Source organism: Polaribacter porphyrae (genome assembly GCF_002954685.1).
GTDB classification, from domain to species: domain Bacteria; phylum Bacteroidota; class Bacteroidia; order Flavobacteriales; family Flavobacteriaceae; genus Polaribacter; species Polaribacter porphyrae.
The window spans coordinates 1,292,993-1,350,663 of record NZ_MSCN01000001.1 but is presented as its reverse complement, the minus strand read 5'-3'; the positions used below and the strand labels follow the sequence as shown (position 1 = coordinate 1,350,663).

General features: G+C 29.3%; 44 protein-coding genes, 1 tRNA gene and 1 CRISPR repeat array (2 of these 46 running past the window's edge). Of the genes, 27 read left to right on the top strand and 18 right to left on the bottom strand.

Going from position 1 to position 57,671, the window contains the following annotated elements:
• The 11 genes from cas9 to BTO18_RS05955 form a co-directional block, all read left to right on the top strand.
• Window positions 1-2,246, top strand: partial view of a type II CRISPR RNA-guided endonuclease Cas9 gene (cas9, locus tag BTO18_RS06005; RefSeq protein ID WP_105015362.1) — the end only. The gene continues 2,371 nt to the left of window position 1, outside the view; only the last 2,246 of its 4,617 coding nucleotides appear in the window; its start codon lies off the left edge, out of view; it ends in the stop codon at window positions 2,244-2,246.
• A complete protein-coding gene (gene cas1, locus BTO18_RS06000) occupies window positions 2,247-3,134 on the top strand; it encodes a type II CRISPR-associated endonuclease Cas1 (protein WP_105015361.1) in 888 nt (295 codons plus the stop codon).
• Between the two features lies 1 nt (window position 3,135).
• Window positions 3,136-3,474 (top strand): CRISPR-associated endonuclease Cas2, encoded by a 339-nt coding sequence (cas2, locus tag BTO18_RS05995; protein WP_105015360.1) that lies wholly within the window; start codon window positions 3,136-3,138, stop codon window positions 3,472-3,474.
• A gap of 219 nt (window positions 3,475-3,693) precedes the next feature.
• Window positions 3,694-6,173: direct repeats of the CRISPR family, unit length 46 nt; unit sequence CTTGTGATTCCTCACTAAAAATACAATTTTGAAATCAATTCACAAC.
• 519 nt (window positions 6,174-6,692) lie between these two features.
• A complete protein-coding gene (locus tag BTO18_RS05990) occupies window positions 6,693-9,740 on the top strand; it encodes a hypothetical protein (RefSeq protein WP_105015359.1) in 3,048 nt (1,015 codons plus the stop codon).
• Between the two features lie 7 nt (window positions 9,741-9,747).
• A complete protein-coding gene (locus BTO18_RS05985; protein ID WP_105015358.1) occupies window positions 9,748-10,215 on the top strand; it encodes a lipocalin family protein in 468 nt (155 codons plus the stop codon).
• Window positions 10,216-10,226: 11 nt separating this feature from the next.
• Window positions 10,227-14,174, top strand: coding sequence for a DUF6443 domain-containing protein (locus BTO18_RS05980; RefSeq protein ID WP_105015357.1), 3,948 nt, complete (start codon window positions 10,227-10,229; stop codon window positions 14,172-14,174).
• Between the two features lie 5 nt (window positions 14,175-14,179).
• The gene (locus tag BTO18_RS05975; RefSeq protein ID WP_105015356.1) at window positions 14,180-14,443 is read left to right on the top strand and encodes a hypothetical protein; all 264 of its coding nucleotides are present in this window, start codon (window positions 14,180-14,182) and stop codon (window positions 14,441-14,443) included.
• Window positions 14,444-14,484: 41 nt separating this feature from the next.
• On the top strand, window positions 14,485-15,132 hold the full coding sequence (locus BTO18_RS05970; RefSeq protein ID WP_105015355.1) for a hypothetical protein: 648 nt from the start codon (window positions 14,485-14,487) through the stop codon (window positions 15,130-15,132).
• 141 nt (window positions 15,133-15,273) lie between these two features.
• Window positions 15,274-15,591 (top strand): hypothetical protein, encoded by a 318-nt coding sequence (locus BTO18_RS05965; RefSeq protein ID WP_105015354.1) that lies wholly within the window; start codon window positions 15,274-15,276, stop codon window positions 15,589-15,591.
• A gap of 3 nt (window positions 15,592-15,594) precedes the next feature.
• Entirely contained in the window at window positions 15,595-15,972 is a 378-nt protein-coding gene (locus BTO18_RS05960) for a hypothetical protein (protein ID WP_105015353.1), read from the top strand.
• A 72-nt stretch (window positions 15,973-16,044) separates the two neighbouring features.
• Window positions 16,045-16,455 carry a hypothetical protein gene (locus BTO18_RS05955; protein ID WP_105015352.1) on the top strand — a complete coding sequence of 137 codons (411 nt, stop codon included), beginning with the start codon at window positions 16,045-16,047 and terminating at the stop codon, window positions 16,453-16,455.
• Between the two features lie 698 nt (window positions 16,456-17,153).
• On the opposite strand, the gene BTO18_RS05950 is transcribed toward BTO18_RS05955, so the two are convergent.
• A tRNA-Met gene (locus BTO18_RS05950) sits at window positions 17,154-17,227 on the bottom strand.
• 110 nt (window positions 17,228-17,337) lie between these two features.
• Between BTO18_RS05950 and BTO18_RS05945 the strand changes: the two genes are divergently transcribed.
• Complete coding sequence (locus tag BTO18_RS05945) at window positions 17,338-17,721, top strand: START-like domain-containing protein (RefSeq protein ID WP_105015351.1); 384 nt, start codon at window positions 17,338-17,340, stop codon at window positions 17,719-17,721.
• 91 nt (window positions 17,722-17,812) lie between these two features.
• Window positions 17,813-18,643, top strand: coding sequence for an aminotransferase class IV (locus BTO18_RS05940; RefSeq protein ID WP_105015350.1), 831 nt, complete (start codon window positions 17,813-17,815; stop codon window positions 18,641-18,643).
• Here BTO18_RS05940 and BTO18_RS05935 read toward each other — a convergent pair.
• From BTO18_RS05935 to BTO18_RS05915, 5 genes are all read right to left on the bottom strand, one after another.
• Window positions 18,640-19,197, bottom strand: a complete 558-nt coding sequence (locus BTO18_RS05935; protein WP_105015349.1) for a YqgE/AlgH family protein — start codon at window positions 19,195-19,197, stop codon at window positions 18,640-18,642. The genes BTO18_RS05940 and BTO18_RS05935 overlap by 4 nt on opposite strands.
• A gap of 80 nt (window positions 19,198-19,277) precedes the next feature.
• A complete protein-coding gene (locus BTO18_RS05930) occupies window positions 19,278-19,550 on the bottom strand; it encodes an HU family DNA-binding protein (RefSeq protein ID WP_105015348.1) in 273 nt (90 codons plus the stop codon).
• Window positions 19,551-19,737: 187 nt separating this feature from the next.
• Entirely contained in the window at window positions 19,738-20,682 is a 945-nt protein-coding gene (fmt, locus tag BTO18_RS05925) for a methionyl-tRNA formyltransferase (RefSeq protein ID WP_105015347.1), read from the bottom strand.
• Entirely contained in the window at window positions 20,679-22,568 is a 1,890-nt protein-coding gene (locus tag BTO18_RS05920; RefSeq protein ID WP_105015346.1) for a RecQ family ATP-dependent DNA helicase, read from the bottom strand. Before BTO18_RS05920 ends, fmt begins: the two co-directional genes overlap by 4 nt.
• Window positions 22,568-23,116, bottom strand: coding sequence for an AAA family ATPase (locus BTO18_RS05915; RefSeq protein WP_105015345.1), 549 nt, complete (start codon window positions 23,114-23,116; stop codon window positions 22,568-22,570). The genes BTO18_RS05920 and BTO18_RS05915 overlap by 1 nt, the downstream gene beginning before the upstream one ends.
• Before the next feature lie 142 nt (window positions 23,117-23,258).
• On the opposite strand from BTO18_RS05915, the gene BTO18_RS05910 reads away from it, so the two are divergent.
• Genes BTO18_RS05910 through BTO18_RS05890 form a run of 5 tightly spaced genes read left to right on the top strand, consistent with a single transcriptional unit; the run spans window position 23,259 to window position 28,338 of the window.
• Window positions 23,259-23,540: a DUF493 family protein gene (locus tag BTO18_RS05910; protein ID WP_105015344.1), complete on the top strand. Its 282-nt coding sequence runs from the start codon at window positions 23,259-23,261 to the stop codon at window positions 23,538-23,540.
• Between the two features lie 4 nt (window positions 23,541-23,544).
• Window positions 23,545-25,179, top strand: a complete 1,635-nt coding sequence (locus tag BTO18_RS05905; protein WP_105015343.1) for a peptidylprolyl isomerase — start codon at window positions 23,545-23,547, stop codon at window positions 25,177-25,179.
• Window positions 25,180-26,028, top strand: a complete 849-nt coding sequence (locus tag BTO18_RS05900) for a hypothetical protein (protein WP_105015342.1) — start codon at window positions 25,180-25,182, stop codon at window positions 26,026-26,028.
• Window positions 25,994-27,385: a peptidylprolyl isomerase gene (locus tag BTO18_RS05895; RefSeq protein ID WP_105015341.1), complete on the top strand. Its 1,392-nt coding sequence runs from the start codon at window positions 25,994-25,996 to the stop codon at window positions 27,383-27,385. The genes BTO18_RS05900 and BTO18_RS05895 overlap by 35 nt, the downstream gene beginning before the upstream one ends.
• Window positions 27,385-28,338 (top strand): AAA family ATPase, encoded by a 954-nt coding sequence (locus tag BTO18_RS05890; RefSeq protein WP_105015340.1) that lies wholly within the window; start codon window positions 27,385-27,387, stop codon window positions 28,336-28,338. Before BTO18_RS05895 ends, BTO18_RS05890 begins: the two co-directional genes overlap by 1 nt.
• Here the strand turns inward: BTO18_RS05890 and BTO18_RS05885 are convergent.
• The 3 genes from BTO18_RS05885 to BTO18_RS05875 are packed head-to-tail and all read right to left on the bottom strand — an operon-like array spanning window position 28,330 to window position 30,420.
• A complete protein-coding gene (locus tag BTO18_RS05885; protein ID WP_105015339.1) occupies window positions 28,330-28,881 on the bottom strand; it encodes an RsmD family RNA methyltransferase in 552 nt (183 codons plus the stop codon). The genes BTO18_RS05890 and BTO18_RS05885 overlap by 9 nt on opposite strands.
• Window positions 28,881-29,717: a DUF3822 family protein gene (locus tag BTO18_RS05880; RefSeq protein WP_211295578.1), complete on the bottom strand. Its 837-nt coding sequence runs from the start codon at window positions 29,715-29,717 to the stop codon at window positions 28,881-28,883. The genes BTO18_RS05885 and BTO18_RS05880 overlap by 1 nt, the downstream gene beginning before the upstream one ends.
• Window positions 29,683-30,420: a hypothetical protein gene (locus tag BTO18_RS05875; RefSeq protein WP_105015338.1), complete on the bottom strand. Its 738-nt coding sequence runs from the start codon at window positions 30,418-30,420 to the stop codon at window positions 29,683-29,685. Before BTO18_RS05875 ends, BTO18_RS05880 begins: the two co-directional genes overlap by 35 nt.
• Window positions 30,421-30,525: 105 nt before the next feature.
• Here BTO18_RS05875 and BTO18_RS05870 point away from each other — a divergent pair, with 105 nt between their 5' ends.
• On the top strand, window positions 30,526-31,950 hold the full coding sequence (locus tag BTO18_RS05870; protein ID WP_105015337.1) for an ATP-dependent DNA helicase: 1,425 nt from the start codon (window positions 30,526-30,528) through the stop codon (window positions 31,948-31,950).
• Here the strand turns inward: BTO18_RS05870 and BTO18_RS05865 are convergent.
• The gene (locus BTO18_RS05865) at window positions 31,947-32,897 is read right to left on the bottom strand and encodes a lipid A deacylase LpxR family protein (protein ID WP_105015336.1); all 951 of its coding nucleotides are present in this window, start codon (window positions 32,895-32,897) and stop codon (window positions 31,947-31,949) included. The two genes, BTO18_RS05870 and BTO18_RS05865, sit on opposite strands and share 4 nt — an antisense overlap.
• A 95-nt stretch (window positions 32,898-32,992) precedes the next feature.
• Between BTO18_RS05865 and ppk2 (BTO18_RS05860) the strand changes: the two genes are divergently transcribed.
• Genes ppk2 (BTO18_RS05860) through BTO18_RS05845 form a run of 4 tightly spaced genes read left to right on the top strand, consistent with a single transcriptional unit; the run spans window position 32,993 to window position 39,997 of the window.
• The gene (gene ppk2 / locus BTO18_RS05860) at window positions 32,993-33,853 is read left to right on the top strand and encodes a polyphosphate kinase 2 (protein WP_105015335.1); all 861 of its coding nucleotides are present in this window, start codon (window positions 32,993-32,995) and stop codon (window positions 33,851-33,853) included.
• 3 nt (window positions 33,854-33,856) lie between these two features.
• Window positions 33,857-34,642 (top strand): polyphosphate kinase 2, encoded by a 786-nt coding sequence (gene ppk2 / locus BTO18_RS05855; RefSeq protein WP_105015334.1) that lies wholly within the window; start codon window positions 33,857-33,859, stop codon window positions 34,640-34,642.
• Between the two features lie 25 nt (window positions 34,643-34,667).
• Window positions 34,668-39,071, top strand: coding sequence for a cadherin-like domain-containing protein (locus BTO18_RS05850; protein ID WP_105015333.1), 4,404 nt, complete (start codon window positions 34,668-34,670; stop codon window positions 39,069-39,071).
• A complete protein-coding gene (locus BTO18_RS05845) occupies window positions 39,068-39,997 on the top strand; it encodes a PorP/SprF family type IX secretion system membrane protein (protein WP_105015332.1) in 930 nt (309 codons plus the stop codon). Before BTO18_RS05850 ends, BTO18_RS05845 begins: the two co-directional genes overlap by 4 nt.
• 22 nt (window positions 39,998-40,019) lie before the next feature.
• Here BTO18_RS05845 and BTO18_RS05840 read toward each other — a convergent pair whose 3' ends face one another.
• A complete protein-coding gene (locus tag BTO18_RS05840; protein ID WP_105015331.1) occupies window positions 40,020-40,652 on the bottom strand; it encodes a low molecular weight phosphatase family protein in 633 nt (210 codons plus the stop codon).
• Between the two features lie 63 nt (window positions 40,653-40,715).
• On the opposite strand from BTO18_RS05840, the gene BTO18_RS05835 reads away from it, so the two are divergent.
• Both BTO18_RS05835 and BTO18_RS05830 read left to right on the top strand, forming a co-directional pair.
• Window positions 40,716-41,261, top strand: a complete 546-nt coding sequence (locus BTO18_RS05835; protein WP_105015330.1) for a DUF8465 domain-containing protein — start codon at window positions 40,716-40,718, stop codon at window positions 41,259-41,261.
• Between the two features lie 15 nt (window positions 41,262-41,276).
• Complete coding sequence (locus tag BTO18_RS05830) at window positions 41,277-42,410, top strand: cysteine desulfurase family protein (RefSeq protein ID WP_105015329.1); 1,134 nt, start codon at window positions 41,277-41,279, stop codon at window positions 42,408-42,410.
• Window positions 42,411-42,447: 37 nt separating this feature from the next.
• On the opposite strand, the gene BTO18_RS05825 is transcribed toward BTO18_RS05830, so the two are convergent.
• The 7 genes from BTO18_RS05825 to BTO18_RS05795 are packed head-to-tail and all read right to left on the bottom strand — an operon-like array spanning window position 42,448 to window position 55,395.
• Window positions 42,448-42,627: a hypothetical protein gene (locus tag BTO18_RS05825; protein WP_105015328.1), complete on the bottom strand. Its 180-nt coding sequence runs from the start codon at window positions 42,625-42,627 to the stop codon at window positions 42,448-42,450.
• Between the two features lie 28 nt (window positions 42,628-42,655).
• Window positions 42,656-44,800 carry a T9SS type A sorting domain-containing protein gene (locus BTO18_RS05820; protein WP_105015327.1) on the bottom strand — a complete coding sequence of 715 codons (2,145 nt, stop codon included), beginning with the start codon at window positions 44,798-44,800 and terminating at the stop codon, window positions 42,656-42,658.
• Between the two features lie 18 nt (window positions 44,801-44,818).
• Entirely contained in the window at window positions 44,819-47,731 is a 2,913-nt protein-coding gene (locus BTO18_RS05815) for an alpha-amylase family glycosyl hydrolase (RefSeq protein WP_105015326.1), read from the bottom strand.
• Window positions 47,732-47,781: 50 nt separating this feature from the next.
• Complete coding sequence (locus BTO18_RS05810; protein ID WP_105015325.1) at window positions 47,782-49,593, bottom strand: SusE domain-containing protein; 1,812 nt, start codon at window positions 49,591-49,593, stop codon at window positions 47,782-47,784.
• A gap of 11 nt (window positions 49,594-49,604) precedes the next feature.
• Entirely contained in the window at window positions 49,605-50,684 is a 1,080-nt protein-coding gene (locus BTO18_RS05805; RefSeq protein ID WP_105015324.1) for a SusE domain-containing protein, read from the bottom strand.
• 17 nt (window positions 50,685-50,701) lie between these two features.
• Window positions 50,702-52,276: a RagB/SusD family nutrient uptake outer membrane protein gene (locus BTO18_RS05800; protein WP_105015323.1), complete on the bottom strand. Its 1,575-nt coding sequence runs from the start codon at window positions 52,274-52,276 to the stop codon at window positions 50,702-50,704.
• An 11-nt stretch (window positions 52,277-52,287) separates the two neighbouring features.
• The gene (locus BTO18_RS05795) at window positions 52,288-55,395 is read right to left on the bottom strand and encodes a SusC/RagA family TonB-linked outer membrane protein (RefSeq protein ID WP_105015322.1); all 3,108 of its coding nucleotides are present in this window, start codon (window positions 55,393-55,395) and stop codon (window positions 52,288-52,290) included.
• A 199-nt stretch (window positions 55,396-55,594) separates the two neighbouring features.
• On the opposite strand from BTO18_RS05795, the gene BTO18_RS05790 reads away from it, so the two are divergent.
• Window positions 55,595-56,617, top strand: coding sequence for a LacI family DNA-binding transcriptional regulator (locus tag BTO18_RS05790; RefSeq protein WP_105015321.1), 1,023 nt, complete (start codon window positions 55,595-55,597; stop codon window positions 56,615-56,617).
• A gap of 176 nt (window positions 56,618-56,793) precedes the next feature.
• Window positions 56,794-57,671, top strand: partial view of an MFS transporter gene (locus BTO18_RS05785; protein ID WP_105015320.1) — the 5' portion only. Its footprint extends 472 nt past the window's final position; the window shows 878 of its 1,350 coding nt (coding positions 1-878); the start codon lies at window positions 56,794-56,796; the stop codon falls past the right edge of the window.

The window sequence follows — 57,671 nt, the reverse complement described above, 5'->3', positions numbered from 1 at the left end:
CTAATCAAAGAATAAGAGAATTGTTATATGAGTTTAAAAACTTTGATGATGTAAAGGAAGTTATACCAACATCTAAAACTCAATTTGATAAATTAAAAATTTTCGAACAGACAATTTTAGCCCAATATTCTGAAAAAGAATTAAAAGATGAAGTTTTAGATGGAAAATTTACTGTTGAAAAATTTATCAATAAAAGTCAACCTACAACTAATGAAATTTTAAAATATAGGCTTTGGTTAGAGCAAAAATATAAATCGCCTTATACTCATAAAACAATCATGTTATCAGAACTATTTACTGATAAATATGAGATAGAACACGTTATACCCCAATCTAAATATTTAGATAATTCTTTTAATAACAAAGTTATATGTGAAACAGAAGTTAATAGCTTAAAAGATAATACACTTGCTTATAATTTTATCCAAGAATATCAAAATGCCGATGTTCCATTAAGTAATGGAAAAAAAGTTACCATAGTAAATCAATCTGATTATGAAGACTTTATAAAAGAAAATTATGATGGATTAAAACAAGAAAATTTATTAAGAGAAGAAGTCCCAAAAAAAATGGTTGAACGTCAAAAAAATGATATGCGTTACATAAGTAAAGTTGCACTAAAAACGTTTAGCAATATTGTAAGAGAAGATGGTGAGCAAGAATCAACTGTAAAAAATGTTTTATCAGTTCCAGGAAAAGTAACCTCAATATTAAAAGCAAAATGGGGTTTAAATGCTATTTGGAGTTCTCTTGTTGAACATCGCTTTAAGAGATTAAATAGATTAATTTGTGGCGAAGAAAATGAAAACAATGGCTTATTTGGTAAATATATCAAAGATGGTGGATATTTTAAACCAGAAGTTCCTTTAGAATTAAGAGATGATTTTCAAATTAAAAGAATAGACCATAGACATCATGCTTTAGATGCTTTAGTAGTTGCTTGTGTAACTAGAAATCACATTAATTACATAAGTAATAACAATGCAAAATCAAATATAAAAAGATATGATTTAGGAAAAATATTAAGAAACACAAAAGAGATTGAAAAAACACATCCTATTACAAAAAAGAGAACAACACATGTAGTACTTGCAAATTATAAAAAACCATGGGATAGTTTTACAGTTGATATAAAAAACAGTTTAGAAAAAATAGTAATTAGTTATAAACAGAACTTGAGGGCAATAAATAAAGCGACTAATTACAATTTAAGATACAAAGATGAAAATGGTAATTTTTTCCATGATAAGAATGGGAAAAAGATTAAAAAAAGAGTAGAACAAACTAAAGGAAAGAAAAATTGGGCAATAAGAAAACCTTTACATGAAGACACATATTTTGGAATAATGGAAAGTGGAAAATATAAAGGAGATTTAGTAAAAAGAGAATATTTAAACAGTTCTTTTACAACAAAAAAAATAAAAGATGTTGTTGATGATACTGTCAAGATAATTCTTACAAACCATTTAAATCAAGAGAAATTCAAGTACCAAAAAGACGAAAAAGGAAAAAACTTAAAACCAAATGAAGTAGCTTTTTCACCACAAGGCGTAGAAGATTTAAACAAAAATATAGTTGAATTAAATAATGGAATTTCCCATCATCCAATTAAAAAAGTAAGAGTGAGATTTGCTAAAGGAAAGCAGTTTTCAATAAGAAAGTGGACAGATGATAATGATAATTTAATCAAAGAGACAAAATTTGTAAAATCTGCGGCAGGTACAAATTTATATTTCTGTATTTGTGAAAAAAATGGAATAAGAAAATACTATGTACCTACTTTTGAAGAAATTTTAGTAACACAAAAGTTAGAACAAGATTTAAAATTTGAAGAAAAGAAAAATGTACCACAAAGGCATCCAGATTTTCCAGATTTTAATTTAAAATACTATTTACAGCCTAATGATTTAGTTTATTTACCGAAAGAAAATGAAGAAGTTAATTTTGAAAATTTATCAAAGAACCAATTAGAAAGAATTTATGTTTTTAAAGATGGAAGTGGTACAACTGCAAATTTTGCACCTATGTTATCAGCCGATGTTATTTATAATATGAATGATAATAAAAAAAGAAAATCCTTTGCATCTGAATATGGATTAAATATAGATAACTTGATAAAAAATGAATATGGTTTAAATAGTCCACAACTTAAAAATCAAAACTCAATAGAAGGTGTTCAGATTAAATCTATATGTTGGAAACTAAAAGTTGATAAATTAGGAAATATTATAAAAGTCATTAAATAGATGATAAAAAGAACTATCTACATCAGCAATCCATCATATTTAAAGTTAAAAGATTTACAATTAGTTGTACAAGAACCCAAAACCAAAGAAATCAAAGGAACTGTGCCAATTGAAGATATTGCGTTGTTGATGCTCGATCACTATCAAATAACGATCTCCAATCAAGTATTAGTAAAATTACAGGGCAATAATATTGCTGTTATTACTTGCGATGAGCATCATCTCCCTTTTGGTTTGATGTTGCCTTTCTATGGTCATTCAGAATATTCAGAAAGAATAAAATGTCAATTATCAGCATCAGAACCACTAAAGAAACAATTATGGAAGCAAACTATTGAGCAGAAAATAAAGAATCAAGAAAGTTTACTAAAACTAAACAATAAAGTTTCAGAACCTTTAGCTGAATACAAACTGAATGTAAAAAGTGGTGATACCTCAAATAGAGAAGGAATGGCTGCACAATATTATTGGAAACATTTGTTTGAAAATTTTAATAGAACACGTTTTGGGGAAGAACCTAATAATTTATTAAATTTTGGTTATGCTATTTTGCGAAGTATCGTTGCTAGAGCTCTAGTTAATAGTGGTTTGTTGCCAGTTTTAGGTATTTTTCATAAGAATAAATATAATCCCTATTGTTTGGCAGATGATATTATGGAACCATATAGGCCGTTTGTAGATAAAATGGTATACAATTATATTCAAGAGAATTATTCTTTTGAATTGAATAAAGATACCAAAGCATATTTGTTAACTATTGCTACGCAAGATGTACTAATAGATGGGTTAGAAAGACCTTTATTTGTGGCAGTTTCAACCACAACTGCGAGTTTATACAAATGTTTTACAGGAGAATTACGACAGATTAAATATCCTGAATTAGATTGAAATGTCTCAAAACAGATTTAGTGCTTACAGAATTATGTGGATATTAGTATTTTTTGATTTACCAACCGAAACTAAAAAAGAACGAAAAGCCGCTAATTTATTCCGTAAAAAACTGATTAAAGATGGTTTTACAATGTTTCAGTTTTCCATTTATTTACGCCATTGCCCAAGCAGGGAAAATGCAAAAGTACACACCAAAAGAGTAAAATTGAGTTTACCAAAACATGGAAAAGTCTGTATTTTAGAAATAACAGATAAGCAATTTGGAAATATGGAGTTATTTCATGGAATTAAAGAAATCGATTTGCCACAACCAACCCAACAATTACAGCTTTTTTAATCTCCATTGTCATTGCGAAAGAGGAACGATTGAAGCAATCTTATGTTTTTAGACACATCTTAAAGCCATTATTTCGAGCGAAGTCGAGAAATCTCGTTTAAGAAAATTAGAATTAAAAAAAATAGAAAATTTAATAAGTAAACAATAAAATTATTAAACTTTCGTAATCCAAAAAAACAATCCCAAACCACTGATTTTATTCAATATTTTGGGATTGACCTTGTGATTCCTCACTAAAAATACAATTTTGAAATCAATTCACAACGGAAATTCTTTACTCTCTTTTTTAATTCTACTTGTGATTCCTCACTAAAAATACAATTTTGAAATCAATTCACAACAGACATAATATCTAATTATAGTACAAAGGTCTTGTGATTCCTCACTAAAAATACAATTTTGAAATCAATTCACAACTATCATAGAACTTTTGGAGAGTATCAAACGCTTGTGATTCCTCACTAAAAATACAATTTTGAAATCAATTCACAACTTTCTATGTCTATACAACTACTCTCAAACACTTGTGATTCCTCACTAAAAATACAATTTTGAAATCAATTCACAACACGTTTGACATTTTTAAAAATTAATTGAGTCTTGTGATTCCTCACTAAAAATACAATTTTGAAATCAATTCACAACTCCAATTACCTTGATACCTCTTGGCAACCCCTTGTGATTCCTCACTAAAAATACAATTTTGAAATCAATTCACAACATAGGCATACTTACTGTTTGCAAGTCTGTTCTTGTGATTCCTCACTAAAAATACAATTTTGAAATCAATTCACAACTAGTACTTGTACGCTAATAAATCTATTCTGCTTGTGATTCCTCACTAAAAATACAATTTTGAAATCAATTCACAACGCTGATAGCTTCTTACTGTATAACCAATCCCTTGTGATTCCTCACTAAAAATACAATTTTGAAATCAATTCACAACATTACAGTGTCGAACCATGCCATTTGGTCTCTTGTGATTCCTCACTAAAAATACAATTTTGAAATCAATTCACAACACCCAAGACAACCCCTCTAATCATGAAGAAAACTTGTGATTCCTCACTAAAAATACAATTTTGAAATCAATTCACAACAAAGCCGAAGACGTATCAACACCTATTGAACTTGTGATTCCTCACTAAAAATACAATTTTGAAATCAATTCACAACAATGAACGTTAAAGCTACTAGCTGGTCGTACTTGTGATTCCTCACTAAAAATACAATTTTGAAATCAATTCACAACACTACTTCTATCATTACTAAACTATAATTACTTGTGATTCCTCACTAAAAATACAATTTTGAAATCAATTCACAACTGATTGCAGATATTGACAATACAGCTGTTTCTTGTGATTCCTCACTAAAAATACAATTTTGAAATCAATTCACAACTGGATTAACTAACTATATGTGGTTACTTATCTTGTGATTCCTCACTAAAAATACAATTTTGAAATCAATTCACAACGTTGTAATCCTTGCTTATGTGCTTTCCAAACTTGTGATTCCTCACTAAAAATACAATTTTGAAATCAATTCACAACGCTTAAGTATCTAACAAAAATTGAACCAACCTTGTGATTCCTCACTAAAAATACAATTTTGAAATCAATTCACAACCAGCTGTTGTGTCATTCTCCTTAATAGCATCTTGTGATTCCTCACTAAAAATACAATTTTGAAATCAATTCACAACAACATTATTTTAGCTTCTAAACCTGATTGTCTTGTGATTCCTCACTAAAAATACAATTTTGAAATCAATTCACAACAATAGCCCACTTCAACTAAAAAAATCATTACTTGTGATTCCTCACTAAAAATACAATTTTGAAATCAATTCACAACTAGTTAACAGTACATATAGGTTTAATTATTCTTGTGATTCCTCACTAAAAATACAATTTTGAAATCAATTCACAACACAAAATCGTTCTTCTATAATTTCATCTACCTTGTGATTCCTCACTAAAAATACAATTTTGAAATCAATTCACAACGAGGTACTGGAGGGGATATAGAAAAAGCGTCTTGTGATTCCTCACTAAAAATACAATTTTGAAATCAATTCACAACATGTCAGCATGGAAAGTTACGAATGGTGTACTTGTGATTCCTCACTAAAAATACAATTTTGAAATCAATTCACAACATAGTATTAAATCTATATTAAAATCTCCATCTTGTGATTCCTCACTAAAAATACAATTTTGAAATCAATTCACAACATATTGATGGTAGTGAAATACTAGGTCATCCTTGTGATTCCTCACTAAAAATACAATTTTGAAATCAATTCACAACAATTCAATTGGTTTATCTTCAAACTTATAGCTTGTGATTCCTCACTAAAAATACAATTTTGAAATCAATTCACAACACTCGCTTGGCTATGAGCAAGGGAAAGAGACTTGTGATTCCTCACTAAAAATACAATTTTGAAATCAATTCACAACAAACCAAAAGAATAGAAGCTAATACAAAGGCTTGTGATTCCTCACTAAAAATACAATTTTGAAATCAATTCACAACACACTTTTCGCTAAATCATCAGGATCTAAACTTGTGATTCCTCACTAAAAATACAATTTTGAAATCAATTCACAACATAATGCAGAGTGGTATGAAGTAAGAGCTTCTTGTGATTCCTCACTAAAAATACAATTTTGAAATCAATTTATAACTAGAAAATGCTAGTAATTTTGAGAGATAATATCCAAGAACAAACTTATAGAGTCAAATCTGACGAAGAGATTAAAACAAACAAATAATCAACTTAAATATTGCATTTCTTTTTTGTTTGGATAAATGAAGAAAGAATTCTAAAATAATAACTTAAGCTTAACAAAACTACAAATAAGAATAGTAAGTAAATTAAAAAAAGCCATGTTAGACACGGCTTTTTTCATAGCGAGGAGCAGATTTGAACTGCCGACCTCAGGGTTATTTATCAAATAAACCTTTTACTTGGATTATAACAAATTTGAATTGAATTACTTTTTAACTTAAAATTAACGTCTACATCATTTTTACTTTAGAAGTAATTAATAGTTTTACACTAATTGAATTGCTAAAATCACAAACATATTAAATTTTCTTAAGAGATAGGATAAATTTTTTCACGGATGATATTTGTCATTTTTACAAAAGAATTCTTTATTTAAGTTTGTTCAAACAAATTGCTAATCTTAAAAAATATATCTATGAGAAAAATAATTTTTTCTTGCTTCACAATTATTTTGTGTAGCCAATTTTCTAATGCACAAGGAGATGGTTATTATGGAGATAATTTTAACTCAAATATGTACACTGCTACAACAGTTATTGGAGGTACTCCACAATCTCCTGATATCACAGCGTTTCAAAAAGTAAATTTTATTCCAGTAAGTAACTATACAGGTAGAGCGAATATATCTATTCCCATATATACCATTTCTTCAGGTCAGATTAGTGTCCCCATTTCCCTTTCTTATAATACATCTGGTGTCAAGGTAGCAGATGTTGCTTCTAGTGTTGGATTAAATTGGAGTTTGAATGCAGGGGGAGTAATTACTAGAATTGTGAAGGGAATGGATGATTTTAAAAAGCCTAATGGAGGTTCATATCCTGGAGCACCACACGACCCTGCAGGTTGGTTAGGGTATAATTATCCAAATCTTCAAAGTACTGCCGCTCATACAGGTTCTCCAAATCCATATGGAGATCCAGAGCCTGATCTTTATTCTGCTGAAGCGCCTGGTCTATCTACTAGATATATTCATAAAAAGGATTTGGATCCCATAGAGTTAGAACACCAAGGAAACATAATTGATGAGACATTAGGCTATGTGTCTAGAAGCTATATAAAAGGAAATGGTTCAACGGACAATGTATCAAGATTTGGTTTTATAGAAACTAAAATTACGAGTATTAATGGATTGGTATATACTTTTGGCTCTCCTGAAATACCATTTGGTTTTTACAGTCAAATTAACTCTTACAGGTTAGATAAAATTGAAGATCCTAGTACAAATCAAATGATTGACTTTGAATATGAACAATATTCAAATTACAATACTGTCAGTTATATGAATAATAAGCATCCTTATGGTGGAGGAGCTGACTCTGATGTTTCTTCTACATCTTATGACTCTTCATTTTATGTAACGCATCGATTGAAAAAAATCATCCATGAACTTGGAGAGGTGGAGTTTATATATGGAATAAATAGATTAGATAAAACAGGAGAAAAAGCTTTAACTGAAATAAAAATTAAAGATCAAAATGGGTATACTGTAAAACATATAAAATTGGCTCATAGCTATTTTCAATCTCCAGTAGATATCAATACAGAACAAAGTAAAAGGTTACGTTTGGATAGAGTTTACGAAGTTGCTCCAGACCAAACTGAATTACCAGGTCATACTTTTACTTATGAGAATAATTCTTCTTTTTCAATGCCTCCTAGAACTTCTTATGCACATGATTTTTTAGGATATAATAATGGCTCTTATAGTTCTGGTAATAGTAATCCAGTTCCAAAGTATTATTTTAAAAATAACAAGATTACTCCTTTTTATGATAGTTCTGCAATTGAATTGACAGGTAATTATTCATTAGAAGCAGATGTTAATTACGCAAAAACATATTCATTAATTAAAATTAAATTTCCAACAGGTGGAGAAAATGAATACGAGTATGAATTGAATGAATTTAATTTTAATGGAATTAAGCAAGGAGGTGGACTACGAATTAAATCACAAAAATTATTGGATGATAAAGGAAATACTCAAATTTTAGATTATACCTATGAAAATGGGGGTATCATTCAAATGCCCACTTTTGCTATTTTCAAGTTAAAAACAGGTGCAACAGGAAGTGGAGCTAATACATTAAGTCAATTAACATCAAGATTAGGAATTGATACTTTTTCTTCTGCATTATCTCAAGTTGAATTTACACAAGGAGCCTTTGTTGGGTATGGTAAGGTAACTGTAAAAAATAGGATAGACAACGGATATGTTGAGTATGTCTACAGCTCACCAATTACAACGTATAATGTTACGTCAACAAAAACGTATGATCATCATTTTCCTTATAGTAATTCATGGCAGCAACTAGCTCCGTCAATGTTGTTTTATGATAGAGATTTCTTGAGGGGTAAAATACTTTCTGAAACAACATATGCCAAATCTGGAAAGAAAAGATCCTCGAAGAAATATACCTATACGACTAAAGAATTTAGTAAATTAAGTTTAGAATATTTAAATAAGTCTTCTAATGAACCTTTAGCCAATTGTTATAATTTAAACGGAACATATAAACTTAATCAAGCTGGGACTACTTGTGGAGGATTTACAGAAAATATAGATTTAAAAGTACAGAGAGATTTATTAACTAAAGTAGTTATTAAAGACTATCAATCTGACGAATTAAATACTTCTTCTTTTTATTATGATAACGCACTTCATATTCTACAAACTATTAAGAAATATGAATTTGATCAAGAAAACCCTTTATTGGTAAAAGAGACTAAAGAAGTTGTAAAATGTGTTTCAAACGATCAAAGTGGAATAGATAGTCAAGAATGTTATTGGGTTGTCCAAAATATGGATAGAGATCATAAAGTAATTAAAGAAATAGAATATCCCATAGTTGACGGGCAAGTAAATCAACTTCCTTTTTCAAATAATCTAGTTCAAAAAAATAGACTATCAACAGCTTTAAGAATAACTGTCAAAAATCACGATAATGAAGTCTTGGCAAAAGAAGATCACCTATACAAAGATTTTGGAAATTCTTTATATGCTTTAGAAAAAGTAAATTTTATAGCACGTGATGGAAGTATTACAGAATCAGATAAAGTAACAATTCGTGATAGTAAAGGAAGAATTGAAGAGTATGTTAGAAAGGATGGAGTTTATGTTACAAGAATTTATGGATATGATTCAGCATACCTTATTGCAGAAATTATAAACGCATCCAATTCAGCAGTGAATTTTGCACTACAAAACAATATTCAATCACAATTTAATCAAGGCACTTTTAGTAATGACACTAGTATAAAGCAAGTAATGAGTGAGTTAAGAACTGCATTACCTAATACTCAAATTACCTCGTATACCCATAAAAAATTAGTGGGAGTGATGAATATTACAGATCCAAGGAATAGAACAATAAACTATCATTATGATCAATTTAATAGATTGGAGAAAGTAACAGATCATGATGGAAATATAATAAGTAAAAACGAATACAACTATAAATACTAAAAACGCTATGAAAACAAAAATAATAATTTTTACCGTATTTGTTTTTTGTTCATGTCTTTTATCGGAAAATAGTTTTGGTCAAGAAGTAGAGCAACAAATCACTACAGAGGATTTAATAGGAAAATGGAAATTAGACTTCAATAAAACAATTAAAAAAGTAAGAATTGAAGACCCTGAAATAAGTAATAAAATTTTATCAAAATCGTTAAGAAGAAATCGTTTATCTAAATTTTATAAGAATAAAAGGTTAGTTTTTACAGATAACGGCACATTAATAGAAAAGAATAAAATTATTCCCAATAAAGAGTTTAAGTGGTTTTTAGAAGGCAATAAATTAAATCTCACAGATGAGAGAGGGAAAACCTTAAAATTTAAGATCAGAAAAATATCTTCTGAACAATTGGTTATAAAAGCTATTTATAAAAATAAAAAAAGGAGGCCATTATTTTTAATTCAATATTTTAATAAAATTTAATTGCTAATAAGATGAAAAAACTAGGAAAAGGAGGTTATAAGAAAAGTTTGTTTTTTGGAGTATTGTTTTTTACACTACATCTATTCTCTCAAACAACAACAGAAAGTTATACGGATGGAGATATTACTTTATCTGGACCAACAAATATTTTATTGAATACTAGTTATTCCTATAATATAGGCGACGCTGTCTACAATGGTTGGGTAGCTTCTGCAGATATTGAATGGACAATTACTGGAGGAGATATTGTAGATAATGGTACAAATATTAATACGACTAATGACTATTTTGAGGATTACTATGGGCAAGAAATGGCAAATATTAATATTATATGGAGAGCTACGGGTCTCAAAAGAGTACATGCCATTTTTATAGATTATTTTGGACAAACTATGTATCAATTAGCAATCGATATCACTGAACCTCCAAACAATGGTACTACTATACTCAATATTAATGAGAATTACATATATACAGTGACTCCAACTGTAGCAACAACAAACGTCACAAGTTTAAACAATTCAGAGAAAATAGAAAACATAACTTATTTTGATGGTTTAGGAAGACCCATTCAACAAATAGGAATCCGACAAAGTGCATCGCAAAAAGATATTGTTACACATATGACTTATGATGATTTAGGAAGACAATCAAAACAATACCTTCCCTATGCTTCTTTAAGTAATGATGGTTCATACAGAACAGACGCATTAATCAAGACAAACGCCTATTATAATACTAACGAATTTCAAAATACAATCAATCCATATTCAGAAACTTTATTTGAAGAATCTCCTTTAAACTTGCCAATTGAGATAGCTGCACCAGGAAATGACTGGAAAGAGGGAATTAATAACGAACATACCATTAAAAATGAATACAAACTAGTAGAAAATTCAGATAATGTTCATGTTTTAGAAGCTAATCATACAGTAAGCGGCAATCTTAATTTGGTAATGAAAGGGATGTACACTGTTTCTTACCAAACCAATCAGGTAGGTGATCAATATGCAAAGACACCTACATTACATAAATTTATTACAAAAAATGAAAATTGGAAAGCTTCAGATGGAAAAAATAACACAGAAGAAGTTTTTAAAGATTATAGAGGAATAACAGTTCTTAAAAGAAGTTATAACAATGGAATAGCTCACGATACTTATAATGTATATGATAAATACGGAAATTTATTGATTGTCATTCCACCTAAAGTAACTCTCAATAATGGAGTTTCTGCAACAGAATTATCAGAATTATGTTATCAATATAGGTATGATGTTAAAAATAGATTAGTTGAAAAAAAAATACCAGGAAAAGGCTGGGAGTATATTGTTTATGATAAAGTAAATAGACCAATCTTAACACAAGATGCTGTTCAAAGAGCTAAATCCAACAAAGAATGGCTATTTACTAAATATGATGCTTATGGAAGAACTATATATAGTGGTTTATATAAAGATAATCGCTCTAGAATAAATGTACAAAATTCGGCAAATTCTTCTAATTCAGTTATAGAAAGTATTACTACTGGTTCAGGGTTGTATTATTACACAAATAATGCTTACCCAATCAATGTTCCGTGGTATGACGTTTATACAATTAACTATTATGATGACTATGTATATTGGGGGGGAGATACACACAACCCACAAACAAACTATTATGGAAAAGCACTAACAAACAATACTAAAGGATTGTCTACAACTTCTAAAGAGTTTATATTAGGTGGACACGGATGGATAACAACCATAACTGGATATGATGAAAAAGCTCGCCCTATATATATATGGACAAAAAATGACTATTTAAACACAACTGATATTGTAGAAAGCAAACTAGATGATTTTACTGGAAAAGTTCTAGAGATTAGAACTACCCATAAAAAAGTAGGTAAATCTGATATTATAATTACAGATAAATTTACTTACGACCATCTAGATCGACTATTAACACAAACACAAAAAATAAATTCACAAGCTGAAGAATTAATTGTGAATAATGAATACAAAGAGCTAGGAGAATTAAAATCTAAAAAAGTTGGTGGTGCTGTTGAAAGTCAGGTTGAAAACTCTAATGGATTACAAACCATAGATTATAAGTATAACGTAAGAGGTTGGTTAACTAATATTAATGATGTTGATAATATTGGAAGTGATTTATTCACATTTAAGATAAACTACAACACAAAAAATATCCAGACCACATCAGTTTACACTCCACTTTATGATGGTAATATCTCTGAAACCATTTGGAGGACTAAAAGTGATTATAAAAAAAGAGGGTATCAATATAGTTATGACGATTTAAGTAGAATTACTTATGCAAATTATAGAGAAGAAAATAATTTATTATCAGGAAGTGGTAAATTTGAAACCTCATATAATTATGATAAAAATGGAAATCTTGACGAACTTATAAGAACGGGAGCTATAGGTAATGATATTGACGAGTTAAGCTATGATTATTCAGTATCATCAAATAAACTTGTTGAGGTTGAAGATGCATCAGGAAATACCGATGGTTTACACTCTACAACTCAATATGACTATGATTCTCACAATGGTAATTTGATTAGTGACTCAAGTAAAGGAATTACCAGTATAGAATACAACCATCTCAATTTACCAACAAAAGTACATTTTGGTAGTAGTAAAAGAATTGAGTACATTTATTCTGCTACAGGTAGTAAATTACAAAAAAAAGTAATCAACAACGGTACTTCTACAACAAATTATGCAGGTAGTTTTATTTATGAAAATAATGTATTAAAGCACTTTAGTCATCCAGAAGGTTATGTAGAAGTAAATGGAAGTTCTTATACATACATATATCAATATACAGACCATCTAGGGAATAGTCGATTGAATTACACCAATATTGGTAGTTCCTCTTCTCCTAATTTACAAATAAGAGAAGAAAATAACTACTATCCTTTTGGTATGAAAATGACAGGATTTAACACCAATATTATTGGGGTTCAAGACGACTATAAGTATAATGGTAAAGAGTACCAAGATGAAGTTATTAATGGTAAAAAATTAGATTGGTACGATTATGGTGCAAGAAACTATGAGCCATCCATTGGACGTTGGCATGTCATAGATGCTATGGCAGAAAAAAGACCAGATTTAACTCCTTTTAGATATGGTTTTAACAACCCAATTAATGTAATTGACCCTGATGGTAATTTTGAAAAAGATGATTTTTGGGGAGGTGGAGGTGGATTTACATCTGTAACAGTTCGTGGACTTCAAGATGGTGGGACTTTTACTTTTGCTTCTTCTGGCTCAACAACTAAAAATAATTCAGGTTGTCCTAAATGTAAAACTTTTCAAGATTACATTAACTATTATTTAGGATTAAATGGAAGCAAAAATGAAGAAGATTTAGAAGAAGCTATAGCTAGTGGAGATGAAGATAGAATAGATAAAGCTAACAGTGATTTTTTACAGAATGAAGCAAATTTTGAACAAGCAGTAAGAACTGCACAAGAAACCGCTAAATTTATAGCAGATTACGATCCTTTTGGTTTTGCCAATGCATACTATCAGTTTACAATGGGTGATAGTAATATTAATAAAGGAATGGCTGTTTTAGCTTTCCTACCTGTTGGTAAAATCGGAAAAGGATTTCAGCTTTTGAGTAAAGGAAGAGTTTTTTGGTCTGGTGGTTCCCAAGCCAGAGTAGCTGCAGAAACTTTTGCTAGAGCAAATGGGTTTAAAACATTAGAAATGACATTTACAGGGAAATTTCTTACAAAGATGACAAAATTGACTTCATATGAGTTTACAAAACCACTATGGAATTTTGCTTCACAAAGATTTGCTAGAGGAGCAAATGGGACTATTAATGTTTTCCAAAATGCTAATACTGGAATAAGATTGGAAAGCGTATGGAGATTAAAAGAATATCCAATCTTAAAAAATAAAAATATTATTTACCATAATATATTAAAGTAATAAAAATGATTACAAAAGATAAATTAAAAATATATAAGAAATATAAAGGAGACATTGATGTATGGGCTCGCTTAAATATTAAAAAAGAGCATGAAGCTATAGATGATAATGACTGGATAATTATTGATGATTTAATTCAAAATATCAAAATGATAAATCAAGGTTTAACATCTAATCTATACAAAGAGAGTTTTAAAAACAAGATTAGTAGAGTAATAAATGATAAGGAAGATTACAATTATTTTTTAAAAATTGTCGAACTTTTTTAATTAAAAAACAATAAAGTGTTCCTTTTTTAATTTTATCGTAGATGATTTTTGGGCCCCAGATAGATCTCATTCCGTACAAGCATTTTGGTGGGTCAGGAGGCTCAAGTTTCTCCTTGGGAGTTTCAGAATCAAGTGGTAAAAATAGTTCAGGATGTCCAAAATGTAAAACTCTTCAAGATTATATCAATTACCATTTAGGATTAAACGGAAGTAAAAATGAAGAAGAATTAGAAAAAGCTATAGCTAGTGGAGATGAAGATAGTATAGATAGAGCCAATAAGAATGTTTTACAAAATGAAGCAAATTTTGAACAGGCTGTAAGAACTGCACAAGAAACCGCTAAGTTTATAGCAGATTACAATCCTTTTGGTTTTGCCAATGCATACTATCAGTTTACAATGGGTGATAGTAATTTTAATAAAGGATTAGCTGTATTGGCTTTCCTACCTGTTGGTAAGCTCGCAAAATTTGCTAGATTTGCAAAACCTAATGGTAAGTTTTATTCTGTAGCTTATGAAATGACTGTTGGGAATAACCTTTTTCCTGGTGGCAGTTATTATCAACATTTTTCTGCTGCAAACAGATCACTATTTGCAAATATGAGTAAATCTACTATGATGAATTTAGGGATTACGTTTCATAAAAGTAAAACAGGAGCTATTTTATGGGGACGCTCCCCAAAAAATTAGGTTTGGCATCATGATGTAGGAAAAGAAGTTATGCAATTAGTTCCTAAAAATCAGCACACTACAGGAAGTATCTTTTGGGATGCTCTTCACTCAGGGGGTTATGGAGGCATGCATCTTTGGAATAAATAGAAAAATAAAAAAATGAATTTAATAGAATTTGTAGAATATTTAAAAAAGCCTTCAGAAATTGAAGGAGTAATAATTGAGAGCAACCCTGATTTGGATATAGATTATGCTGATATCTATCTAGAAAACGAATTAAACATCTATTCTGAAATGTATTTTCTTAACGCAGAAGAAATTTCAGGTGGTCTAGAAATTTTATATGAAAAGAAAAGACTTATCAATCTTTTCCTATTATTTCATCTACAAGAAATGTTTGAAGAGTTTAACTTAAAAGGGAAGAATAATATTGAAATAGCAAAAGATATTTTAGATTTTAGAATAAAAGATGCTTAATAAATGATAAAGTTTGAAGACCCTTGGCAATTTGATATTCAAAAAGAAGTTGATAATATTAAGGTAAATTATTTGCGATTAATGGAGTTGTCTCAAGGAGGTCCAGAAATAGGAAGTATTATGATAAATAATAAAGAAATTGAGAAGTTTAAATTTGGAGGTCCATTAATTTTTCAAGATAAATTTATTTACGTACCAATCTATATAAAAAAGTTATTTTATTCAGGTTTTAAAATTGCTATAATAAATGTTGAAACTTTTAATATTGTTCAGTTAGGGAAAATTAAAGATCTAATTTTTTTAGAGAAAATTGAAAAAAATAAAGTGATATATTATGAGAACAGAAATAAAACCATTAAAAAGTATTATGATTTAAATTAATTTTAGAACAATTTTAAATTATTTTCCATAAAGGGATTCTTTTAAAATAATAAAAGAAATAATAAAATCTAAATGAAATTAATTTACACTATTTACAGATATATATATTACAGAGAATATACATGGTATAAAAAAAAAATTGGCGAGGAAGATTTTCCTCACTTTAGTGCTATTTTTGTCATGTCCTTAACTTTGACTATATGGATTTTTATAGCAATAAGCTTGTTGTATATTATTTGGAGTATACAAATTAATATCATTGAAAATAAAAAAAGTATAGCTATTATTATTTTTTCTTTAATATCAATACTCCATTATTACTTATTTATCAAAAATAATAAGTATTTGATTATAGAGGAAGAGTTTAAAAAAGAAAATAAAAAGCAAAGGTATTTAAGAGGTTGGTTAGTGGTATTATATTCCATAGGTTCTTTTCTTTTGTTTATTATTTTATTGATACTTGGAATATATTTTAAGGGTTAGTGTTTTAGCAGCTATTAATACTAACTGTTTTTGAACTGTTAGAAAGGGAGCATCATTAATAGTAAAAATTAGATTGGTACGATTATGGTGCAAGAAATTATGACATTACTATAGGGGTTAGCATCTTATTGATGCCATAGCAGAAAAAAGTCCAGATTTAATACCATTTAGATACAAGTTTAATAATCCTATAAATGTCATTGACCCAAAGATTGTAATTTTGAAAAAGATGATTTTCATAATGGCATAAAAAATATCTTGAATAGAGAGCTTAATGCATTAAGATGGGACTAATTTAGTAACAATAGAGGTACTTTCTGGTTATTATCTAATCCTAAATAATCGATATAGATTAGTAAAGGATAAAATTGGTAATTAAAACTGAACAATCATATCATTGTTCAGTTTTTTTGATTTATGAGTTTTCATTTGTCTTTAATTTTATTTGGATTATGCTTTACATACCAAGTGTTTTCAATACCTTTAATTACACTAATATTTTAGGACAGGACAAATTTTAAAAATTACAAACAAGAACTATTTTACAATCATTAAATTGTTGGTTTAAGAGGATACTATTTTTTCTAACTTCACAGTTACCTATTAAGAAATCTTTTAAAAATAACATGTATTAAAATGTTGTACCTATGTTGTACCTTAATGAAAAAAAGCAACGTTAAAAACGTTGCTTTTTTTTGTAGCGAGGAGCAGATTTGAACTGCCGACCTCAGGGTTATGAATCCTGCGCTCTAACCAACTGAGCTACCTCGCCATTGGTTTTGAGGGTGCAAATATAATCGATTTTTATAGAAAGGCAAGTTGTGTTTTAAATTTTTTTTAAATAGAATTAATACCTATATTGTCAATCTAACTTACAACTAAATGGACAAAATACAATACGAATTAGAAATCCCTATTCATGCCTCTCCAAATATGCTATATCAGTATATTTCTTCACCATCTAATTTGCAAGAATGGTTTGCTGATAAAGTAAACTCAAGAGGTAAGATTTTTAGTTTCATTTGGGATGATACAGAAGAGAAAGCAGAGCTACTTGCAAAAAAATCTGGAGAAAGAATTCGTTTTAAATGGTTAGAAAGTGAAGATGATGATAGTTTTTTTGAAATTCGTATTCAAGTAGATGCATTAACAAAAGATGTTTCTTTAATAATTACAGATTTTGCAGATGATGAAGACGAGGTAGAAGAAGCCAAACAACTTTGGGAAAATCAAATAGATGAATTAAGGCATACTATTGGTGCTTAACAATACTCTAAAACTCAACAAAACTGTTGAGTTTTTTTATGTAAAATTATTGCAATTTGTTTTAATTTTGCTTTTCTAAAATCGTTAATTAATGGTAAATTTTAATGGAGAGTTGTTGTTCAAAGAAAACTTAAAAATCACTTCAGAAAATAGAGCATTTAAATACGGAGATGCCATTTTTGAAACTATAAAAATTTCTAATAATAAAATTATTTTTTGGGAAGACCATTATTTTAGGTTAATGGCATCCATGAGAATGTTGCGTATGAAAATTCCAATGGAGTTTACATTAGAGTATTTAGAGCAAGAAATTTTACGTATAGTTGCACTTAAAGACGATAGTAATACTTATAGAGTTCGCTTAAATATTTATAGAAAAGATGGTGGTTTATATAAACCAGAAACAAATAAAATTGATTATTTGATAGATGTTAAAGCTATTAATATAATTTCTAAAGAAACTTATAAAATTGATGTATTTAAAGATTTCTACAATTATTCTGGACTTCTATCTACCATTAAAACGAATAATAGGATTTTAAATACGCTAGCCAGTATTTATGCTGATGAAAATGATTTGGATAACTGTGTTTTAATCAATGAGAAAAAGGGAGTAGTTGAGGTAACAAATGGTAATATATTTATTGTTAAAGGAAATACAATTAAAACACCAGCATTAACAGAAGGTTGTGTTAAAGGTATTATTAGGAAAAAAGTGATAGAAATCATTACCAAGAATAATGATTTTACTCTTGAAGAAACAAATATTTCTCCTTTCGAAATTCAAAAAGCTGATGAAGTTTTTATAACAAATGCTATAATTGGTATTCAGCCAGTGACTATGTATAAGAAGAAAATTTTCACTGTTAATATTTCAAAAAAAATAAAGCAGAGTTTACAAGTGCTAGAAGTTACCTCTTAATTCAGGTTAATATTACTTGGTGCATTAGCCCAAATTTTATAGTTACCTCCTTTTTGTAAAATTTTATTTCTCCAAAGCGTTTCATTGTTTTGAGAAAAAATATTCTTTAAATCGTTTTCAGAAATAAACCAAGAACTAGATGCCAACTCTGTCTCTAATTGGTCTTGTCCCCAGCCAGAGTAACCCAAAAAGAAACGAATTTCATTTGCCTTAATAGTTTTACTTTCTAGTAACAACTTTAGAGATTCAAAATTACCACCCCAAAAAATACCACTGTCTACCTCTATACTATCAGGAATTAAATCTGGTACTCTGTGTACAAAATATAAATTATCTTGTTCTACTGGTCCTCCTTGATAGATTGTGAAATCACATTCAATTTCTGGTAATAAATCATTAATTGTGTACTCTAAAGGTCTATTTAAGATAAAACCTACAGAATTGTTATCTGTATGTTCAGTAATTAAAACAATAGCTCTATTAAAAGAGGAGTCATTTAAAATAGAAGGTTCAGCTATTAAAAGTCTACCTTTAAGAGGTTTTAATTTAGGCATAAGTAAATATATGCAAAAAGCAGAAATAAAAAAAACTCTCTTTAAAAAGAGAGTTTTCTTATAATGTACTGTAAAAAATATTAGTTTACAGCGTCACTTAATCCAGCACCAGCTTTAAATTTTGCTACATTTTTAGCAGCAATTTGAATAGTTTTTCCTGTTTGAGGGTTTCTACCAGTTCTTGCAGCTCTATTAGAAACAGAAAATGTTCCAAAACCTACTAAAGCAACTTTACCACCACCTTTTAAAGCTGAAGTTACGTTATTAGTAAAAGATTCTAGTGCTGCTTTTGCAGCTACTTTAGAGATTCCTGCGTCTGCAGCCATTGCGTCGATTAAATCTGACTTGTTCATAATAAATAAATTTTAAATTTTGAATATTAATTTTTGTGCTATTAAAAGCTCAACAAATATAGACGGATTAAGGGCTTACGCAAATTTGCACCCTAAAAAACTGATGTTTTGTTGATAAATAGCAACAAATTGTTAATAAAGCCAGTTGTAAATTGATAAAAACCTGCTAAACCTTATCAACAAAGGGTTAAAGCATTTTTGAATCCTCTGAAAATGAAAATCCATTTAAGAGACTTTTTACATCCATTTTTCTTTTACCAGATAGTTTTATTTCATTAATTTTTATAAAACCATTTTTTACAGCAACTTTCATTTCTTTTTTGGTAGTAATAATTTTACCAATGGTAAAATCGTGATTTTCTTCTATCTTTTCTACATCATAAATTTTAGTGTAAATTTCAGTAGTATTCGTTGCAATATTTGTCCATGCAGTTGGAAAAGGGTTTAGGCCTCTAATTTTATTATAAATATTATCTAAACTAGCACTCCAATCTATTTTAGTATTATCAGCATTTAATTTTGGAGCAGATTTTTTTTCTAATTTTGGTTGTTTTACGGTTTTTACTTTACCATTTGCTATTAAATCTATGGTTTTAGCAACTAAATTTGCACCAAGATGCATTAATTTATCGTGCAAACTACCCACGGTTTCATCTTCTAGAATAATGATATCATCTTGTAAAATAATTTCACCAGTATCAATTTTATCATCAATAAAAAAAGTAGTTACACCAGTTTTGGTTTCTCCATTAATTATAGACCAATGTATAGGAGCAGCACCTCTATATTCCGGTAATAGTGATGCATGTAAATTAAATGTACCCATTATTGGCATTTGCCAAACAATTTTTGGTAACATTCTAAACGCAACTACAATAAATAGATCTGCTTTAAGTTGTTTTAAATCACCAACAAAATCGCTATTTTTTAAATTCTTTGGTTGTAAAATGGTTATATTTTTCTCTGTTGCGTATTTTTTTACAGCAGATTCTCGTAATTTTCTGCCTCTTCCTGCTGGTTTATCTACAGCAGTTACAACACCAACAACGTTATAATTATATACTACTAAATGATCTAAAATAGTAACTGCAAAATCTGGAGTTCCTAAAAATACAATTCGTAAATTTTTCATTTTAATTGGTATTTGTTTTGGTGATTTATAACTATTTTATTTTCTAATAATAGATGTTGCAAAAGTATTAAAATGTGTTTTTTTTTACCTTTTAAATGTTGGTTAATTTCTTGTGATGATAAACTTCTTTTTTCTGCCAAAAGTTGTAAAATATCATTTTCTTTAGCAGTTTTTTTTGTTCTTTTTTCTGATAAACATACATCACAAATACCACATTTTTGAGTAGAATTTTCGTCAAAATAAGTTAAAATCTGGATGCTTCTACAGATCTTATTATTTTGAATATATGCTAAAAATTGATAGAGTTTTTCTTGTTTTTGCTTAATAAAAAGTTGAATATTTTTTGATATTTTATTGATGGTAATATTATCTTCTCTCGGAACTAAAAAGCGAATTTCATTTTCAGTTTTTATTCTGTTATAATCAACAACTCCATCTTCATTAAGCTGGTTTAAAAGATTGTATATTTGTTTTGTAGTGGTGCTGTTTTTCTTTGCTAGCAAATATTCATCTATTTTAACTTTTTGTTTAAATAAACCTGTATAAGTTCTTAATAATGAATTAATAAAATTTTTAATATAGATATTACTTATAGCGTAAGAAATTACGTTTTTGCTAGAAATATTAAAAATTACTGTTGATTTTTGGTTATATGTATTTGTTATTTCTATAATACTATTATTGGCTAAAATTTTAAGAATTATTTCTACCTTTTTTTGAGAAAATTCGTATTTATTACAAAAATCATACAAGCTAAATTGATACGATTCTTCAGAAATTTCTCCGTAAGCAATTCGAAAATATTGATATAATTTTTTGTGTACTTCTTTTACCTCTAAAATTGTTGGGAGTGTTTTTTTGAGTTGACTTTTAAGTAAATAAATGTCGTGTTCATTTTTTAATAAAACAGCAAAAGATTTTTTTTGATTTCTACCAGCTCTTCCAGATTCTTGAATATAATTTTCGAATGAAAAAGGTGCATCAAAATGAATAACAATTCCAACATTTGGTTTGTCAATTCCCATACCAAAAGCATTGGTAGTTACTATAATTTTTTTGCTTTCATTCATCCAATTATCAAAAGCGGTTTTTTTCTCAAAAGGAGATAATCCACCATGATAAAAAGTACTATTAAAATGATTAGAGTTTAAAAAATCAGAAATTTCTTTAGTTTTTTTTCTTGTACTTACATAAACAATCGCTGGCGATTTTGTTTTGGTAAATATTTGTTGAAGTTTTAATAGTTTGTTTTCTGTGGTAAAAATTTGATAGGCTAATTTATCTCTATAAAAACTCTTTTTGAATAAAACAGGTTTGTTGAGTTCTAGATTTTGAGAGATATCATCTAAAACGCGTTCATTTGCAGTTGCTGTAAGAGCAATAAAATTTACTCCTTTTAAGATTTCTTTTAAAACTTTAATATTTCTGTATGCGGGTCTAAAATCATGACCCCATTCAGAGATACAATGAGCTTCATCTATTGCCACAAAAGAGATATTTAGTTCCTTAAGTTTTTGTTGAATAAAAACAGATTGTAATCTTTCTGGAGAAATATATAGAAATTTATAATTACCAAATTTAATATTGTCAAAAAGCGTAATGAGGTCATTTTCTTTAGTGCCAGAAGCTATTGTTGTGGCTTTAATCCCTTTTTTCTGTAAACTAGCTACTTGATCTTGCATCAAAGCTATTAGTGGAGATATTACAAGGCAAATACCTTCTTTTACTAAAGCAGGTACTTGAAAACAAATTGATTTTCCACCACCAGTTGGTAATAGAACAGTAACATCTTTTTTACCTAAAACAGCATCAATAATTTCTTTTTGAGGTGATCTAAATGAAGGATGTTTCCAATAATGTTGTAATATTTCTTCTGGAGATTTCATTAATTATGAGAAATCGTATTTAAAATAAAATTTACTCTGTCTTCTATTTTTCCAAAAGGAACATTTATAATTTTGTAGTTAAGTTTACGATATGTTTTTAGTAAGAAATTATCAATTTCTAATGAATCTTCAAAAGTTTCATAACGTTCATTATCAGTAGTGTAAATAACTTCCCATGGTGAAAAATGAAAGATATAATCGTATTTGTATTCTTCACATTTTTTGATAAAATCTTCTGTATAAGTAGTCTTGAAATATTCTAAATAAGCAACAACATCTGGTATTCCTCTATCAAAAAAAATAACATTTTCTTTACTTTTTAGAGATTCTTTGTATTGTTTTTCTCTACCTTCTAACAGCATTTTACTAAATAGTAAGGGTTCAGTTAAAAATAATTGCTCAATTCCTTTTTTTTGAGCTTCTAAAGTTACCTCTCTAGAAATTTCTTCATAACAATGAAAACCTTGGTTTTGTAATGCATTTAAAACTGTTGTTTTTCCTGTACCTGGACCACCAATTAATACTATTTTCTGTGAGTTTTTTTTCAAAAAAATATTTTATAATTATTATTGCAAAAAAGTTCTTTAATTAAGATTATCACAAAAATAAATCATTCGCTTTATAAAACTAATTTTTAATGTAATTTTGTAGTTTGTTATTTTCAAAAAAGTAGAAAAGAATAGTGCATTTATGAGTGATAAAAGTGATTTTTACAGCAAACTAAAGGTTCAATTAGAAGATACAACTAATTTTCCAGCTGATTATATGTACAAGTTTATTGTGCCTACTAATGGCAATCAAACCAATGAAGTACAGGAAGTTTTTGATAATAAAGGTGCAATTATTACTACAAAAAAATCTAAAACAGGAAAATATATTAGTATTTCTATTGTTTTAAAGCTAAAAAGTGCTGAAGAAGTAATTGGTTATTATAAAAAAGTAGAAACTATAAAAGGGATTATATCATTATAAATTTATGAAGAAGTTAGTTTTATTATTAGTATTGGGTATTACAGCTAGTATTTATTCGCAAAAAAAAGATAAAGTTTTAGTCACTATTGATGGTGATAAAACGTTTATATCAGAATTTAAAAGAGTGTATGAAAAAAATTTAGATGCTATTGATAATGAAGAAGCTAAAGATGTTGAAAAAAACCTCGAACTTTTTATTAACTACAAACTAAAAGTTAAAGAAGCTTATGCAATTAAGTTAGATACTTTAACATCTTACAGAAAAGAAATTGAAACCTACAGGAATCAACTTTCTGCTCCTTATTTACAAGATAGTGCTTATGTAAGTAAAATGGTTAAGGATGCTTATTATAGAACTAAAAACGAAATAAAAGCGAAACATATTTTAATTAGAACACCAAAAGTACCTACACCTAAAGACACTTTAGAAGCTTTTAATAAAATTACAAAAATTAGAAATAGAATTGTTAACGGAGAAGATTTTGCAAAAGTTGCAGAAGAAGTTTCTGAAGATCCATCAGCAAGAGACAATCCAAAGAATGGACGAAAAGGAAACAAGGGAAATCTAGGCTATTTTTCTGCTTTTAAAATGCTTTTCTCTTTTGAAGATGTTGCTTACAATACAAAAATTGGTGATGTTTCTAAACCTTTTAGAACCTCTTATGGATATCATATTTTACAGGTAGATGCTATTAGACCTTCTAGAGGAGAGGTAGAGGTTGCCCATGTTCTAATTACTGATAAAACAAAAAAAGGAGAAAAACTAATAAATGAAATATACAGTAGATTAGAAAAAAATGAACAATTTAAGGCGTTAGCAAGAAAATATTCTGATGATACAGGTTCAAAATCTAAAGGCGGTAAATTAAGAAAGTTCGGCACAGGAGCTATGATTAAAGAGTTCGAAGAAGCTTCTTTTGGTCTAGAAAAAGAAGGGAGTTATACAAAGCCCTTTAAAACAAGATATGGTTGGCATATTGTTCAACTTATAAAGAAGCATCCTGTAGCTCCTTTTAAAGAAATGGAAAGAGAACTTCGTAATAAAGTAAAATCTGGTACAAGAGCTCAATTATCAAAAAAAGCTGTTATTAATAAACTAAAGGGGAGATATTCTATAAAAGAGAATAACAAATCAAAAAGTATATTTGATAATAAAAACATAAGAACCATAACAAAAGATTCTTTACAAGATATTATTTTGATAATAAATGAAGAGAATTTTACTCAAAATGATTTTGTTTCTTACATAAAGAATAGAAAAAATAAACCTGTTTACGAGTTGTTCAAAGAATTTAAAGAAGCTGAAATCTTAAACTATTACAAAGAAAATCTTGAAAAAGTTGAGCCAGATTTTGCAAATACCCTTCAAGAATATAGAGATGGTTTATTGCTTTTTGAGTTGATGCAACAAAAAATTTGGGAAAAATCATCTAAAGATACGCTAGGTTTAAAAAGTTATTTCAATGCCAATTTAGAAAACTACAAAACCAAAGAATTAAAAAAAATAAAAGGTCAGGTAATGAATGATTATCAGAATCATTTAGAAAAAAACTGGATTGCAGATTTAAGAAATAAAAGTGCTATTGAAATTGATAAAAGACAACTAAAAAAGTTAATTAAATTTTACAAGAAAGAGTAAATGAAAAACGTTGCAATTTTTTCTATTTTCATTTTCCTCTTATTTTCATGTGATTATATTACTGTACAAGAAAAAGAGAAAAAAACATCAGAAATTATTGCTATAGTAAATACTCAAAAGTTATTTAAAGAAGACATTGCTAAAATTTTACCCAATAATATTAGTAGAGAAGACAGTATTGTTTTAGTTAGAAGTTATATAAATGATTGGGCAATAAAACAACTGCTATTAAAAAAGGCAGAGAAAAATAGCTCTCTAGAAAATTTAAATGAAATAGAAGCTCTTGTAAGAGATTATAAAGAAAGTTTACTGATAAATAATTATAAAGAAACCCTAATAAAACAACAATTAGATACTATAATTACTCAAGAAGAAATTGAAAAATATTATTCAGAAAACAAAAATAACTTTAGGTTGAATGAAGAACTTTTAAAGATAAAATTTTTGCATTTCGATAATAATATTATCAATAAAAAAGAGCTTACAGATTTGTTTACTTCTGATGATATAGAAGATTTAGAAGAATTAGAAAAACAACAATTAAGCTTTAAATTTTATCAGTTTAATGACTCGATTTGGTCTAGATTAGATAAGGTTATGTTAAAACTCCCTTTTTCTAAAGATATTTTGTTAAAAAAAACAAAATTACTAAAAAAAGAAGACTCATTAGGTTTATATTTGGTCGCAATAAATGATGTTTTGGTTAGAAACGATATTGCTCCAAAAAGCTACATACAACCAACAATAAAACAAATGATTTTACACAAACGTAAAATTGAATTAATAAGAGAGATAGAAAAAATATTGATAAGAGATGCTACAAAAAATAACAATTTCAAGATTTATTAAGCACATTATTCCTGTTTTCTTTTTATGTGCAATTTCATTTACAGGTTTTGCTCAAAAAGTAAAAATTGATGGAGTAGCAGTTGTGATAGGTAAAAATATTGTTTTAGATTCTGATATAGATAAATTTAAGCAAGAGATTACAATAAGATCAGAAGGTAAAATTAAAATTACCGATTGCGAAATGTTAGAAGAATTGATGCAGCAAAAACTACTAGCACATCATGCAATAATAGATAGTGTTACAGTTTCTAGTGAAGAAATATCAAGCAGAGTAGATAGAAGTATCCAATTTTTTACGCAAGAATATGGTTCTTTAGATAAAGTAATTAAAGCTTATGGTTTTAATGATTTAGATGATTTAAAGAAAGAACTGAATAGAGTACAAGAAGAGAACCTGCTAATAGAAAAAGAACAAGCAAAAATTACAGAAAAGGTAGATGTTACTCCAGAAGAGGTTCGTATATATTATAATGGTTTAAAAGATAAAAAAGAGTTGCCAGAATTTCCTGCAGAAATAGAAATGGCTCAAATAGTTATCAAAGCAAAACCAACAAATGAAGAAGTAGAAAGAGTAATAAATAAACTTACAGAATTAAAAAAGCAAATAGAAGAAGGCTCTAGCTTTAAAATGAAAGCGATTATTAATTCTGATGATCCAACAGTAACTCAAAATGGAGGTAATTTAGGAGCAATTACCAAAGAAACTGGTTTCGTAAAAGAGTTTAAAGAAATGGCATTTTCTATGGATATAGGTCAAGTATCTAAACCATTCAAAACAATTTTTGGATATCATATAGTATTATTACATGAAATTAAAGGTAATGCAAGGGTAGTTTCTCATATCTTAATGCAACCAGAAATACCAGATGCAGAACTTTTAGAAACAAAAGCAAAAGCTAAAAAGGTTATTACTGATATTAAAGAAGGCAAAATAACTTTTGCAGAAGCTGTACAAAAATATTCTGATGATAAAGAAACTAAAAATAGTGGAGGATTAATTGTAAATCCATATTCAGGAGAATCTAAATTTGATTTAACAAGAATGGATCCTGCACTGTATGCTAGAGTTGCAGAACTTAAAAAAGGTGACATTACTGATGTATTTTTTGATCAAAATAGAAGTGGCGAAAGAATGTATAAGTTCATTTTAATGAAAGATAGAACAGACAGGCATACAGCAGATTTAGTTGATGATTATGTAAAAATTCAAGATTTAGCATTAAGAAAAAAGAAAGAAGAAACCATTACCAAATGGGCAAAAGAAAAAATAAAAGATACTTACATAAAAATGTCTGATAATCATAGAAAATGTACTTTTAATAAAAATTGGAAAAAAGAAACCCCAAAAACTAAATAATGTCAGACGTTAAAGCTGTTGATGAATTGGTAAAAAAATACAATTCATTAAAATCTGAAATTGGTAAAATAATTATTGGGCAACAAGAAGCAGTAAATTTTACATTACTATCTATTTTTTGTGGAGGTCATTCTTTATTGATTGGTGTACCAGGTCTAGCTAAAACATTACTAGTAAATACAGTTTCAGAATCTTTAGGGTTAGATTTTAAAAGAATTCAATTTACACCAGATTTAATGCCTTCAGATATTTTAGGAAGCGAAATTTTAGATGAAAACAGACAGTTTAAGTTTATAAAAGGACCTATTTTTTCTAACATTATTTTAGCTGATGAGATTAATAGAACTCCACCAAAAACCCAAGCAGCTTTATTAGAAGCTATGCAAGAGCGTTCTGTAACAGTTTCTGGAAATCATTATAAGTTAGATTTACCATTTTTTGTATTAGCAACACAAAACCCTATAGAGCAAGAAGGTACTTATCCTTTACCAGAAGCACAGTTAGATAGGTTTATGTTCTCTATCAATTTAGAATACCCAAGTTTTAGAGAAGAAGTACAAGTTGTAAAGAATACAACAAATATTGCTACACAAAAAGTAAATACAGTTTATACAAGTAAAGAAATTATAGAGGTTCAAAAGTTAATACGTAAAATTCCTGTTACAGACAATGTAATAGAATATGCAGTAAAATTAGTATGTAAAACTAGACCAAAATCTAACGAAGCCACAGAAATGGTAAAAAGCTTTTTAGATTGGGGAGCTGGGCCAAGAGCTTCTCAAAACTTAATTTTAGGAGCAAAGGCACATGCAGCTGTTCAAGGAAAATACTCTCCAGATATAGAAGATGTAAAAGCTGTTGCGATACCAATTTTATCACACAGAATTGTAAAAAATTACAAAGCAGAAGCAGAAGGTGTTACAATTGCTGATATTATAAACTCGTTACTCTAACTCTTCTTTACATTTAAAAAAACTAAACACATTACCTCCATAACGTTTATCATAACTATGATTTTTGTGTGAAGTTAAATCTGTGTATTTAGAATGTTCTATAATAAGCAAACCATCATCATTTAAAAGATTTCTTTCAAAAATAATATTGGCAATTTTTAAAAACTCTTCAGCTTCAAAATTATAAGGAGGATCAGCAAAAATAATATCAGCCTTTAAAGAAGATTTTTCTATAAATTTATACACATCACTTTTAAAAGTATTGATAGGTATTTCTAGTTCTTTTGCTGTTTTATTGATGTATCTAATACAATTATAATTAGCATCAATGGCAGAGATACTTTGTGTACCTCTAGAAGCAAACTCATAGCTAATATTACCAGTACCTGCGAATAAGTCAATTACAGAAATTGCATCAAAATAATAGTGATTATTCAAAATATTGAATAAAGACTCTTTTGCCATATCTGTTGTTGGGCGTACAGGAAGGTTTTTAGGTGCTTTTAAGCGTCTTCCTTTTAATTTACCAGAAATTATCCTCATTAATCCAAAAGTATATAGTTGGTGTGTTTAGAAAGGTTTAAAACTTTAAAAATAGGATTATTACTTTCTAAAAAGAAAATATTTTTAATATATGTATAACTAATTTTGTATAACTCTGAATTTTCTTCAATATCTCCTGTAAAATAGAGTTGAAACATTTCTGTATTCATTTCTAATTGTTCTGCTACAAAAAGTATATAATATAAAAAATCTTCATTAGTATCATAGGTAAAAGAATTAGAAAATAAAAGCAATTTATTGTGAGTAACAATAATATCAAAAGTAGATTTAGAAACATCTACATACATTTTCTTTTCTAATGATAAGGGCAGTTGTAAAAGTTTTTCTATTAGTACACTCTTATGATGCTTAAATTCAAACTCTCCAAAATTTTGAAAAATATAATTATTGATATTTACATAAGGAATATAAACGTTTTTGGCATCTATGGCTTGTACATCATCAAAAGCAAATAAATCTGTTTTTAGAGTTTTGATGTTGTAATTCAAATAATTAGCCATTAAATCTTCTCTAAAATACTTATTAGGTACAAGAGTAGATAAGTTATTTTGATGAATAACAAGAATGGAAGAAAAATCTAACTGTAAGTTTTTATTCTCTTTAAAAATTTCTTGAATTTTTATAAGTAATTCTTCTGGTGTATTTAAGGTTTTATCAAAAATATAGGAAGCAAAAAATACGGTTTTATTAGCACTACTATCAGAAATACAAAAAGAAAATCCATCCAAACTAAATTGGATGGATAACTTTATATTTTTTGTATTCTTAAGAGAAATTTTACTACTCCTTTTTTGCACCTTTTTCTTTTCTATCATAAGAAGGAGGCCAGTTACCACCAGTAGAAACTTCTTCTAAAGAACCTACAGAAACATATTCTCCTTTAATTTGATTAGTTTCTACAGCCTCTAGTTCTTGTTTAATTAAAGAGACATTCATGCCATCTAAAATGCCTTTTTTTGGTGTTCTTGCTCTAAAAGTTGGTACAACTAAACCTTGTACTTTTTCAACTTCTCCAATTTCAAGTTCAAACTCTGCACCTTCTACACCAGGTACTTTAAACATATTTTTATAATCTCTATCTTTAAAATACTTTAAAACAGGTTCGTACCCAATTGTATCAGTAACTCTTTTTTCAACATCAACAATAATACCACCACCTTTATTTTCTTGTTCAACAATTGTTTTAGTTTCTGTTAATGCAATAGAATCATTAGTCACAAAATTTATTAAGCCAGCTTTATCTTTAGTATATTTACCTGTAACTTCAAAATACTTAACTTGAGCATCTCTAATAATTTTAAGGCTTTCTACAACACCCACATATTTCTTAACTTTTTCTTTTTCAAATTTAATTGGCTCCATAATACCGTCATAAATCTTCACACCTAAAAATATAGCTACAAGCAACAATAAAACAGAAGGAAGCCATCTTAATTTTAAAGGTAAATATTTTACAATAAGAAAAGCGATAAGAACTGCAACTATTACAGCACCTAAAATCATTAATAATAAATTCATTTTAAAATTTTTATTTTTAATAGTATTATCGCAAATCTACAATTTTTTTTTAATGATAAAAACTTTTCTTTGTAAAGAAATGTATCTTTGATGCTTTCTAGATTTATGATTAACCTACCCAAAGATTTTTATAAAGAACTTCTGCAAAAATTTTCGTTTGTACCTACAAATAAACAAGATAGGTTATTAAAACTCTTAAGTCTTTTTATTTTTGATGATGATAAAGAAGCCTTATTTTTATTAAAAGGTTATGCAGGTACAGGTAAAACCACTACAATAAGTGCTTTTGTAAATACATTGTGGAAAGCTGGAAAAAAAGCAGTTCTTTTAGCTCCAACTGGTAGAGCAGCAAAAGTAATTGGATTATATTCAAAAAGACCAGCTTTTACGATTCATAAAAAAATTTACTTTCCAAAAAAGCAAGCCAATGGCTCTATGGAGTTTGTATTACAAATTAATAAACACACCAATACAATTTTTATTATTGATGAAGCTTCTATGATACCAGACAGTAAACAAAATAAACAGTTGTTTGATAACAAGTCTTTATTAGATGATTTAATTTCGTATGTATATTCAGGTAAAAATTGCAAGCTTGTTTTTGTTGGTGATACAGCTCAATTACCACCAGTAAAACTAAATATGAGTCCTGCTTTAGAAGCAGAAGCTTTACAATATGATTTTGACAAAAAAATTACTCAAATCGAATTAAACGAAGTAATGCGTCAGCATAAAAATTCTGGTATTTTAGCTAATGCTACTCAATTAAGAATATTAATTGAAAATGAAAACACAAATTTTCATTTTCAATTAAATTATCCAGATATACAAAGATTACAAGATGGTTATGATATAGAAGATGCACTTGTAACTGCTTATGATAAGAGTGGAGTAGAGGATACTGCTTTTATAGTAAGATCTAACAAAAGAGCGAATCAATACAATCAACAAATTCGATTTAACATACGTGGACAAGAAAGTGAAATCTCTGCTGGAGATTATATTATGATAGTAAAGAATAATTATTACTGGTTAAATGAATCTTCTACAGCAGGTTTTATTGCAAATGGAGATATATGCAGGGTGTTAAAAATATTTTCTATTAAAGAATTATATGGTTTTCGTTTTGCTGAAGTAGAAATAAAAATGATTGATTATCCACAAATGCAACCTTTTGAAACCGTACTTTTGTTAGATACACTTACTAGTGAAAGTCCTTCTTTAACTTATGAAGAAAATAACAAATTGTACGAAGCAGTAAAAGAAGATTATATAGATGAAAAATCAAAATACAAACAGCTTTTAGCTATAAAAAAGAATAAATATTTTAATGCTTTGCAAGTTAAATTTTCTTATGCAATAACATGTCATAAATCTCAAGGAGGCCAATGGAATACGGTTTTTATAGAACAACCTTATCTACCAGAAGGCGTTTCTAAAGAATACTTTAGGTGGTTATATACAGCAATAACAAGAGCTAAAGAAAAATTGTATTTAATAGGTTTTAAAGATGATTTTTTTAGTGATTAGCGCAGTAAATAACTAAAAATAATGGTTCCAAATTTATTGCCATATGTATAACGTAAATCTTTGCTTTTGCTAGTATTGTAATTAAAGGTGTAACCAAAGTTCCATCTGTTAGCAGTAAATTTAATCCCAATTTCAAGATTAAAAACCAAAGGAATCAATTCTTTTGTAACAATACTAGATGTATTTAGAAAACTACCTTGTAATGTAGCATCGTATATAGCATATCTTAATGTTGGTTTTATAAAAAAGAAAGATTCAATTGCTCTGCCATAATTGGTAGAATCATCATTTAAATTGGTGTTGAAAGCAATAGAATTTGCCATTTTAGCAAGAGGTAACAACCCAACTCTTGAATAAAACCCTGAACTTATATTTGTGTAAACTGTACCTGCCCTTAAAGAAGAAATCCAAGAAATATCAAAATCGTTCGTTTTATTGGTACTTAAAAGATGTATATATTCAGCGTTAAAGTTAAAAGCGAAAGCATTATTTATTTGATATTTCCAACCAGGAGTTTCTTTAAAACCATAAATACTATGAATAACTTCTTGTAATTCTTGTCCAAAAGCATCTGGTCCAATTAACCCAAGTTGTATAGATGTATTTAAGATTTTATCATTTTTATATACTCTTCTAACATTAAACTTTCCAAATAAATGACCAGCAAAAGGTCTATCGTGTTCTGAAATTGTTGCAACTGTGGCTTTGTTAGGTGTAAACATCTCATGACCTAACTCCCATTCAAAAATTCTTTTTTCTAATTTTTCATTTTTTACTTTAGAAAGATATCTGTATCTAAAAAACATACCATTTGTGTAATATCTATCTCTTTCAGTAGAAACATACAAGTCATTATCATTTATAAAACTAATTTCTTTTGAGAACTTTTCTTGAGAAAGAGCAGAAAAGGTTATAAAAAAAAAGAGTACAGTTAATTTTAATTTCATGTAAAAAAATAATTCACAAATTTAAAAAGATGTTTCCTTTAAAAAATTATAAAAAAGGTTTATTTTTATAAAAAACTATTAAAGTTTTACCATTTATGAATGATAAAGAATATTTAACTGCTGAAGATTTTGAAAGACTTACCAATAATGATGAACTGTTAGCTTTATTAGAGCAAAAAAATAAATCTTATAAAAAAGTAAAAAACACACTTATTTATGATAATGAATTAAGGTTACTTCAAATAGAATTAGTAAAACTACAAAGATATATTTCTAGAGAAAAGAAAAGAGTAGCAATAGTTTTTGAAGGTAGAGATGCAGCTGGTAAAGGTGGCAATATTAGACGTTTTATGGAACACCTAAATCCTCGTTCAACAAGATTAGTGGCTTTAAATAAACCTACTGAAGTAGAAAAAGGACAATGGTACTTTCAAAGATATATTAAAGAATTACCTAATCCAGGGGAAATAGTTTTCTTTGATAGGAGTTGGTATAATAGAGCAGTTGTAGAACCAGTTATGGGCTTTTGTACAGAAAAACAATACAAAGAATTTTTAGTTCAGGTGCCAGAATTTGAGCACATGATGTACGAAGATGGCGTGATTATTATTAAATTTTGGTTGTCAATTACTAAAGAAGAGCAAGCAAAACGTTTTGAAGCACGAAAGGAAAACCCATTAAAGAGATGGAAATTTAGCCCTGTAGATAGACAAGGACAAATTTTATGGAAAAAATATACACACTATAAATCTGAAATGTTTTCTAAAACTCATACTACTTATAGCCCTTGGATGATTATTAAAACTAATGATAAAAAAGTGGCAAGGTTAGAAGCAATGAGGCATGTTTTATCACAATTTAATTATGATGGTAAATCTGAAGCAGGTACAATTGTTAATCCAGATCCTAATGTAGTTATGCGTTATTATAGATCTAATCAAAATCAAATAGATTAAAAGATGAGTATTAAATTATCAGCATCAGATTTAAAAAAATTAAACTCTAAAAAGGGATTAATTACTCTATTATCAAAAGAACCCTTAAATATTGATAAAGCATTACGATATATCAATTATGAGAAAAGATTAAAAAAATTACAGACAGAATTAATTAGGTTACAAACATGGGCTATTAAGAATGAAGAACGAATAATAGTTGTTTTTCAAGGTAGAGATGCAGCAGGTAAAGGTGGGGCAATTAGAAGAATTACAGAAAGAATTAACCCCAGATTTATGAGGATTGTTGCATTACCTAAACCTAGTAAAGATGAACAAAGTCAGTGGTATTTTCAACGCTATGTAAATCAACTACCAAAAGCAGGTGAAATGGTTTTTTTTGATAGAAGTTGGTATAATAGAGCAGTTGTAGAACCTGTAAATGGTTTTTGTACTCCAGAAGAATATCATATTTTTATGAATCAAGTGAATGATTTTGAAAGAATGATTTTAGAATCTGGTATTCATTTAGTTAAAATTTATATGTCTATTTCTAAAAAAGAACAAGCCAAACGCTTTGAAGAAATACAAAGTGATCCTTTAAAACAATGGAAAATGACAAAATTAGATAAGAAAGCTCAAGGTTTATGGGATCAATATACAGAGTATAAAAATGCAATGTTCGAGAAAACTAATACAAAAATTTCTCCATGGAAAATTATACGAGCAAATAGAAAAACAGAAGCTAGAATTAATGTCATAAACCACATATTAGATAGAATTCCTTATGATAAAGATTTAGAGATTTAGTATGTAATAAATGTAATTTAGAGTAATGAAAAATTCCCCAAAAAGCGTAATACTTTTTTTCTCATTTTTTATTCAAATTTTATCAGCTCAAGTTGCTCCTACAGCCAATGATGATAATATTTCTATAGAATCTAACACATCTCTTGCAGTAAATGCACCAGGAGTTTTAGCTAATGATACAGACCCAGATGCAGGAGATGTACTAACTGTTACAGAATTCTCTATAAATAGTAATAGCTTTGCTTCTGGAGAAACAGTAAACCTCACAGAAGGAGATTTTACATTAGCTTCAGACGGAAGTTACACTTTTAATCCTGCTCAAAATTATACAGGAAATTTGCCTCCAATTATCTATACTATTACAGATGGAACTTTTACAAGTTCTGCAAGCTTAAATATTTCTGTCTTATCACAACCACCCACAGCTGTAGATGATGCTAATTCTACAGAAATGAATAGTTTATTATCTGTAAATGCACCAGGAGTTTTAGTTAATGATACAGACCCTGAAGGAGATGCACTTGTTGTGACCACTTTTTCTATAAATGGAGTTAATTTTGTTGCTGGAGAAACCGCAAGTTTTCCTGAAGGAGTTCTTACAATTCGTTCAGATGGGAGTTATACTTTTAATCCTAGACAAAACTACACAGGAGATTTCCCAGTTGTAACTTACAGTATTTCTGATGCAACTTCAACAGCTTCAGCCAACTTAAGATTAATAATATTCGAAACTACGACCAATTTATTAAATGTAGAATCTTTTAGTAGCTGTAATCAAGGATATACACAAAATGGAGAATATAAAGTTAATTACAGTATCGCAATTAGAAATACCAGTATTTCAACAGGAAATCATCCCTCAAGCCTTCTTACAAACATAGATTTAACCAATAATTTAAGAACTACTTTTGGTAATGATTGTGTATTAAGAGTAGATCAAGTAGCTATAAGAAACGATAACTTTGTACCAGATTATTTAAATAATCCATATCCAAGAGAGTTTACTAATTCAGCTATAAACCCTGATTTTTTGAGTCTAAATTCTACAACATTTTTTGATGCAACAGCTACTTCAAATTTAGTTTTATATCCAAGACAAGCAGTTTATGTTGATTTTTGTGTAACAATTAACCCCTTTTGTAATGGAAGACCAAACCCTACACCATCAGGTTCTGGTATAGATTTTACAAATAATATTAATGTAACATCAAATAATGGTAATGACTCAAGCACTTTAACACTAACAGATTTTCATACTACAGAAACAGTTGTAGCAGCTGGTCTGCACGTTCCAGAGTTTAATAATGATCAGTTAAACCCTCCAGGAGTAATAAACCCTGATGGAACTTATGATTATGTAAATACTTTAATCATTACAAATGAAGGAGCTACAACTGCCAATAATATTAATTTTAATATGGGTTTAGGAGATTTTCTAGACAATGGAATTACATTTAGTGAAATAAGGATAACACAAGTTTCAGGGCCATCAGTTGCTATTAGTAATACTTATGATGGTGATACAAATACACAATTATTAGCACCCAATAACTCTCTTGATGCTGGGCAAACTATTACTTTAGAATTGTTTTATTTAATAGAGCCATATAACAGTACTAGATATAGCTTTTTTAATCAGATAAATTTAACACAAACACAGGGAATTTTAGATGGTTTTGATGAAACCACAGCTAATAATAAAAAATATTTCTCTTATGTCACTTGGTCTGATAATTTAGGAAATCATACAGATAGGTACTACTATGCAGATTCCCAAACAGCAAATATTTCATCAATAAACCAATGTAATTGTAGAACTTCCGGAATGCGATTTTTATTTATTTCTTCTACAACTACCAACAAATCGATTTCAGATGTTAAAAAAGTACCCAATGGTATTTTAGAACATGAAGAGGTCACATTTCAAATTACTGTAGAAAATACGAGTGAATCTGTACAATTACAAAATTTGCAAATAGAAGATGACCTAAATAATATTTGTAATGGAAATATTATATCTGTTAGTACACCTATCATACAAAACTCCACAGCAACAATAACTCCAACATTAAATAGTAGTTTTGATGGAATATCTAATTTCAATATTTTTGATGGCTCATCTGGGTTATTAAAAATAAATGAAACCATCACAGTTCAATTTACTGTTTTGTTTAATGAAACCTGTAGAGGAGCTAATACAGCAACTTTTACATCTACAAACCCTTTAAATGTTATTGTAAGATCCTCAAGTTCTGTTACTATTGACGCATCAACTGACACAGATAACGATGGTATTCCAAATGACATAGACATAGATGATGATAATGATACTATTACAGATTTACTTGAGTCTGGTGGATTAGATCCTTTAGCTGATGATGATGCAGATTTTATACCCAATTATAGAGATACAGATTTTGGAGTAGATACCAATGCAGATGGTATAGTAGATATTTTCGATTTTGATAACGATGGTGTACCAAATCATTTTGATTTAGATAGTGACAATGATGGTATTTTAGACATTGTAGAAGTAGGTAATATTGCATCAGACACTTCTAATAATGGTAGAACCAATGGTAGTATTGGTTTTAATGGATTAGACAATACTAAAGAAACCAACGATTCTTCGACTGCTACTATAAATTATATCCTACCAAATACAGATGCAAATGGCAATGCTAATTTTCTTGATATAGATGCAGATGATGATGGTATTGTAGATAATATTGAAGCTCAACCAACAAGTACATACATAACTACAAATAGTATTTTTTCTAATGATGGAATTGATACAGCTTACCCTAATGGATTATCTCCAGTAGATTCTGATAATGATTCAATTGCTGATTATATAGACACAAATTCAGATAATGATACTAGAGATGATATTATTGAAGGGTGGGATGTAAATAGTGATGAAATCCCAGAAACAGTTCCAACCAATTTAGATATAGATAATGACGGTTTAGATGATGCTTTTGATACTGATGATACTATTGTAAACCCAACAAATAATCAAACCCCATTAAGTTTTCCAAATTTTGATAATGCAGACACTCCAGAAAGAGACTGGCGAGAAATACTAGCAGTTGTGGTTTTAATAACAAATGACACTAAAACTGAAAGTGAAGAGTTTGTTTTTAATATCACTTTAGTTACAAAAAATGACAATTCAATACTAATAGAAAGTGCAACTCCTATAAGTATCAGTTTCTCAACTTCTGATGGTACAGATACTACAAATACTTTTGAAGAAGCTACTGCACCTTTTGATTACATACCAGTATCAAATACTATATTAACTATCCCTGCACTAACAAATACATCAGAATTTAGAATAACATCATTAGAAGACCCAATTTCAGAGTTAACAGAATTATTCACATTAAATGGAACAATAACAACTAATAATACAATTAATGCTAGTGTAAAAGCCACAGCCTCTATTTTAGACAACGATGCATTACCATCAATAACTATGAATAATTCTAGAGAAGATGAAGGTGTAGATTTGGCTCACACAATAACTTTAAGTCATCCCAGTTCTAGACCTACATTAATTGATATAAAAACAGAAGACCTTACTGCAATAAGTCCAGAAGATTATACCACAATTTCTCAAACTATAGATATTAGAGAAACTGTAGATCCAAATAATGCAAATACAGAGATTTCATTCTACATTAGTTCTAATTTAGATAATTTAAACGAGTTAGATGAAGAAGTTGTAAATGTATCAGGTATAGTTACATCTAGCAATATTGGCAATCAAGATTTAACAAAAACTGCTACAATTTTAGATGTAGACCCTAATCCTTTACTCGAAATAAATAATGCAGAAACTACTGAAGGTGGAGTGCTAGAATTTACTATTAACTTATTAAATGCTAGTTCTCAACCAATGCAAAACTACTTACCCATAAGTATAAGTTTAGAAACGATTGATAACACTACAACTGCCAATCAAGATTATGAATCGGTTTTAAAACCTGTAATAATACCAGCATTATCATCAACTATAACATCAACTGTAAAAACAATAGACGATAAATTAAATGAAGATTCAGAGTTATTATTTCTACAAGTCAATATCAACTCTTTATTTGTTTCGAATACTTCATCGCCAAGAGGAGAAGGTAAAATAAAAGATAATGACTATCCTAACTTATTTTCACCAAATGGAGATAATAGAAGTGATTTTTTTGAAATTTCTGGTATAGAAGATTTTCCTAATTTTAAACTCACTATTTTTAATCGTTTAGGGAATCAAATATACAATTACAGTAATAATGGTAGAACAAATCCTTTATGGTGGGATGGAACTTACAAAGGGAAACCTGCACCAGTAGGTGTATATTTTTACACACTAGATTTTAATGATGGGATAACAAAACCAATTTCTAATTTTATACAATTAATAAGATGATGTTTAAAATTAGAACACAATATTTTTTGTTAGTGATTGTAGCTTTTACATCATTAAAAATGAATAGTCAACAAGTGCCAAATTATACGCAGTATTTATACAATATGCAAGTAGTTAACCCAGCTTTTGTTGGGTATAGAGCCGAATTGAGTATGTCTTTACTATCTCGTGAGCAGTGGGTTGGCTTACCAGGAGCACCAACAACAAGAACATTTTCTATTAATGGAAGGACAAGAAAAGGATTAGGCATTGGAGCAACAGTTGTAAATGATAAAATAGGATTAACAGAAACTACCAATGTAAATGCAGATGTTTCTTTTACATTAATTACTTCTAGATATAGTAGATTAGCCTTTGGCTTAAAAGGAGGTGTAAATTTCTTCACTAATAATTTAGCAAACGCAGTTACTGTGGATAATGAAGTTTATAACTCATTAAATGGTAGATTTTTTAATATAGGTTTTGGAGCAGTATTTTACAATAGAAATTTTTATGTTGGGCTTTCTGTACCTCATTTGTTAGAAACCCCACAATTCTATATTCAAGATAGAAATGTACAAGGTAGAATAGCTCAAAACACTAACATATTTTTATCATCTGGTGCATTATTTGAGTTAACTGATAAAATTTTATTTAAACCAACTACTATGATTAGATACACTGCAAGTCAGCCAATATCTATTGATTTTAATGCAAATATTTTATATAAGGAAATTATAGAAGCAGGTTTGTCTTATCGCTATCAAAACTCAATAAGTGCATTATTTGCTTTAATTATTAAGAAAAAATATAGAGTGGGATATTCTTATGATTACAAAACTACAAATGTATTAGGTAATTTAAATACTCATGAAATTATACTTCATTTTGATTTTGATTTTCAAAGAAATACAAGGTGGTTACGTCACAACAAATGCTATTTTTAGAATAGCAACTATTTCTTAATAATTAAGAAAGCATTTTTTTAACTTTATTAAAAATGAAGTAAATTTCTCCAGCAATCTGCCTATTTGTATTTAAATAAACTTTTTCAAATTCACTTGTGCCATCAGATACTTTAGGATCTACAAAAGGCAAATGAAAACGATGTGTAGCTTCAGGAATAAATGGGCAGTTCTTATCAGCATTGTTACAAGTTGTAATTGCCATATATGGCTCTAAATTATCTTTATGACTGAATAATTTAGAAAATCCATAGATAGATGCTCTACTACCGTCAAAACTAATTTCATAAGTTGGGTTTTGGTGGTTAAAATCAACAACATGAAAATAAAACCCTACTTTCTGTAAAGTTTTTACAGTATTTCTAAAAAAAGCGGTTACTTCTGTTCCACCAGAAAAAGCCTTAATATTTAAATTAAAATAATGGGCAGCATAAAAACCCCAAACTTGCCCAAGTTGACTTCTCCTTGAATTATGAGTACAAATAAAATTAAGATGCACAATTTCATTAGTGGTATATTCTTTTGCTATAGTTTCAGCAATTTTTAATAACTGAATCTTTCTATTTTCTGTTAATGTTATTTTTTTAACAGCAGATTCAAAGAAATTTTTAGTAGAAATTGTTTGAGTTTTAATCATATTCGTAATTTTGAACAAAAGTAAGTCAATAGAATATTTTTTTAAATTAAAATAAAGTTAAGAATGCGTTTAGAAATTGGTAATAAAGTAGCTGTTTTAGATGATGTTCTTAAAGGTAAGGTTATCAAAATTAATAATAATGAAGTTTTAATAGAAGCAGAAGATGGTATGATGTATAGCTTTGATGAATCTGAATTGGTTAAAATTGGTATAGAACAAAAAGAACTCTCTAAATATTCAGATATTAACAATCCGCTTTTAAAAGAGAAGAAAAGTTTATACCAACCCAAAAATAATCTTTTTAAGAAAGATAAAAATGAGGTTATCTTAAAAGTTGACTTACACATAAATCAATTAGTAAAATCTACAAGAAATTTAGATAATTACGACATGTTGAATATTCAGTTAGATACTGCAAAACAAAAGATTGAATTTGCTATACAAAAAAGAATTTCTAAAGTTGTATTTATACATGGAGTAGGAGAAGGAGTTTTAAAATCTGAACTACAAAGACTGTTGAATAAATATCCTGTAAGATATTATGATGCTTCTTATAAAAAATATGGTTTGGGTGCTACTGAAGTTTATATTTATCAAAATGGTTTTTAGTTGTATTTTTGTTTTATGAAAACTGTATATTTAGATAATGCTGCCACCACAAAAATTGATGAAGAAGTTTTAGAATTGATGTATACTTCAATGAAAGAAAACTTTGGGAACCCTTCTTCTACACATCAATTTGGCAGAAAAGCAAAATCAGCAGTTGAAACAGCCAGAAAAAATATAGCAAAACAATTTAATGTTTCTGCTAGTGAAATTGTGTTTACTGCTGGTGGCACAGAAGCAGATAATTTAATCTTAAATAATGCAGTTTTTAATTTAGGAGTTCAACGAATTATTACCTCAAAAATTGAACACCATGCAGTTTTGCACCCTTGCGAATATTTAAAAGATAACAAAAATATTAAACTAGAGTTTTTAAATATTGATGAACTTGGGAATATTGATGTACACCATTTGAAAGAATTATTAGCAAATTCAAAGAGTAAAACATTGGTAAGTTTACTATTTATCAACAATGAAATAGGTAATTTTTTACAGGTTGAAGAGGTGTGTAATTTGGTGAAAAAATATGATGCTCTGTTTCATTCAGATACAGTACAAGTAATTGGGCATTATCCTTTAGATTTACAAAAAACACCTATTGATTTTATTACAGCAAGTGCACATAAATTTCATGGACCAAAAGGAGTTGGCTTCGCCTATTTTAAAAAAGGCTTTGGAATTTTACCTATGTTTTTTGGTGGAGATCAAGAAAGAGGAGCTAGGTCTAGTACAGAAAATGTGCATGGTATTTTAGGTATGGATAAAGCCTTACAAATTGCAATTGATAACCTAGATAATGATAAAAAGTATATTGAAAATTTAAAGAAATATTTTGTTACAGAATTACAAAAAATCAACCCTGAAATTGACTTTAATGGGCTTTCAAATGATTTACAGAAAAGTTCTTACACTATTTTAAATGTTCGTTTTCCTGTAAAAAATGACATGTTCTTATTTAGTTTAGATATGAATGGTATAGCTGTTTCTGGAGGTTCTGCTTGCCAAAGTGGAAGTAATAAAGGCTCTCATGTATTATCAGAAATTTTAAATAATGATGAGTCAGATAAAACTTCTGTTCGGTTTTCTTTCTCTAAATACACAACACAAAAAGATATAGATTATACTTTACGAAAAATAAAAGAGCTACTCTAAAAGTAGCTCTTTTGCAATAATTCAAATTTACAATTTATTAAAAACCAGTTCCTGGTGATTCAGGGCTTTGTGCTTGTGCTTTTTGTGGGTTTAATATCATGTAAGTACCTAATGCAGTTAATGCTGCATATTTACCGTAATTACCTATTTTTTTAATAGCTTCTTTACGTGTAATATCTTGTTCTGTATCTCTATTGTTGTTTATATCGTTTTTCATGGTGTGTTTAAATTTTAAAAGTTAATGCTTATTCTAAAACAATTTTCTTATTTAATTTTCCTTTTTCACTCTCTAACTGAACAATATAAACGCCAGTAGATAATTGAGGTAATGCAACATCATGCACACCATTAGAATTGAAATTTGTATTTAAAACTTGCTTTCCTAAAATAGTAAACAACTTAATATTAGACCTTCCTTGAGATAAACCAGTAACTCTTAATGTTGATTTGTTAGTTGTATAAAAACTAACATTATCTAAATTAGTAGTACTTGTGCTTAATGCAGAAGATTTTGCATGCATATAAAACCTACCAATACCATCTAAAGCATTATTTAAAGTAACTTTGTATTCGCTATTGGCTTCATCTAACCTAGTAAAAGTGTTGGTTTCTCTATCTTCTAAAAATACTTTAATACCAGAAGGTAAATTTAATGCTTCTGCAGTAAAAGTGATTTCTAGACCTGAATCTGCTTTAATACCAATAGGAATTATTTGATTTTCAAAATCAATAGGTAAAGCTTGCTTCATAAAATTAACTCCTTTATCATCACTTATTAAATGAGTGTAAATACTAAAAGAAGAAGCTACTCCGTTAAATGTTCCTATATCAAATCTTGGATCTAAACCAGTTGTTTTATCAGCTAAATAATTAATTTCAGTAGAACTTATTTTTTTATCTTGAGATAATGTTAGGTTAATTGAAGTAGTATTATTCTTATAAAATGTGATTCCAGATTGATGCTCTAACATATCTTGATTAATAGCTAAAGAGGTACTTGCTACATTAGAGTTTACAAAGAAACCTTGTCCAGGATGAATGAAACCTGTTGTAATAGCACTATAACCTGCACCACCTGCTTTATTATTATCCCAAACATAAATTGCTTCTCTACTGTCTTCTAAAGCTGTAGCATTAGCAGCTAGTCCTAATAAATCAGAAACGTTTATATAAGATGGAAAAGGATTACCAATTAATGTCCATCTATTCTCATTAGCACCACCAATGTCATTTGCAGTAATTGTAGGTGATGCACCATCTACTTTAATAGTTCCTGCAAAAGCAATATCAGAGCCTATTGCATCTCTTTTGATAGAATACCCTTGAGCAGTATTAAACGTACCTGAAGCACCATCAGTCACATAGGTCCAATCTCCATCAGAATCAGTTGTATTTATGTAAGTAGCTATACCTACGTTTGTACCAGAATCAGTAGTGTTATCAATTAAATTATCATCTACCCAAGCAGTATTATATCCTTCTCCTTCAACAGGGCTAGATAATAAATGCCAATTCATATCATTAACATTTGTTCTATAAGTCATTGTACCTGCAAAAGTTGAGTTAGTAATTAATGAAGCACCAGATTCTAAAATTCCTTTATTTATAGTTACAGCACCAGCTGCTGTTGGTTGGTTGGTAACCATTGGTATATAAACATTATGTGTTGAAGTTGGTACACCTTCAGTCCAGTTTGTAGCAGTTGCCCAATCTGTATCAGTTGTACCTGTCCAAGTATTTGGGTAACTTCTATCACCTGTAAAAGTGATAGCAGAAGGATTGCCTGGGTTACCACCTGCAATACCATCACCAATTGCTTCATCAGATCTAAAAGCATTTCCCTGATTTAAGTAAGTAGCAACAAATTTAAAATTATTTAAAGCTGTAGTTCCTATTTCTGAAAAATCTGCATCAAATGTATAGGTTGCAGATGAAGTATTATTATTTGGAGATACATTTACAGATTGTATAAAAGTATGAGAACCAGTAGCTTCTAATTCCCATAAGCCACCAAATTGAATTCCATTAACATTAATAGCTATTGCATAATCCGCAGTAAAACCTGCAGGAAAATCCACTTGCGCTCTATTTGTGCCATCAAAACCAGAAATAGCTTTTCTTAAATCATCACCTGTATCATCAAAAGTAGAGGTGTTACCAAAACCTCCAGTTTTTGAATCAATGTAAATAACTATTGCATCGTTAAAAGTACCTGCACCTCTGTTTAAAGTAAATGTTATTGTTGTTCCATCATCATTTATATCTAAACTACCAGTTGAACCAAAAACATCTCCAAAGCCTGAATTCCCATTTCCTGGATAATTGACTTGAGCTTGAATTGCAAAGCAAAAAAGCAAGCTTAAAATTGTTAAAAAATAATTTTTTTTCATTTTTAAATTTTTAAAAGATTAGTTAATAATTAATTTTTTGGTAACAATTTTGTTAGAGGAGTTTTTAATTTTTACAAAATAAATACCAGTATTTAAATCAGTTACAGAAAATTGATTAGAATTTATATCATTTTTTGTAAACACTTTAATTTGTTTTCCTGTGATATCAAAAAGAGAAACTTCGTTCACTTCTTTAGAAATAGAGAAGTTTTGTGAAGCAGGATTTGGATATATTTTTAATAAATTATTTATCAAAGCAGTATTATCAGTAGAAAGTGTTGCTTTTTGATTTCCAAATATTTTAAATTCACCAGGTTGTAACACAATAGAACCAGCTGAATAGGTTGTATTTCCTGTTTCGTCCATTAAATCTACCCAATCTCCAGCAATAGGAAAATTAGTGTTTACAGATTGTGAAACCACATCAAAATTAGCTAGTACTATTACATTTCTTAATTCAGTTGTGGCAATATTTGTATTAAAAATATCGATTCTTGGCGTAAGTGTTCCAGAAGAAATTGTGTAATCTCCTTCAAAAACATCTTCATTAATCTTTAAAGCGTTTATCCTAGCCCAATCCTTATAAATTTGTTTTCTGTTAGCTTCTGTAAGCCAATTATTTGTCCATTGAGGTTGTGCCTTCGTATCTAACTTACAACCATCATTATCATAACTTCCATCAGGACAGGTAAATATTGAAATATCCATGCCCAAATCACCAAAATGCCATATCATTTTTGGACCTGGAATCGTTAGTGTAACAGCACCTAAAGCAGACATTCTTGATAAAGCAGTATTCAAATCTCTGACATTATGAGAAGCAGTTGAATTATTACCAAATGCTACATTTTTATACATTAAACGTTCTTCATCATGGCTTTCTGCATAACCTAGTAATCTTGGCTGATTGAAGCCTCTACTTTTATGCCCCATTCTGTTAAAGTTTTTATTGCCAGAAGTACCCATAGTAAGCTCATTATACTCATTAGTCATTTTACCCCACATCATAATTCCGTCTTTATAATTTGCCCATTGTTGTTCTTCGTTATCAGAACCTAAATGTTCAAAAATCACATAATGGTTTGGGTCTAAACTCCAAGCATAATCTGCATATTGCTGTAAAATAGTAACTCTATCTTGTTGATAAGAATTGGTACAGCCTTCATCACTTCCAGAACAGTTTTGAGTAAAACCTTTAGTTAAATCCCATCGAAAACCATCAATTTTAAAATCTTCGATCCAATGTTTTATAACACGTTCTGTGTAGTAATTGGTAATAGGATTTGTGGTATCGTTACTGCTAGCTCCAGGATCATTTGGTAATTCTGCTGTATGGCTAAAATCATAACCAACATTATAACTATGTTTTGAGTTTACATTAAAATATGGATTTTCTGAATTAGGATTTCCCCAACCATCATTATCTGGATCATCCATCCACATTCTAACCATCGGATTTCTACCAAAAGCATGATTTAAAACCACATCTAAAATAATAGCAATTCCATTTTGATGACATAAATCGATAAATTCTTTTAATTTATTTTCAGTTCCATAAAATTTATCTAAAGCTAAATGAAAAGAAGTATTATAACCCCAACTTTCATTGCCTTCAAATTCCATAATTGGCATTAAATGAATTGCATTTATATTTAAATTTTTAAAATAATCAATTCTATCTATTAAATCTTGATAATTTCTATTTGCATCAAAATCTCTAATTAATACTTCATAAACTACTAAATCTTCTTTTTTAGGTTTCTGAAAATTGGTAACCTGCCAATTGTAAGGAGTTTGCCCTGTTTGTAAAACGGTTACTTCTCTTTCTTGTCCTTGAGGGTATGCAGGTAAATTTGGATAAGTTGTTGCAGAAATCCAAGGATCATCAAAAGGAGATAATACTAAAGTAGAAAATGGATCTGCAGTTTTTACTAAAGTTGGAGAATTAACCATAGGTGTTTGATCGTAAACCCAATATTGATAAGTCTCAATTTTATTTGCAGTTAATCCATCGATTTCTAACCAAAATTTTCCTGAAGTAGGGTCTTGTTTCATAACATCAGCTCCAGTAGGAGTGTAGTTGTTAAAACTACCAGCTACTTGAACAAAGTCTTTTCCTGGAGCATTTAACACTAAAATAGCTTTTGTATTATCAGCTGGATAATTTATACCATCTTCCATTCCTGCTGGTAAAGCTTCTTGAGTTACACTTGGTGCAACTAAAACATTCAGTTTTGCCTCACCAGTTTGGGTTTGATTTGGAGCAGGAGGAGTACCTACTATTCTTATTTCTCCACTTTGGGTAATATTATTGATTGTTCCTGTACAAGTAGGGAAACCACAATTAAAAGTTCCTTGCGATACGTTGTTATAAAAGATTTCAATAGTACCTTGTACTGTTGAAGTTCCTTGAAAATCTATTGTAGCACTTAAAGAAAGGTTATCTCCAGAATTTACGATAACCAAATCGCTAGAAGGATTGGTAATATTTATTTGAACAGATCCAATAGGAAATATAAAATCTGCACAGCCATTATCCTTTAATTCTTCAGAGCCATCTGCATTTCTAAAAACCATACCAATTTGTGCAGCATTATCTATTTGGTTTTGTGTAAGAGTAAAATAGGTTTGTGGAGTTATGGTAATACTAAACGTACCATCATTGTTTGACGTCATTTCTCCAACTCCATCATCTTGTCCCCAGTTACCAACTACATTAAAGCCAAAAGCGTTAGATTTGTCTCCAATACCAGCATGCATATATACTTTTGTAGGATTATTAAGTCCATTACAGTTACTAGCAGTACTATTTACATCAACAGTAATAGTTACTGGTTGATTCATTTCTATAGCACTAACGTTAAGTGAAACTTGGGCATTTGAAAAAAATGAACCACAAGTAACCAATAAAAAAAATAAAATTTTTTTCATAAGCAAGAGATTAAAAAAAGGCTATACAAATTTGTACAGCCTTTATGTTACTAGTTTAATGTAATTGTTTTATTTACAGTATCAACTGTTAATGTAAAAGTACCAGGAGTTCCAATAAATCTAAAATTATTGTCTCCATCTAAAGCATCTTCAAAGTTAGCATCAATCGTATAACCCTCGCCAACATAATGAGGATGATTTAAGCCAGAACTCCAATTATCTTTTTCTGTAAAAAATCTAAATGCATCATTAGCAAAAGTTACTTGACCAGAATATACTCCAGCACCAGTACATGGTAATGAAACTGGGGTAGCCCAGCCCCAACCAGCATCAGGAACACCAGCACCAACTAACCAAAGTTGATCTAAATCACAAAGTGAAATTTTTGGGCCTAACTCAATTGTTTTATTAACAGTATCTATGGTTAAACCATATTCACCTGGAGTACCTGTAAATTTAAAGTTGTTATCACCATCAAGAGCATCTTCTAAATCTGAATCTATAGTATAACCATCGTTAGCGTAAAATGGGTGATTTCTTCCAGAACCCCAATCATCTTTTGTGGTAAAAAACCTAAAAGCATCATTTGTTAAGTTAATGTTACCTTGATAAACCCCTGTACCTGTACAACTAATTTTTATAGGCGAATTCCAGTTCCAGCCTGCATCTACAGCACCAGCACCAACTACCCATAGTTGATCAAAATTACAATTTGGGCCAACCACTGGAGGTCCTAAAGTAATAGTTTTTGCATCTGTATCAATTTCTATAAAATACTCACCTTCAGTACCTACAAAAAGAAAATTATTATCACCATCCATTGCATCTTCAAAATTACTGTCTATGGTATAACCTCTATCTTTAAAGTAAGGAAAGTTATAGCTTGGTGAAGCCCACTCAAGAGTCTTATCAGTAAAAAATCTAAAGTTACCACCATTGTTTGGGGTCAATTTAATATTACCAGACCATTTTTTTCCTTGAAGTAATAATTCAACAGGAGAAGTCCAACCCCAACCAGCATCAACAGCACCAGCACCAACAACATAAAGAGCAGGAGGTAAAGCAAAATCTACAGGCGTTACAGATATTGTGTTTGTATTTGAGTAAACCTCTACAGTATTACTACCATCAATAAAGGAAGCTTTAATTCTAATATCTAAATCACCAGATTCTTCAATTATTAATCCAGCACTTAAGGCTAAATCATTTAATTGCAGTGTTGTCCAAGAAATAGAAGTAGCATCTTCTACAATACCACCACTAACTATGGTTGCAAAATTTGTGCCTGCTAACGCAGCTTCTATTGAAAAAGTAATTGATTTACTTGATTCATTTGTGTAAGACCAAGATACTGTTGCAATTTCATCATCTTGTTTGTCAGTTTCTAATATAAAACTATCTCCAGTTGTAGGTGTCAGTAATTGTGGTGCAGCAACAGGAATTGTTGTAGATAATATTTTAAAACTTATCCAATTTGTAGTTGCTGTATCTTTAGATATTCTTAAATATAATGTGTTGGAAGTTAACCCATTAATACCTAAAGCTACTAATCCTGTATTTAAATCATTAAATGTAATTGTATAATTTTTTTCTGAAACAGATGCAATATCAGTCATATTAGCAAACTCATCATCATTAGACATTTGTAATGTGTAGTCTCCTGATGTGTTAGAGAAATCTTCCCAAGTAAGTCTTAATGCTTCTGACGCTTCATCATAATTAGAATTTATAATTACAGTACCAATCTGTGGATTATTTAATGTAAAATCGGTTCTAGGTGTTATTGTAAGTTCATTTTCCTCTTCACAAGATACCATAAGAATGGTTAGTAAAAGAAGGCTAAATTTTAATATTTTTTTCATTTTATAAGGTTTTAAAATGTTGGAATTATCATATATTCTCCAGTAAGATCATTAAACCAAATGTTATAATTTCTTTCTGTGATGGGAATATCTCCCCCATTTGGAGTTGCTTTTCCATTGAATTCTGTAGTATTTCCCCAAACACCACCATTGTTGTCAACAAAGTTAATACTGCCAGACATTAAGTCTACACCATTTGTATACCAAAGGTGAGAGTCGAAAGAAGATTGAGTTAAAGATATATCTGTAGAACTTGCTGAACCTTTAACTGTTATATCACTAAAATCTGTACTATTTGTATCGTCATAATCTTCAATCGAGAACGTTTTATTACCTACATTAAATGTAAAAGTATAATAACCATTCCCTCTTGCAGAAATATTAAATGCACTAGGATCATCAGACCTTGTTGCAGGGTTTCCAGATAATGTTGTACCATCATCTGTACCCCATTGTGGCTGCCACTGTCCTAAAAACTCTAATACTTTAAATTCATCTGCATTAAAATATCCTGTATATGAGTATTTGTTTTCATCTGCTACAGTTCTAAATAAAGGTGGATTGTTATTGTTATTATCCCAACCTGGCTGTGTAGCTGCACCTACTAAATAATAATCTTTGAATAAATATGCAAAGTAAGTAGTAACTTTCAAAACTGCAGTATTGGATACTGAACGGATATCGTCATCATTACCTAAAGAAGCAACAACTCTTACATATAAATCGCTCTCCACTTCTACTGGAAGACCTATTTTTTGTGCTGCCACATTTAATTGACTTACTGACCAAGAAATTGTTCTTTGGTTATTATTACTGAAGGTAGCAACATTTTCAAAAGTATCTGTGTTAGATATTTCGACATCGTAATTAATTGGAGTTTGAACTCCATAATCTGCTGCAGACCAAGTTAATGTTATAGCAGGATTGTCTGGTAAATTTTGTAGGTTTACTAAATTAATAGTGCTATTAGAAATTTCAGCTAATGTTGGGCTTGTTGGTAAGGAATTTACCACCAAATCGTCCCTTTCTTCTGTACAACTTAAAAAAAGTATTATAGTTGTAAAAAATAAATAATTATATAGTTTTTTCATAATAAATATGTGTTTTATTAAAAGCCAGGGTTTTGTGATAAATTAGGATTAGCTTGTAAAGCAGAAGATGGTATAGGATATAGCTTGTAAGTACTAGGTATAGAAGTACCATCTTTTACTCCACCTTTCCAAGGCCATAAATATGTATTTCCAGTAAAAAGATTAAAACGTATTAAATCTGTTCTTCTGTGTCCTTCTAAATTTAGTTCTCTAGCTCTTTCATTAATAATAAAAGGAAGTCCATTAGGACCATTACCTTGAATGTCAATAAGATTTACCAAATCTGCTTTTGCTCTACCTCTTACTAAATTCACATAGGTTAAAGCTGTATTTATATCTGTACCAGAGGCATTTTTAATAGCACATTCTGCATACATTAAATAAGCATCTGCAAGTCTAAATAAAGGAAAGTCTGTACTGGAAAAGGCAGTAGCTCCAGAACTACCTGTAGAAGATGTATTTCTAAACTTAACAGAAGGATACCCGTCTGTCCATTCTCTATAATCATTCATTTCAAAGCTATGTCCTGTTGTCCAAAATAATTTTGAACGCTCATCATTTGATGTTGATAAATCTCCATACAAACCATACCAAGCTTTTGATGAACGGTGTCCTCCCCAACCATCAGTAGCTCCAAAATCAGCTAAAGGAGTTGTATCTGCTAATAAACTTCCGTTTACGATATAAGTAGTATTTCCAAAACTTTGACTTACTTCTGCATCCGCAATTAAAGGGAAAATAATTTCAGTAGAGTTTTCGTTATCACCCGAAAAAACATCTACAAAATTTGCGTCTAAAGTGTAAGTACCCTCTGTAATAACTTTATTTGCATAGTTTGCAGCATCTGCATATCTTTCAGTACCTGTATATACTTCTGCATTGAGGTATAATTTAGCAAGTAGCATTTGTGCAGCACCTTTAGTTGCTCTACCATAAGTATTAACTGCGGGTAAAAGAGGTTCTATTGCCAATAACTCTGTTTCTATATATTCAAATAATTCTATTCTACTTGCTTCTGGTAAAGGAGTTCCTTGTCCATAGTTAATTTCAGTAGCTAATACGCCTTTGCCAAATACATCTACCAAATAAAAATATGCTAAAGAGCGTAAAAATCTTACTTCTGAAGTAATAATTTCTTTATCATTTACTTCTACATTAGGTAAAATTGTAAGAAGATTATTACATTGAGGTATCGTAAAAAATATTCTATTAAATAAATAGCGAAAGAATTTATTTTCTGAAGTCCAATTACTTGTGGTTGTTAATTGATCTAAACCATTATCTCCCCATCTATTTTTCATAGCATCAGCAGCAAAATCTTGTAGATTTACAATTCCTCTTAAAAAAGGAGATTCTCCAGCATCATCACTTATATCTGAACTTCCAGGACCATCTGCTCCTGATAAAGCAAAAGAACCGTATAATCTAGATAAAATTCCTTCTACTGCTTTAGGGTCTTGAGCTAGTAATTCTTCTAAAGAAAGCTCTATTTCTGGTTTAGTGTTTAAGTCATTTGTACAACTTAAATTTATACTATTAACAGCAAATAAGCTGAAGAGTACGATTAAAAATTTATTTTTAAGTTTTTTCATAATTCTTAATATTAAAAGTTGATATTAAAACCAAAGTTATAAACTGTAGCTCTAGGGTAAAAATTATTATCTATACCTATAAAATTTTCTGGGTCTTGACCAGAATAATTAGTAATTAAAAATGGGTTGTTAACAGCAGTGTAAATTTTTACTGTAGCATTTTTAAATATTCTATCTAGACTATGCCCCAATACAATGTTTTCACATCTTAAAAAGGAAGCATTTTCCATAAAATAATCAGAAAACTGAACTGGATCTACAATATTAGTAAAATTAGTACTTGCCTCACCTGCTGCAAAATCTAATGCATTATTAAAAAATGTACCATCTAAAGATTGAGCATTTCTAATTATACCGTTAGTAAGTTTTCTTGAGTTATAAATTTCACCATCTAATTGACCTCTAAAGCTAGCACTTAAATCCCAGTTTTTGTAATTTAAATTGAATCCAAAACCAAAAGTCCAATTAGGCTGTATTGCTCTAAAATATTTATCGTCTTCTGTAATTCTGTTATCACCATTTAAATCTGCAAAGGCACCTAATATTGGGTTTCCAGCAGTATCATATAACTGTTTGTGCACCCAGGCAGAACCTGCCTGTTGACCAACTGCATGTCTTATTAGTATATTTCCTGTACCAATAGGAATTCCTCCATCTGGTGCATTAATTTGTTCAACACCTTGAAGGTCAGTAACTTCTGTGAAATTATAAGATAAATTACTATTAAAAGCCAATCTTAAATCTTCTGTATTAATTGCATTTGCATTTAAATTTAATTCAAAACCTCTACTTTCTGTAGATCCAATATTTTGTATTACTTGATCACTTAAAGCTTGACCTGGAGGAACATTGGTAACAACTAATAAATCTGTAGTTTCCCTTTGATACACATCAAAAGAACCTGTAATTATACTAGCGTTAAAAAAATCGAAATCAACACCAATATTATAAGTTGTTGTTTTTTCCCAAGTTAAATCTGGGTTAAATTCTTTTGCATTATATAAATTAACTCCAGTTATGTATTGACTTTGTGGAGAACCAATCTCAAATAGTGGAATAGAAGGGTAAAAACCTACTTGCCCTGCTACATCCTGTTGACCTGTTTGCCCCCAACCAATTCTTAATTTGAAATCATTTACAAATTCCACATTTTTTAGAAAACTTTCTTCTTTTAATTTCCAAGCAACAGCAGCAGCAGGGAAATATCCCCATCTATTTTCTTCAGTAAAAAAAGAAGAACCATCTGCTCTAACAGATAAGGTTACTAAATATTTATCTGCTAAATTTATATTAGCTCTACCAAAAAATGACTGTAAGTTTAGTTCGTTAAAGTATCTATTGCTAGGGTTTAACGGATCTATATTTAGTTCTCTTACTCCAGTTGTAACATTATTAATATATTCTCTTTTTGTACCTTGGTTTTTAAAGTTTTGATACATATAACCACTTTGTACATCAAAACTATTTAAAAAACCTTTTTCAAATTCTTTTTTATAAGAAAGATAAGATTCCATAGTAACATTAGTTATGTCTTGATCTTCTGCAAAACTTTCGCCTGGATTAAAGATAAAAGCACCACCACCATCAGGAACTAATGTGTATGCATTTACGGCATTTTCCATAAAATTTTCTGTAATATTTGCCTTTGATGCTTCTAAACCTAAATTTACAACAGCTCTTAACTCTGGTAACCAATGTAGTTTATAATCGAATTCTAAATTTCCTAATATTCGATTTACTCTTTCTGGTCTAGTTCTTTGTTGTAATACAGCTAAAGGATTAGATCCAATTTTAGCATTTGGATCTCCAGCATCATTACTAGCTCTTCTTTGTTGATAAAAATTACCAAAAATTGAACTATTATCATAAATTGGTTTTGTTGGATCCATAGAAATAGCATTACCTAATGCAGAGCCTTCATCTACAGAATTTTTATCTACAAAAGTAGCTTTAGCATTCACATCTATTTTTAAATGGTCATCTAAAAATCGAGGAGTAAGCCTCAAAGAAGTTGTGATTCTCTCATAATCATTTGTTCTTATAACACCTTCTGTATTATTATAACCGATTGAAGCTCTCAATGGAATTTTTTTGAACAGATTAGCTCTTACACCAAAGTTAACATCACTAGAAACAGCTGTTCTATATATAGCATCTTGCCAATTTGTATTAAAAATTTCTCTTTGTACTGGGTTTCCATCACTGTCCTGTACTGTAATTATTCTACTTGGCTGGTCTGTTACAACTGAACCTACAGGAACACCTAATGCACTTAAATCATCAGAAAAATACGTATTTGCAAAATTCACAAATGTATCTCCATCCATTACTTGCACTTGATTTCTGTCACTAATAGTACTTATAGATGCTCTTGATGAAAAGGTATACTTTATACCACCAGAAGTACCTTTTTTTGTTGTAATGATTAAAACACCATTAGATGCTCTAGAACCATAAATTGCTGTGGCAGATGCATCTTTTAAAATTGAAAAGCTTTCAATATCATCAGGATTAATTAAACTTAAAGGGTTACCAACACCTGCAACTCCACCATTATCTAATGGAACACCATCAATAACAATTAATGGGGAATTATTACCAGCTAAAGAAGAACCTCCTCTAATCCTAATATTAGGAGCTGCGTCTGGCTGACCACCAGCACTTGTAATTCTTACACCAGCAGCTTTACCTTGTAATAATTGGTCTGGAGATACAATAGCACCTTGATTAAATTCTTTAGCAGAAATAACATCCACAGAACCAGTTAAATCTTCCTTTTTTACACTACCATAACCTATAACTACAATTTCATCTAATTGTTCAGAAGATTCTGCTAATGCTACTATTAAGTTGAAAGAAGTGGTTATTACAACTTCTTTATCAGCGTAACCAAGGTATCTAAAAACAAGTATATCTCCAGTCTTTACTTTCTCAAGTATAAAATTTCCGTCAAAATCTGTTTCTGTTCCTATAGTTGTGCCTTTTATTACCACACTAACACCAGGTAAAGGTTCTCCTGATGTTTGTTCTTTTACGACACCTTTTACGTTTTGCTGTGCAAACATTGTAAAAGATGTATTTAAAAGAATTCCAATTAACAATAATTTAAATTTTTTCATGTATATTTTGTTAAATAATAACTGTAAATTTGATTTGTTTTAACAATAAATTCACATTCCACATAGTAAATATAAGTAGTGTGGAGTTATTTCCAAGGTTTCGAAACTCACGAAAACGGTTTCGTGTTGACAACTTTTTTAAACAAATAATCATTAAATTAGCAAATAATAACATCTATTTTTTCTTTTTCGATAAATAATGAAGCAAAAAATTACCATAAAGACAATTGCAAAAGAGTTGGGAGTTTCAACATCTACAGTTTCAAAAGCTTTAAAGGATAGTCATGAAATTAGTGCAGAAACTAAAGAAAGGATACAAGCTTATGCAAATTACTATAATTACAAACCCAATCATTTAGCACTACAGTTACGTAATCAAAAGACAAAGGTTATAGGAGTTATCTTACCTAAAATAGTGCATCATTTTTTCTCAACTGTCATTATGGGTATTGAAGAGGGGGCAAACCTTAAAGGGTATAATATTATGGTATGTTTCTCTAATGAATCTTACAAAAAAGAAGTAGAGACTCTAAAAGTATTGTCTAATGGTAGTGTAGACGGAATTATTGTTTCAATAGCCAGTGAAACTCTTGAAAATAAAGACTTTAAACACTTTAAGGAATTGGTTTCTGAAGAGATTCCTTTGGTTCTTTTTGATAGGGTAGTAGAAGATATTTTATGTGATAAAGTAGTTGTTGATGATGTTGGTGCTGGCTATAAAGCAACAAAGCACTTATTAGAGAATGGAAGAGAAAAGATAGCATTAATTACTACACCAAATCATGTTAATGTAGGAGCTTTAAGAAGGCAAGGTTATGAAAAAGCTTTGATAGAATCTTATATTAAAACTAATAAAAATATTATTGTTGAAATCGATGAAGAGAAAGATATTAAGTTACAAATAGAAAAAGTTTTTGATTATGGTATAGATGGAATTTTTGCAGTAAACGAAATATATGCAGCAAATGCAATGAAACTAGCTAAAGAGAAAGGAAATAAAGTGCCTGAAGACATTTCAGTAATTGGCTTTACAGATGGTCTGATATCAGAATATTCTTCTCCATCTATTACTACCATTGCTCAACATGGTTTTATTATGGGGAAACAAGCAGTTGAATTATTAATAGAAAGAATTGATAAAGAAGCTGAAGTTTATAAACCAAAAAAAATCGTTATTTCAAGTGATTTAAAACTACGAGAATCTACGAAACCGTCGTCGTAAAAATTTACAGCTTACGAAACCGTCGTCGTAATTTTTAGTGTCATTTTTTATGAACTTCATAAAAAAAATATATATTTGTTATCATATTAAAGATTTATCAATAGATTTCATTCCACACTATTAATAATTGATAAGTCGAAACACTTATCGTAATATTCATTCTATAATATTCGATAATGGAAAAGCGTAAATTAAGCTTCTGGCAAATCTGGAATATGAGTTTCGGATTTCTGGGTATTCAAATGGGTTTTGCACTACAAAATGCAAACGCAAGTAGAATTTTACAAATTTTTGGGGCAGATGTTCACGAACTCTCTTGGTTTTGGATTATAGCACCTCTAATGGGATTAATTGTTCAACCCATAATTGGTTATTATAGTGATAAAACTTGGGGTAGATTTGGCAGAAGAAAGCCATATTTTTTAGTAGGTACAATTTTAGCTTCTATTGGTTTAGTTTTAATGCCACAAGCAGATATATTTATTTCATTTCTTCCAGCACTTTGGGTAGGAGCAGGTTTTTTAATGATTATGGACGCTTCTTTTAATATTGCAATGGAGCCTTTTAGAGCTTTAGTTGGCGATAATTTAAGAACCGATCAAAGAACAGCAGGTTTTAGTATTCAAACTGCACTAATTGGTTTTGGTGCTGTAATTGGTTCTTGGCTTCCTTATGCATTAACAAACTGGTTTGGTGTTTCTAATGAAACTTCTTCAGGTATTGTTCCTTCAAATTTATTATGGTCTTTTATTATAGGGGCAATTATTCTAATTATTTCAATTTTAGTTACAGTTGCTACAACAAAAGAGTATTCTCCAGAAGAATTGGCAAGTTTTGATAATGATTCTGTAGAAACAGAAGAAGAGAAAGAAAGTGCTAGTTTGATGGATATTTTTGAAGATTTCAAAAAAATGCCAACTACAATGCGTCAATTAAGTTGGGTACAATTCTTTTCTTGGTTTGGTCTTTTCGGAATGTGGGTATTTGCTACACCAGCAATTGCACAGCATATCTATAGCTTGGATCATACAGATAGTTCTAGTACAATTTACCA

Bases quoted from the DNA above. Each gene is read 5' to 3' on its own strand.
- BTO18_RS05895 (WP_105015341.1), top strand. From the start codon at position 25,994: ATGCTACAAAAAATAACAATTTCAAGATTTATTAAGCACATTATTCCT.
- cas1 (WP_105015361.1), top strand. From the start codon at position 2,247: ATGATAAAAAGAACTATCTACATCAGCAATCCATCATATTTAAAGTTA.
- BTO18_RS05920 (WP_105015346.1), bottom strand. From the start codon at position 22,568: ATGAAATCTCCAGAAGAAATATTACAACATTATTGGAAACATCCTTCA.
- cas2 (WP_105015360.1), top strand. From the start codon at position 3,136: ATGTCTCAAAACAGATTTAGTGCTTACAGAATTATGTGGATATTAGTA.
- BTO18_RS05790 (WP_105015321.1), top strand. From the start codon at position 55,595: ATGAAGCAAAAAATTACCATAAAGACAATTGCAAAAGAGTTGGGAGTT.
- BTO18_RS05840 (WP_105015331.1), bottom strand. From the start codon at position 40,652: ATGATTAAAACTCAAACAATTTCTACTAAAAATTTCTTTGAATCTGCT.
- BTO18_RS05955 (WP_105015352.1), top strand. From the start codon at position 16,045: ATGAAATTAATTTACACTATTTACAGATATATATATTACAGAGAATAT.
- BTO18_RS05970 (WP_105015355.1), top strand. From the start codon at position 14,485: ATGATTTTTGGGCCCCAGATAGATCTCATTCCGTACAAGCATTTTGGT.
- fmt (WP_105015347.1), bottom strand. From the start codon at position 20,682: ATGAAAAATTTACGAATTGTATTTTTAGGAACTCCAGATTTTGCAGTT.
- BTO18_RS05825 (WP_105015328.1), bottom strand. From the start codon at position 42,627: ATGAAAAACGATATAAACAACAATAGAGATACAGAACAAGATATTACA.
- BTO18_RS05990 (WP_105015359.1), top strand. From the start codon at position 6,693: ATGAGAAAAATAATTTTTTCTTGCTTCACAATTATTTTGTGTAGCCAA.
- BTO18_RS05835 (WP_105015330.1), top strand. From the start codon at position 40,716: ATGCGTTTAGAAATTGGTAATAAAGTAGCTGTTTTAGATGATGTTCTT.
- ppk2 (WP_105015334.1), top strand. From the start codon at position 33,857: ATGAGTATTAAATTATCAGCATCAGATTTAAAAAAATTAAACTCTAAA.
- BTO18_RS05850 (WP_105015333.1), top strand. From the start codon at position 34,668: ATGAAAAATTCCCCAAAAAGCGTAATACTTTTTTTCTCATTTTTTATT.
- BTO18_RS05965 (WP_105015354.1), top strand. From the start codon at position 15,274: ATGAATTTAATAGAATTTGTAGAATATTTAAAAAAGCCTTCAGAAATT.
- BTO18_RS05900 (WP_105015342.1), top strand. From the start codon at position 25,180: ATGAAAAACGTTGCAATTTTTTCTATTTTCATTTTCCTCTTATTTTCA.
- BTO18_RS05830 (WP_105015329.1), top strand. From the start codon at position 41,277: ATGAAAACTGTATATTTAGATAATGCTGCCACCACAAAAATTGATGAA.
- BTO18_RS05795 (WP_105015322.1), bottom strand. From the start codon at position 55,395: ATGAAAAAATTTAAATTATTGTTAATTGGAATTCTTTTAAATACATCT.
- BTO18_RS05940 (WP_105015350.1), top strand. From the start codon at position 17,813: ATGGTAAATTTTAATGGAGAGTTGTTGTTCAAAGAAAACTTAAAAATC.
- BTO18_RS05980 (WP_105015357.1), top strand. From the start codon at position 10,227: ATGAAAAAACTAGGAAAAGGAGGTTATAAGAAAAGTTTGTTTTTTGGA.
- BTO18_RS05845 (WP_105015332.1), top strand. From the start codon at position 39,068: ATGATGTTTAAAATTAGAACACAATATTTTTTGTTAGTGATTGTAGCT.
- BTO18_RS05885 (WP_105015339.1), bottom strand. From the start codon at position 28,881: ATGAGGATAATTTCTGGTAAATTAAAAGGAAGACGCTTAAAAGCACCT.
- BTO18_RS05960 (WP_105015353.1), top strand. From the start codon at position 15,595: ATGATAAAGTTTGAAGACCCTTGGCAATTTGATATTCAAAAAGAAGTT.
- BTO18_RS05870 (WP_105015337.1), top strand. From the start codon at position 30,526: ATGATTAACCTACCCAAAGATTTTTATAAAGAACTTCTGCAAAAATTT.
- BTO18_RS05820 (WP_105015327.1), bottom strand. From the start codon at position 44,800: ATGAAAAAAAATTATTTTTTAACAATTTTAAGCTTGCTTTTTTGCTTT.
- BTO18_RS05930 (WP_105015348.1), bottom strand. From the start codon at position 19,550: ATGAACAAGTCAGATTTAATCGACGCAATGGCTGCAGACGCAGGAATC.
- BTO18_RS05945 (WP_105015351.1), top strand. From the start codon at position 17,338: ATGGACAAAATACAATACGAATTAGAAATCCCTATTCATGCCTCTCCA.
- BTO18_RS05935 (WP_105015349.1), bottom strand. From the start codon at position 19,197: ATGCCTAAATTAAAACCTCTTAAAGGTAGACTTTTAATAGCTGAACCT.
- BTO18_RS05985 (WP_105015358.1), top strand. From the start codon at position 9,748: ATGAAAACAAAAATAATAATTTTTACCGTATTTGTTTTTTGTTCATGT.
- BTO18_RS05880 (WP_211295578.1), bottom strand. From the start codon at position 29,717: ATGATAGAAAAGAAAAAGGTGCAAAAAAGGAGTAGTAAAATTTCTCTT.
- BTO18_RS05810 (WP_105015325.1), bottom strand. From the start codon at position 49,593: ATGAAAAAAATATTAAAATTTAGCCTTCTTTTACTAACCATTCTTATG.
- BTO18_RS05905 (WP_105015343.1), top strand. From the start codon at position 23,545: ATGAAGAAGTTAGTTTTATTATTAGTATTGGGTATTACAGCTAGTATT.
- BTO18_RS05800 (WP_105015323.1), bottom strand. From the start codon at position 52,276: ATGAAAAAACTTAAAAATAAATTTTTAATCGTACTCTTCAGCTTATTT.
- BTO18_RS05805 (WP_105015324.1), bottom strand. From the start codon at position 50,684: ATGAAAAAACTATATAATTATTTATTTTTTACAACTATAATACTTTTT.
- BTO18_RS05865 (WP_105015336.1), bottom strand. From the start codon at position 32,897: ATGAAATTAAAATTAACTGTACTCTTTTTTTTTATAACCTTTTCTGCT.
- BTO18_RS05815 (WP_105015326.1), bottom strand. From the start codon at position 47,731: ATGAAAAAAATTTTATTTTTTTTATTGGTTACTTGTGGTTCATTTTTT.
- BTO18_RS05890 (WP_105015340.1), top strand. From the start codon at position 27,385: ATGTCAGACGTTAAAGCTGTTGATGAATTGGTAAAAAAATACAATTCA.
- BTO18_RS05975 (WP_105015356.1), top strand. From the start codon at position 14,180: ATGATTACAAAAGATAAATTAAAAATATATAAGAAATATAAAGGAGAC.
- ppk2 (WP_105015335.1), top strand. From the start codon at position 32,993: ATGAATGATAAAGAATATTTAACTGCTGAAGATTTTGAAAGACTTACC.
- BTO18_RS05910 (WP_105015344.1), top strand. From the start codon at position 23,259: ATGAGTGATAAAAGTGATTTTTACAGCAAACTAAAGGTTCAATTAGAA.
- BTO18_RS05875 (WP_105015338.1), bottom strand. From the start codon at position 30,420: ATGAATTTATTATTAATGATTTTAGGTGCTGTAATAGTTGCAGTTCTT.